Origin of the sequence: Pseudomonas sp. lyk4-R2A-8 (assembly GCF_030209095.1) — a bacterium.
Taxonomy (GTDB): domain Bacteria; phylum Pseudomonadota; class Gammaproteobacteria; order Pseudomonadales; family Pseudomonadaceae; genus Aquipseudomonas; species Aquipseudomonas quebecensis.
Genome location: NZ_JARVSS010000007.1, coordinates 113833 through 167876, shown reverse-complemented (window position 1 = coordinate 167876; position 54044 = coordinate 113833). Strand labels below are relative to the sequence as shown.

Annotated in this window: 60 protein-coding genes and 1 tRNA gene (1 of these 61 running past the window's edge); 31 read left to right on the top strand and 30 right to left on the bottom strand. The window is 60.6% G+C overall.

Annotated features, from left to right (window positions below; translation table 11 throughout):
• The first annotated feature begins 239 nt into the window (after positions 1-239).
• Positions 240-1154 carry a GGDEF domain-containing protein gene (locus QRN10_RS08275; RefSeq protein ID WP_285428157.1) on the top strand — a complete coding sequence of 305 codons (915 nt, stop codon included), beginning with the start codon at positions 240-242 and terminating at the stop codon, positions 1152-1154.
• 1 nt (position 1155) lies between these two features.
• Positions 1156-2193 carry an AraC family transcriptional regulator gene (locus QRN10_RS08270; RefSeq protein ID WP_181076834.1) on the top strand — a complete coding sequence of 346 codons (1038 nt, stop codon included), beginning with the start codon at positions 1156-1158 and terminating at the stop codon, positions 2191-2193.
• Here the strand turns inward: QRN10_RS08270 and QRN10_RS08265 are convergent.
• From QRN10_RS08265 to QRN10_RS08245, 5 genes are all read right to left on the bottom strand, one after another.
• A complete protein-coding gene (locus tag QRN10_RS08265; RefSeq protein WP_181076832.1) occupies positions 2180-3061 on the bottom strand; it encodes a LysR family transcriptional regulator in 882 nt (293 codons plus the stop codon). The two genes, QRN10_RS08270 and QRN10_RS08265, sit on opposite strands and share 14 nt — an antisense overlap.
• A 119-nt stretch (positions 3062-3180) precedes the next feature.
• Positions 3181-3798, bottom strand: a complete 618-nt coding sequence (gene ycaC / locus QRN10_RS08260) for an isochorismate family cysteine hydrolase YcaC (protein ID WP_181076830.1) — start codon at positions 3796-3798, stop codon at positions 3181-3183.
• Between the two features lie 22 nt (positions 3799-3820).
• On the bottom strand, positions 3821-5659 hold the full coding sequence (locus tag QRN10_RS08255; RefSeq protein ID WP_253508094.1) for an amidohydrolase: 1839 nt from the start codon (positions 5657-5659) through the stop codon (positions 3821-3823).
• The gene (locus QRN10_RS08250; RefSeq protein WP_181076827.1) at positions 5656-6246 is read right to left on the bottom strand and encodes an antibiotic biosynthesis monooxygenase; all 591 of its coding nucleotides are present in this window, start codon (positions 6244-6246) and stop codon (positions 5656-5658) included. Before QRN10_RS08250 ends, QRN10_RS08255 begins: the two co-directional genes overlap by 4 nt.
• A gap of 96 nt (positions 6247-6342) precedes the next feature.
• A complete protein-coding gene (locus QRN10_RS08245; protein ID WP_181076825.1) occupies positions 6343-6930 on the bottom strand; it encodes an NUDIX domain-containing protein in 588 nt (195 codons plus the stop codon).
• Positions 6931-7071: 141 nt separating this feature from the next.
• Here QRN10_RS08245 and QRN10_RS08240 point away from each other — a divergent pair, with 141 nt between their 5' ends.
• Complete coding sequence (locus QRN10_RS08240; protein ID WP_181076822.1) at positions 7072-7998, top strand: alpha/beta hydrolase; 927 nt, start codon at positions 7072-7074, stop codon at positions 7996-7998.
• 267 nt (positions 7999-8265) lie between these two features.
• Here the strand turns inward: QRN10_RS08240 and QRN10_RS08235 are convergent, their stop codons facing one another.
• The 3 genes from QRN10_RS08235 to QRN10_RS08225 are packed head-to-tail and all read right to left on the bottom strand — an operon-like array spanning position 8266 to position 9661.
• The gene (locus QRN10_RS08235) at positions 8266-9006 is read right to left on the bottom strand and encodes a DUF72 domain-containing protein (RefSeq protein ID WP_285428153.1); all 741 of its coding nucleotides are present in this window, start codon (positions 9004-9006) and stop codon (positions 8266-8268) included.
• Positions 9003-9434 carry a DNA methylase gene (locus QRN10_RS08230; RefSeq protein WP_253508099.1) on the bottom strand — a complete coding sequence of 144 codons (432 nt, stop codon included), beginning with the start codon at positions 9432-9434 and terminating at the stop codon, positions 9003-9005. Before QRN10_RS08230 ends, QRN10_RS08235 begins: the two co-directional genes overlap by 4 nt.
• 2 nt (positions 9435-9436) lie before the next feature.
• Positions 9437-9661, bottom strand: a complete 225-nt coding sequence (locus tag QRN10_RS08225; protein ID WP_253508101.1) for a hypothetical protein — start codon at positions 9659-9661, stop codon at positions 9437-9439.
• A 195-nt stretch (positions 9662-9856) separates the two neighbouring features.
• On the opposite strand from QRN10_RS08225, the gene QRN10_RS08220 reads away from it, so the two are divergent.
• Both QRN10_RS08220 and QRN10_RS08215 read left to right on the top strand, forming a co-directional pair.
• Positions 9857-10360 (top strand): DUF4142 domain-containing protein, encoded by a 504-nt coding sequence (locus QRN10_RS08220; protein WP_181076815.1) that lies wholly within the window; start codon positions 9857-9859, stop codon positions 10358-10360.
• 86 nt (positions 10361-10446) lie between these two features.
• Complete coding sequence (locus QRN10_RS08215; RefSeq protein ID WP_181076814.1) at positions 10447-11007, top strand: type 1 glutamine amidotransferase domain-containing protein; 561 nt, start codon at positions 10447-10449, stop codon at positions 11005-11007.
• 61 nt (positions 11008-11068) lie between these two features.
• Here QRN10_RS08215 and QRN10_RS08210 read toward each other — a convergent pair whose 3' ends face one another.
• Positions 11069-11275, bottom strand: a complete 207-nt coding sequence (locus tag QRN10_RS08210; protein WP_181076813.1) for a PLD nuclease N-terminal domain-containing protein — start codon at positions 11273-11275, stop codon at positions 11069-11071.
• A 293-nt stretch (positions 11276-11568) separates the two neighbouring features.
• Between QRN10_RS08210 and QRN10_RS08205 the strand changes: the two genes are divergently transcribed.
• From QRN10_RS08205 to QRN10_RS08195, 3 genes are all read left to right on the top strand, one after another.
• The gene (locus tag QRN10_RS08205) at positions 11569-12042 is read left to right on the top strand and encodes a PA2171 family ribosome-binding persister protein (protein ID WP_181076811.1); all 474 of its coding nucleotides are present in this window, start codon (positions 11569-11571) and stop codon (positions 12040-12042) included.
• A gap of 69 nt (positions 12043-12111) precedes the next feature.
• Positions 12112-12387 (top strand): hypothetical protein, encoded by a 276-nt coding sequence (locus tag QRN10_RS08200; protein ID WP_181076809.1) that lies wholly within the window; start codon positions 12112-12114, stop codon positions 12385-12387.
• Between the two features lie 414 nt (positions 12388-12801).
• Positions 12802-17673: a dermonecrotic toxin domain-containing protein gene (locus tag QRN10_RS08195; protein WP_285428152.1), complete on the top strand. Its 4872-nt coding sequence runs from the start codon at positions 12802-12804 to the stop codon at positions 17671-17673.
• A gap of 33 nt (positions 17674-17706) precedes the next feature.
• On the opposite strand, the gene QRN10_RS08190 is transcribed toward QRN10_RS08195, so the two are convergent.
• Entirely contained in the window at positions 17707-18228 is a 522-nt protein-coding gene (locus QRN10_RS08190; RefSeq protein ID WP_285428151.1) for a putative natural product biosynthesis protein, read from the bottom strand.
• Between the two features lie 64 nt (positions 18229-18292).
• Positions 18293-18676, bottom strand: a complete 384-nt coding sequence (locus QRN10_RS08185; protein WP_285428149.1) for a DUF2946 domain-containing protein — start codon at positions 18674-18676, stop codon at positions 18293-18295.
• Between the two features lie 194 nt (positions 18677-18870).
• Between QRN10_RS08185 and QRN10_RS08180 the strand changes: the two genes are divergently transcribed.
• Both QRN10_RS08180 and QRN10_RS08175 read left to right on the top strand, forming a co-directional pair.
• On the top strand, positions 18871-19476 hold the full coding sequence (locus tag QRN10_RS08180; RefSeq protein WP_181076803.1) for an SCO family protein: 606 nt from the start codon (positions 18871-18873) through the stop codon (positions 19474-19476).
• Positions 19476-19943: a copper chaperone PCu(A)C gene (locus QRN10_RS08175; RefSeq protein WP_253508112.1), complete on the top strand. Its 468-nt coding sequence runs from the start codon at positions 19476-19478 to the stop codon at positions 19941-19943. The genes QRN10_RS08180 and QRN10_RS08175 overlap by 1 nt, the downstream gene beginning before the upstream one ends.
• Before the next feature lie 42 nt (positions 19944-19985).
• Here the strand turns inward: QRN10_RS08175 and QRN10_RS08170 are convergent, their stop codons facing one another.
• The gene (locus tag QRN10_RS08170) at positions 19986-20315 is read right to left on the bottom strand and encodes a DHCW motif cupin fold protein (RefSeq protein WP_181076801.1); all 330 of its coding nucleotides are present in this window, start codon (positions 20313-20315) and stop codon (positions 19986-19988) included.
• Between the two features lie 139 nt (positions 20316-20454).
• Here QRN10_RS08170 and QRN10_RS08165 point away from each other — a divergent pair, with 139 nt between their 5' ends.
• The 3 genes from QRN10_RS08165 to QRN10_RS08160 are packed head-to-tail and all read left to right on the top strand — an operon-like array spanning position 20455 to position 21510.
• The gene (locus QRN10_RS08165; RefSeq protein WP_285428148.1) at positions 20455-20691 is read left to right on the top strand and encodes a hypothetical protein; all 237 of its coding nucleotides are present in this window, start codon (positions 20455-20457) and stop codon (positions 20689-20691) included.
• Entirely contained in the window at positions 20613-20834 is a 222-nt protein-coding gene (locus QRN10_RS25255) for a DUF8758 domain-containing protein (RefSeq protein WP_502941384.1), read from the top strand. Before QRN10_RS08165 ends, QRN10_RS25255 begins: the two co-directional genes overlap by 79 nt.
• Entirely contained in the window at positions 20749-21510 is a 762-nt protein-coding gene (locus QRN10_RS08160; protein ID WP_266247837.1) for a DUF8757 domain-containing protein, read from the top strand. Before QRN10_RS25255 ends, QRN10_RS08160 begins: the two co-directional genes overlap by 86 nt.
• Here QRN10_RS08160 and QRN10_RS08155 read toward each other — a convergent pair.
• Complete coding sequence (locus QRN10_RS08155) at positions 21467-21943, bottom strand: DUF488 domain-containing protein (RefSeq protein WP_181076800.1); 477 nt, start codon at positions 21941-21943, stop codon at positions 21467-21469. The genes QRN10_RS08160 and QRN10_RS08155 overlap by 44 nt on opposite strands.
• A 150-nt stretch (positions 21944-22093) precedes the next feature.
• On the bottom strand, positions 22094-22561 hold the full coding sequence (locus QRN10_RS08150) for a GNAT family N-acetyltransferase (RefSeq protein ID WP_285428147.1): 468 nt from the start codon (positions 22559-22561) through the stop codon (positions 22094-22096).
• Between the two features lie 358 nt (positions 22562-22919).
• Here QRN10_RS08150 and QRN10_RS08140 point away from each other — a divergent pair, with 358 nt between their 5' ends.
• Together QRN10_RS08140 and QRN10_RS08135 are read left to right on the top strand one after the other, a co-directional pair.
• Positions 22920-23411, top strand: coding sequence for a GNAT family N-acetyltransferase (locus tag QRN10_RS08140; RefSeq protein ID WP_253508118.1), 492 nt, complete (start codon positions 22920-22922; stop codon positions 23409-23411).
• 18 nt (positions 23412-23429) lie between these two features.
• On the top strand, positions 23430-23855 hold the full coding sequence (locus tag QRN10_RS08135; RefSeq protein WP_253508120.1) for a GNAT family N-acetyltransferase: 426 nt from the start codon (positions 23430-23432) through the stop codon (positions 23853-23855).
• 32 nt (positions 23856-23887) lie between these two features.
• On the opposite strand, the gene QRN10_RS08130 is transcribed toward QRN10_RS08135, so the two are convergent.
• Positions 23888-25108: a TPM domain-containing protein gene (locus QRN10_RS08130; protein ID WP_285428146.1), complete on the bottom strand. Its 1221-nt coding sequence runs from the start codon at positions 25106-25108 to the stop codon at positions 23888-23890.
• 129 nt (positions 25109-25237) lie between these two features.
• Here QRN10_RS08130 and QRN10_RS08125 point away from each other — a divergent pair, with 129 nt between their 5' ends.
• From QRN10_RS08125 to QRN10_RS08115, 3 genes are read left to right on the top strand one after another with little or no spacing between them, the layout of a single operon-like run.
• On the top strand, positions 25238-26053 hold the full coding sequence (locus QRN10_RS08125) for an alpha/beta fold hydrolase (protein WP_285428144.1): 816 nt from the start codon (positions 25238-25240) through the stop codon (positions 26051-26053).
• A complete protein-coding gene (locus QRN10_RS08120) occupies positions 26043-27185 on the top strand; it encodes a PAS domain-containing sensor histidine kinase (protein WP_253508126.1) in 1143 nt (380 codons plus the stop codon). Before QRN10_RS08125 ends, QRN10_RS08120 begins: the two co-directional genes overlap by 11 nt.
• Before the next feature lie 33 nt (positions 27186-27218).
• Positions 27219-27719 (top strand): P-loop nucleotide/nucleoside kinase family protein, encoded by a 501-nt coding sequence (locus QRN10_RS08115; protein WP_253508128.1) that lies wholly within the window; start codon positions 27219-27221, stop codon positions 27717-27719.
• Between the two features lie 167 nt (positions 27720-27886).
• Here the strand turns inward: QRN10_RS08115 and QRN10_RS08110 are convergent, their stop codons facing one another.
• A complete protein-coding gene (locus QRN10_RS08110) occupies positions 27887-29488 on the bottom strand; it encodes a L,D-transpeptidase family protein (protein ID WP_285428143.1) in 1602 nt (533 codons plus the stop codon).
• A 39-nt stretch (positions 29489-29527) separates the two neighbouring features.
• On the opposite strand from QRN10_RS08110, the gene QRN10_RS08105 reads away from it, so the two are divergent.
• Together QRN10_RS08105 and QRN10_RS08100 are read left to right on the top strand one after the other, a co-directional pair.
• Positions 29528-30241 carry a murein L,D-transpeptidase catalytic domain family protein gene (locus tag QRN10_RS08105; RefSeq protein WP_181076789.1) on the top strand — a complete coding sequence of 238 codons (714 nt, stop codon included), beginning with the start codon at positions 29528-29530 and terminating at the stop codon, positions 30239-30241.
• 30 nt (positions 30242-30271) lie between these two features.
• Positions 30272-31018: a creatininase family protein gene (locus tag QRN10_RS08100; RefSeq protein ID WP_181076787.1), complete on the top strand. Its 747-nt coding sequence runs from the start codon at positions 30272-30274 to the stop codon at positions 31016-31018.
• 48 nt (positions 31019-31066) lie between these two features.
• On the opposite strand, the gene QRN10_RS08095 is transcribed toward QRN10_RS08100, so the two are convergent.
• Positions 31067-31408 carry a hypothetical protein gene (locus QRN10_RS08095; protein ID WP_181076785.1) on the bottom strand — a complete coding sequence of 114 codons (342 nt, stop codon included), beginning with the start codon at positions 31406-31408 and terminating at the stop codon, positions 31067-31069.
• A gap of 34 nt (positions 31409-31442) precedes the next feature.
• Complete coding sequence (locus QRN10_RS08090) at positions 31443-32087, bottom strand: ATPase (protein WP_285428142.1); 645 nt, start codon at positions 32085-32087, stop codon at positions 31443-31445.
• Between the two features lie 130 nt (positions 32088-32217).
• On the opposite strand from QRN10_RS08090, the gene QRN10_RS08085 reads away from it, so the two are divergent.
• Positions 32218-32490: a hypothetical protein gene (locus tag QRN10_RS08085; protein ID WP_181076782.1), complete on the top strand. Its 273-nt coding sequence runs from the start codon at positions 32218-32220 to the stop codon at positions 32488-32490.
• Here the strand turns inward: QRN10_RS08085 and yfcF are convergent.
• Entirely contained in the window at positions 32465-33097 is a 633-nt protein-coding gene (yfcF, locus tag QRN10_RS08080; RefSeq protein WP_285428141.1) for a glutathione transferase, read from the bottom strand. The two genes, QRN10_RS08085 and yfcF, sit on opposite strands and share 26 nt — an antisense overlap.
• A gap of 95 nt (positions 33098-33192) precedes the next feature.
• The gene (locus tag QRN10_RS08075) at positions 33193-33753 is read right to left on the bottom strand and encodes a DUF924 family protein (protein WP_266247831.1); all 561 of its coding nucleotides are present in this window, start codon (positions 33751-33753) and stop codon (positions 33193-33195) included.
• 111 nt (positions 33754-33864) lie between these two features.
• Here QRN10_RS08075 and QRN10_RS08070 point away from each other — a divergent pair, with 111 nt between their 5' ends.
• Complete coding sequence (locus QRN10_RS08070; protein WP_266247830.1) at positions 33865-35019, top strand: acetyltransferase domain-containing protein; 1155 nt, start codon at positions 33865-33867, stop codon at positions 35017-35019.
• 73 nt (positions 35020-35092) lie between these two features.
• Here QRN10_RS08070 and metE read toward each other — a convergent pair whose 3' ends face one another.
• Complete coding sequence (gene metE, locus QRN10_RS08065) at positions 35093-37381, bottom strand: 5-methyltetrahydropteroyltriglutamate--homocysteine S-methyltransferase (RefSeq protein WP_285428140.1); 2289 nt, start codon at positions 37379-37381, stop codon at positions 35093-35095.
• A 190-nt stretch (positions 37382-37571) separates the two neighbouring features.
• On the opposite strand from metE, the gene QRN10_RS08060 reads away from it, so the two are divergent.
• The 4 genes from QRN10_RS08060 (at position 37572) to QRN10_RS08045 (ending at position 42304) form a co-directional block, all read left to right on the top strand.
• Positions 37572-39215: a sensor domain-containing diguanylate cyclase gene (locus tag QRN10_RS08060; protein WP_253508142.1), complete on the top strand. Its 1644-nt coding sequence runs from the start codon at positions 37572-37574 to the stop codon at positions 39213-39215.
• Positions 39216-39235: 20 nt separating this feature from the next.
• The gene (locus QRN10_RS08055) at positions 39236-39694 is read left to right on the top strand and encodes a GNAT family N-acetyltransferase (RefSeq protein WP_285428139.1); all 459 of its coding nucleotides are present in this window, start codon (positions 39236-39238) and stop codon (positions 39692-39694) included.
• A gap of 239 nt (positions 39695-39933) precedes the next feature.
• Positions 39934-41031, top strand: coding sequence for a carboxynorspermidine decarboxylase (locus QRN10_RS08050; RefSeq protein WP_285428138.1), 1098 nt, complete (start codon positions 39934-39936; stop codon positions 41029-41031).
• Positions 41032-41059: 28 nt separating this feature from the next.
• Positions 41060-42304, top strand: a complete 1245-nt coding sequence (locus tag QRN10_RS08045) for a saccharopine dehydrogenase family protein (RefSeq protein ID WP_181076769.1) — start codon at positions 41060-41062, stop codon at positions 42302-42304.
• 168 nt (positions 42305-42472) lie between these two features.
• Here the strand turns inward: QRN10_RS08045 and QRN10_RS08040 are convergent, their stop codons facing one another.
• Both QRN10_RS08040 and QRN10_RS08035 read right to left on the bottom strand, forming a co-directional pair.
• On the bottom strand, positions 42473-44746 hold the full coding sequence (locus QRN10_RS08040) for a hypothetical protein (RefSeq protein ID WP_285428137.1): 2274 nt from the start codon (positions 44744-44746) through the stop codon (positions 42473-42475).
• 52 nt (positions 44747-44798) lie between these two features.
• A tRNA-Leu gene (locus QRN10_RS08035) sits at positions 44799-44873 on the bottom strand.
• 293 nt (positions 44874-45166) lie between these two features.
• Here QRN10_RS08035 and mddA point away from each other — a divergent pair.
• Both mddA and QRN10_RS08025 read left to right on the top strand, forming a co-directional pair.
• Positions 45167-45934 (top strand): methanethiol S-methyltransferase, encoded by a 768-nt coding sequence (gene mddA / locus QRN10_RS08030; RefSeq protein ID WP_285428136.1) that lies wholly within the window; start codon positions 45167-45169, stop codon positions 45932-45934.
• A 475-nt stretch (positions 45935-46409) separates the two neighbouring features.
• Positions 46410-46649 (top strand): DUF6124 family protein, encoded by a 240-nt coding sequence (locus tag QRN10_RS08025; protein ID WP_285428135.1) that lies wholly within the window; start codon positions 46410-46412, stop codon positions 46647-46649.
• Positions 46650-46850: 201 nt separating this feature from the next.
• On the opposite strand, the gene QRN10_RS08020 is transcribed toward QRN10_RS08025, so the two are convergent.
• The 4 genes from QRN10_RS08020 to QRN10_RS08005 form a co-directional block, all read right to left on the bottom strand.
• Positions 46851-47510, bottom strand: coding sequence for an ATPase (locus tag QRN10_RS08020; RefSeq protein WP_285428134.1), 660 nt, complete (start codon positions 47508-47510; stop codon positions 46851-46853).
• An 80-nt stretch (positions 47511-47590) separates the two neighbouring features.
• Positions 47591-47881: a hypothetical protein gene (locus QRN10_RS08015; RefSeq protein ID WP_285428133.1), complete on the bottom strand. Its 291-nt coding sequence runs from the start codon at positions 47879-47881 to the stop codon at positions 47591-47593.
• A gap of 143 nt (positions 47882-48024) precedes the next feature.
• The gene (gene glsB / locus QRN10_RS08010) at positions 48025-48933 is read right to left on the bottom strand and encodes a glutaminase B (protein WP_032889526.1); all 909 of its coding nucleotides are present in this window, start codon (positions 48931-48933) and stop codon (positions 48025-48027) included.
• A 55-nt stretch (positions 48934-48988) separates the two neighbouring features.
• A complete protein-coding gene (locus QRN10_RS08005; RefSeq protein WP_253508150.1) occupies positions 48989-49333 on the bottom strand; it encodes a hypothetical protein in 345 nt (114 codons plus the stop codon).
• A gap of 230 nt (positions 49334-49563) precedes the next feature.
• Between QRN10_RS08005 and QRN10_RS08000 the strand changes: the two genes are divergently transcribed.
• Both QRN10_RS08000 and QRN10_RS07995 read left to right on the top strand, forming a co-directional pair.
• Positions 49564-49974, top strand: a complete 411-nt coding sequence (locus tag QRN10_RS08000; protein WP_080758750.1) for a hypothetical protein — start codon at positions 49564-49566, stop codon at positions 49972-49974.
• A 44-nt stretch (positions 49975-50018) separates the two neighbouring features.
• Positions 50019-50633, top strand: coding sequence for a hypothetical protein (locus QRN10_RS07995; protein ID WP_266247826.1), 615 nt, complete (start codon positions 50019-50021; stop codon positions 50631-50633).
• A 27-nt stretch (positions 50634-50660) separates the two neighbouring features.
• On the opposite strand, the gene QRN10_RS07990 is transcribed toward QRN10_RS07995, so the two are convergent.
• The 3 genes from QRN10_RS07990 to QRN10_RS07980 form a co-directional block, all read right to left on the bottom strand.
• The gene (locus tag QRN10_RS07990; protein WP_285428132.1) at positions 50661-51848 is read right to left on the bottom strand and encodes a sugar transporter; all 1188 of its coding nucleotides are present in this window, start codon (positions 51846-51848) and stop codon (positions 50661-50663) included.
• Positions 51849-51959: 111 nt separating this feature from the next.
• Positions 51960-52322 (bottom strand): type 1 fimbrial protein, encoded by a 363-nt coding sequence (locus QRN10_RS07985; protein WP_181076758.1) that lies wholly within the window; start codon positions 52320-52322, stop codon positions 51960-51962.
• An 84-nt stretch (positions 52323-52406) separates the two neighbouring features.
• A complete protein-coding gene (locus QRN10_RS07980; RefSeq protein WP_181076757.1) occupies positions 52407-53405 on the bottom strand; it encodes a bile acid:sodium symporter family protein in 999 nt (332 codons plus the stop codon).
• Positions 53406-53490: 85 nt separating this feature from the next.
• Between QRN10_RS07980 and QRN10_RS07975 the strand changes: the two genes are divergently transcribed.
• On the top strand, positions 53491-54044 hold the 5' portion of the coding sequence (locus tag QRN10_RS07975) for an AraC family transcriptional regulator (RefSeq protein ID WP_285428131.1). 235 nt of this gene lie beyond the right edge of the window; the window shows 554 of its 789 coding nt (coding positions 1-554); it begins with the start codon at positions 53491-53493; its stop codon lies beyond the right edge, outside the window.

Genomic DNA, 54044 nt, shown 5'->3' with positions numbered 1-54044 from the left:
TGGGCTGCGAAGCGGCCCCATTCCACGCGATGTGGTTTTAGCTGATACACCGAGGCGCCTGGATTTGGGGCCGCTTCGCAGCCCAGCGCAGGGCGAGCCTGCTCACCACAACAAGCCCGCTTTTTTGTGGCGCGGCGTGTTTGAGGTGAGCTGATTCGACCTTTCCCCGTTGTCATCCAACCGTCACATCCATCTGCTGTGCTGGCGCCCTTCGCTTCTTTGCCCAAGGACTCGCGGCCATGTTCTCCGTGCTCAAACCCCACCGCTGGAAACTCGCCCTGCTGCTGCTTGCCGCCAACCTGGGGCTGATGCTGCACCTGGCCTGTGGCGAGCTCAAAAGCGTCAGCGAATGGGAATGGCTGGATATCGTCGGTGAAGGCGGCTCGGCGCTGCTGGCGCTGGTGTGGCTGGGCCTGGTGCTGAAAAGCCGCCCCGCCGGACGGGTCACCAATTACCTGGTACTGGGCCTGTCGTGCATCTTCTTTTCCTGGTGGATCGACAGTCTGGACGAATTTATCCGCTTGCCCGACAGCGTCACCTGGGACCATTGGCTGGAGTCCGGGCCGATGCCGGTCGGCATGATCCTGCTGACCCTCGGCATCTACCACTGGCACCGCGAGCAACTGGCGATCAGCGCGCAAATGGAGAAACGCGAGCGGGTGTTCCGCGAACATCGGCTGTTCGACAAGCTCACGCCCCTGGGCGGTGCCGACTACCTCAAGCGTCAGTTGGCCGAGAGCCTGCAGGACAGCCGCGAGCAGGCGCAACCGCTGTCGCTGCTGGCCCTGGACCTGGATAACTTCGCGGCCATCAACCAGGCCTATGGGCATGCCGAAGGCGATGCGGTGTTGCAGGCCCTCAGCCAGTTGCTGTTGCTCAACCTGCGTCGCCAGGACCTGCTGTGCCGACTGGCCGGCGACCGCTTTGTGGTGCTGCTGCCCAATACCGGCGAGCGCCAGGCCAAGGACATTGCCGTGGAATTGCAGCAAGCGGTGCGTGGCCTGGCCCACAAGACCCGCCAACAGGGCGAGCGCCTGCAGCTGGTGGCCTCCACGGCGGTGGTGATGGCCCTGGACGAGCCACCCCACGACCTGCTCAAACGCCTTAACCTGGCCTTGGCCAAGGCCAAGCAACCCCTGCCGAAAAGTGCCTGACATGGCGATCAAAACCCGCTGGTATGAAAGCGACAGCCGCTTCATCCCTGGGCACTATCAACCCGCCACGCTGATCGACCTGGCCTTGTCGCGGGACATCGACAGCCATCGCCTGCTGCGCGGCACCGGCTTGTTTCACGAAGACATCCTGGCCGGCAACGCGCGTTTGAGCCCGCAGCAGTTTCTGGGATTGATCGGCAACAGCCGCAGGTTGCTCGACGCCGACGACAGCAGTTTTCTGTTCGGCCAACGCCTGTTGCCCGGTTACTACGGCGCCGCCAGCCACGCCCTGGGCCATGCGCAGAACCTGCACCAGGCGCTGGAGGTACTGATCCAGTTGCAGGTGCTGCTCAGCCCGCTGGTAGCGCTGCATCTGGAGTTGGACGAACACCATGCCTACCTGTACTGGCAGGACAGTTGCGGGGCGGGCGAGCACTGGCGCTTTCTGCTCGAGGCCAGCATGACTTCGCTGGTTGCCATGAGCCAATGGCTCAGCGGCCAGCGCCTGCCCTGGGCCTGCAGTTTGAGCCACGACGAGCCGCGCTACGTCGAGCAGTATTGGGTGCACCTGGGCGAAGACACCCGCTTCGCACGCCCCCTGGACATGCTGTGCATCCCCCGCGAGTACCTGGCGCAGGCCTGGCCCGGCGCCTCGGCCACCGCCGCTCAGGTTGCGCGTCAACAGGCCCGCGCACAGATCGACCAGCTCGGCTTCGCCGACAGTTTTCTCGACTGCCTCTACGATTATCTACGCGATCAGGTGCGCCAGCCGCCCAACCTGGAACAGGCGGCGCAGGCGTTCGCCATGAGCCCGGCGACCCTCAAGCGCAAACTGCACAAACACGCCACCGGTTTTCAGGAACAGGTCGACCGCGTGCGCAAACAGGTGGCCTTGCACCTGTATCAGGTCAAGGGTTATAGCAACGATGAGGTGGCGGCGTATCTGAACTTCAACGACGCGGCCAATTTCCGCCGCGCCTTCAAGCGCTGGACCGGCAGCACGCCGAGCCTGATCCGTCAGTTGTTCAACAGCCGCTAGCCAGGCGCTCGCGCAAAAACTCCACCAGCGCCTGGACCGGCCGAGAGCTTTGCCGGTGCTGCGGATACACCGCCGAGAGCGTCAAGGCCTCGGGGGCAAACGCATCCAGGACGGTGACCAGCCGCCCGTCCTGCAGGGCCTCGGCGACGATAAAAGTGGGCAGGTAGGTGACGCCTAACCCGGCAATCGCGGTGTCGCGCAGTAAATCGCCGTTGTTCACGCGCATGCGCCCGCTGACACTCAGCGCCTGCACCTTGCCTTTGAAGCGCCATTGCACTTGGCGGCCGTGGCCGTAGGGCAGGCAGTCGTGGTCGACCAGGTCTTCGGGTTTCAGCGGCGTGCCGCGCAGCGCCAGGTAATCCGGGCTGGCGCAATAGACCCGCGCGACACTGGCGATGCGCCGCGCGATCAATGTGGAGTCCTCCAGGGTGCCGATGCGCAGCACCAGGTCGTAGCCCTCGCCGATCAGGTCCACGGGACGGTCGCTGAGGTCCACCTCCACCGTGACCTGCGGATAACGCTGCAGGAACAATGGCAACAGGCAACCCAGGTGGGCAATGGCAAACGACAACGGCGCGCTGAGGCGAATGGTCCCGCGCGGCTCGCTGTTTTGCCCGGCGATGCCCTGCTCGACCTGCTCGACTTCACCGAGCAGGCGCAAGGCGGATTCGTAATAGCTCTGCCCCAGGGGCGTGACATCCAGGCGGCGCGTGGAGCGATTGAGCAAGCGCACGCCCAGTCGGTCTTCCAGCTGGATCAGGCGACGGCTGACAAACTGCTTGGACAGGCCCAATTGCTCGGCGGCGGCGGTAAAGCTGCCGGATTCCATGACCTGGCAGAACAGGCGCATGTCTTCGAAGGGGTTCATTGTCGCTTCTCGGTGGACATTTGAAGGGTTTTATAACCGGACGGTCGCAACACCACAAATAAAATGTGGGAGGGGGTAAGCCCCCTCCCACATTGATGACCTACAGACTTGAAAACCGCTTACTTGGCCGTGAACGCCGAGTAGCTGTTCATCAGGTTGCGGTAATTGGGGATACGCGGCGACAGCAGGTTGGCCAGGCCTTCCATGTCGTTGCGCCAGTCAACCTGCAGCTCGCAGGCCACGGCGAACCAGTTGACCAGTTGCGCGCCGGCGGCGGTCATGCGTGCCCAGGCGGCCTGTTGCACGGTTTCGTTGAAGGTGCCGGACGCGTCGGTGACCACGAACACGTCGAAGCCTTCGTCGAGGGCGCACAGGGTCGGGAACGCTACGCACACATCCGTCACCACACCGGCAATGATGATCTGCTTGCGACCGGTCGCCTTGACGGCCTTGACGAAGTCTTCATTGTCCCAGGCGTTGATCTGGCCAGGCCGGGCGATGTACGGCGCGTCCGGGAACAGTGCCTTGAGCTCCGGCACCAGCGGGCCGTTGGGGCCGCTTTCGAAGCTGGTGGTGAGGATGGTCGGCAGGTTGAAGAACTTGGCGACATCGGCCAGGGCCAGCACGTTGTTCTTGAACTCGTTGGGGGAGAAATCCTGCACCAGGGAAATCAGGCCGGTCTGGTGATCCACCAACAGCACCACTGCGTCATCTTTGTTCAAGCGCTTGTACGTCATGGGTTAACTCCTTGGGTTGGGATTAGAAGGCAAAGCACGAGCAGCCGAACGCGCCCCAGAAACCCTGGAAGTCGCTGACCGGCACACTGGAAAGGCGCGCCTTTTCATGGCTGTGGGCATGCACGCCGCACGGGCCGCTGCATTGGTGAACCTGGGCCTGCAACGGCGAGCTGGGGCGCCAGTGCCCCGGCACCTTGACCACCGGCGACCAGTCCGGCAGCACCGGCACGCGCGGCGGTGCGTAATCTTCGAAGTCGCCGGCGCCATACACCACCTTGCCGCCGACCACGGTCAACACCGACTCGATCCACTTGATGGCTTCTTCATCGACGCTGAAAAAATCCGCCGACAGCGCGGCGACGTCCGCCAATTGGCCGACCTTGATCTGGCCCTTCTTGCCCTGCTCCGAGGAGAACCAGGCGCTGCCATGGGTAAACAGTTCCAGCGCGGTGAGGCGCGGCAGGCCTTCGGCGTGCAGTTCCAGGCCGCCGACGGTGCGACCGCTGACCATCCAGTACAGCGAGGTCCACGGGTTGTAACTCGAGACCCGCGTGGCATCGGTGCCGGCCCCTACCGGTACGCCTTCGGCCAGCATGCGCTTGATCGGCGGCGTGGCTTCGGCCGCTTTGGCGCCGTAGCGCTCCACGAAATATTCGCCTTGGAACGCCATGCGGTCCTGGATCGCGATACCGCCGCCCAGGGCGCGTACGCGTTCGATGTTTTTCGGGGTGATGGTCTCGGCGTGATCGAAGAACCACGGCAGGCCATTGAACGGAATATCGCGGTTGACCTTCTCGAACACGTCGAGCATGCGCGAGATCGATTCGTCGTAGGTGGCGTGCAGGCGAAACGGCCAGCGCTGCTCCACCAGGTGACGCACCACCGGTTCCAGTTCCTGCTCCATGGTCAGCGGCAGGTCGGGGCGCGGTTCGAGGAAGTCTTCGAAGTCGGCTGCGGAGAACACCAGCATTTCACCGGCACCGTTGTGGCGCAGGTAGTCATCGCCCTGATGCAGGGTGACGCTGCCGGTCCAGTTCTTGAAGTCGCTGAGTTCTTCCTTGGGCTTTTGGGTGAACAGGTTGTAGGCGATGCGCACCGTCAACTGCTGGTCCTTGGCCAATTGCTCGATCACTGCGTAATCATCGGGATAGTTCTGGAAACCGCCGCCGGCATCGATGGCGCTGGTCAGGCCCAGGCGATTGAGTTCGCGCATGAACTGGCGAGTCGAATTGACCTGGTATTCCAACGGCAGTTTCGGGCCTTTGGCCAGGGTCGAATACAGGATCATCGCATTGGGCCGCGCCACCAGCATGCCGGTTGGGTTGCCATTGCTGTCGCGCACGATCTCGCCACCCGGCGGGTTCGGCGTGTCCTTGGTGTAGCCAGCCACGCGCAGAGCCGCTCGGTTGAGCAAGGCGCGGTCGTACAGGTGCAGCACGAACACCGGGGTGTCCGGCGCAGCCTGGTTGAGTTCTTCCAGGGTCGGCATGCGTTTTTCGGCGAACTGGAATTCGTTCCAGCCGCCCACCACCCGCACCCACTGCGGCGTCGGGGTGCGGTCGGCCTGGTCCTTGAGCATGCGCAGGGCATCGGCCAGGGACGGCACGCCTTCCCAGCGCAGTTCGAGGTTGTAGTTCAGGCCGCCACGGATCAGGTGCAGGTGCGAGTCGTTGAGGCCGGGGATGACCGTGCGCCCCTTGAGGTCGATAACCTGCGTTGCGCTGCCGCGCAGCGCCAGGGCTTCACCGTCGGTGCCGACGGCGACAAAGCGCCCCTGGTGAATGGCGACGGCGGTCGCACGCGGGTTTTCACGGTCCACGGTGTGGAACTGGCCATTGAACAGGATCAGATCGGCGTTCATAGGGTTTCCTTTACAGAGGCTTCGAGCCAGGGAGCGAACAGGCGTGTGGCGGCCGGCATCAGCAGGTACACCACCAGCACCACGATGGTCACGGTGACCAGGAACGTGGACACCACATAGTTGGAGAGCAAAGGATGCAGGCGTAGCACCGGGCCCCAGACGATCGGCACCAGCAAGGTCAGCGGCAGGATGACGCAAAGCGTCACCACGGCCTGCTTCCAGCGCGGTGGCTTGGCGGCGCTGTCGGCCAGCGGGGTGAACCAGAATTCATTGGCGGCGCCGATTTCGGTCTGGTCGCCATCGGCCAGCATCGGTGCGGCTTCGTCGATCAGCGCCTTGCGTTGGGGGGAGTCGAGCCAACGTTCCAGGTCATCAGTGGAGCGGTAGCGCAGCACGCAGGTAAACAGCGCGAGGCCGTCCTGCTTGCCGCGTACCACGTCGACGCCCAGGTGCCCGGGCCGTTCGCCGGCAATGCGCACGATGCGCCGCAGCCAGGCTTCGTAGTCCGCCTCAAGGCCGGGTTTGATGCGGTGTTTGACCACCAGGGTGACGATTTCGTCGGGCCCTGTCTTGGGTGCTGGTTCCATGGCGTGCCCCTCTGCTTCGAGATTTCAGCGATGAGGGGAGTTTGCCGGGGGCGGACTTGGGAAAATTGGATATACGTGCTGTGTGGATGAGGTGGCCTACCAGCCTTCTTTCAACATCCGCAACTCTAGGTGCTGCAGCAGCATGATGGTCTTGCCATCCACGATCTCGCCGCTTTGCACCATCGCCAATGCGTGTTCGAAACCCAGCTCCAGCACTTCGATGTCTTCGCCCTCTTCTTCCAGGCCACCGCCCTGGCCGACCTGGTCGGCGGGTTGGTATTCGCCGATGAAAAAGTGGATGCGCTCGGTCACCGAGCCGGGGCTCATGAATGCCGCGTACACCTTCTCGACATGCCCGACGCGGTAGCCGGTTTCCTCCTCGGCTTCCAGGCGGATGCGTTCTTCGGGACTGGCATTGTCGAGCAGGCCGGCCGCTGTTTCGATCAGGTAGCCATGGTAGTCATTAACGAATGTGGGCATGCGAAACTGGCGGATCAGCAACACGGTGCGTTGCGCACGGTTGTACAACAGGATGGTCGCGCCATTGCCACGGTCGTACACCTCGCGTGTCTGGGCCTGCCAGCTGCCATCGCGACGGCGCAGGTCGAAGCTGTATTTCTTGAGGTTGTACCAGTTGTCCGAGAGCGTTTCTTCGGCGGTGATGCGTACGGGGCTGCTGTCCATGATCGGGCCTTTGCTCAAAAGAGCAGGAGCATGTCCCGCAGCTGTCGCCAGCGTCAAGCCGGCCTACGATGGTCGAAATAGTTCCTGCCGGTGGGGAGCATCTGGTAAAAACCCTGCTTGATCCGTTGACCTGGAACGTTCATGTCGTCTCGTTTGCTGTCTCGCCTGGGCCTGCGCTGGTTTCCCCTGCTGTGCATGGCGTTATTGATCGTGGGCCTGCCGGTGGGCTGCAGTCTGCTGCAACACAAGGAGCGCGAGCTGGTGTTTCGCATCGAGCCGGGCACCGCCAGTTGGTACAGCGGCCTGCCCAAGGCAGTGCAGGAATTCGAACTCAAGCCGGCCAGCTTCAAAGCGGGGCAGAACATTCACGCCTGGTGGTACCCGGCGGCCAGCAAGGACGCGCCGGCGATCCTCTACCTGCACGGCGTGCGCTGGAACCTGACCGGGCAACTGTTTCGCATCGAGCAATTGCATGCCCTGGGTTTTTCGGTGCTGGCCATCGACTACCGGGGCTTTGGCCAAAGTCACGGCGACCTGCCGTCCGAAACCACGGTATATGAGGACGCACGCATCGCCTGGGAACGCTTCCAGGTGCTGCAACCCGATCCACGCAAACGCCTGATCTACGGGCACTCGCTTGGCGGCGCGGTGGCCATCGACCTGGCGGCGGAACTGGGCCGGCAGTCACCCGTGCCGGTACGCGGGCTGGTGATCGAATCGACCTTCACCTCCCTGGCCGATGTGGCTACGGCCGTCGCCGATACGTCGTTGCCGGTGCGCTGGCTGCTGTCGCAGAAGTTCGACTCCATCGACAAGATCGCCGACATTCGCATGCCGCTGCTGGTGGTGCACGGCCTGGACGACCGCTATGTACCGCCGCGCTTCAGCGAGCAATTGTTCGCCGCCGCCCAGCAACCCAAGCGCCTGTTGCTGGTGCCGGGTGCCAGCCATAACAACAGCATGAGCCTGGCCGGCCGCACATACCGTGAGGCCCTTGATCACCTGATGCAATCGAAGATGCCGACCCAGGCCATTACCCACTCCACAAGCCGTGACGGCGACTCTTGAGCGCTTTTCGGCACTGGGTTCGAACAGGCCTGTCAAGCGCAAACCCTGGCCATGCTGGGCCAAACCACCGGTTGATCAAATAATGACCTTCGGCGAAATCGCCAACCCCGCCGGGGTCCGGCAAAGTTATCCACAGAGATACCCACGGTTTTCGTGGACAACTCTTTTTATTTTTTTACGATTTTTTTGTGCGGTGTGGCACTTTAGGAATGATGTCCAGCGGCTTATCCACCGTGCGCAAAGTAGCTACTGTCAGATCTGACAGGTCTATCGCGCGCTGAACCCTGCCCGCTCTTGCTCAAGCAAGCACAAGGCATCATCCAGCGCGTGGCCACTGGCGGTGTTATCGAAGATGCACCACGTGGGAATACCGTCCTCGATGGACTGAGCCAGACGTTGCGCATACGCGCGCACCCGTTCGGGTCCATATGCGCTGTGGTAGATGCGTGGCGAGCCGTGCAGGCGCCAGTAGCGCACACCCTGCCAGCCGCCGGGCGCCTCGCCACCTTCCAGTACCAGCGGGTCGGCGGCGACCCGAGCGATGTGCAGGTCCTGCAGTAAGCCCTCGGCTTCAAGCCAACTGCAATGGCGAGGTTCCAGCACCACCGCGCCGAGATAGCGTTGACGCAGGGCACGAAAAAACACCGCGGCCGTCACCGGCTCGTACGCCAGCGACGGCGGCAATTGCACCAACAGACAGCCCAACGTGTCGCCCAGTCGCTGGCACTGCGCGAGGAATTCGTCCAGCGCGGTTTCGCAGTGCGCAAGGCGCAGCTCATGGGTGATGAGCTTGGGTACTTTCACCGCAAACCGAAACGTAGCCGGCACGGACTGCGCCCAGCGCGCGTAGGTCGCGGGCAGGTGTGCGCGGTAAAACGAACTGTTGATTTCCACCGCATTGAAGCGCGAGGCATAGCGTTGTAAATGCGTGCCATGGGCGGCAAACGCCGGCCACTGTTCGCGCGGCAGGCTCCAGCCGGCGCAGCCGATGTACAACGGCGCCGTCAAAACAGCACCTTGGCGGCATCGCGCATAAAGATTTCAATGGTCTTAGGCCCTACGCCCTCGAACTCGCCCAAGCGCTTTTCGAACCCATGGCGGTCAGCGCTGGCACGGCGGATATGCGTGATCCTGCCGGCGTACTCGGCGTTGAGCTTGGCGCTCAGGTCCAGCAGGCGCTGGGCCGTGCTCTCGTCATATCGCACGTAGTGGGCACGCCCAAGCATCGACACCAGCTCGCGCGATGTGCAGTGCTGCAACTTGCGCGGCGTGTCACGCCCGTGCTCCTCGACGATCACCTTGTACGCCTGCGCCGCAATGGGCGCCTGGATTCGCTTGCCCATCAGAAAGCTGGCGACAAACCACTTGAACAGGCTGGCGTCATCCTCGGGCTTGAGGTCGATGCCCAGCTCGGCCGCGCTGATCGCTTTGGCCATGCTCAGTGGCCCAATTTGCGCTCAGCCTTGGCGGCCTGCTCATTGATCGCATCGGTCTGGCGCTCGGTGTCCTTGATGGAGGTGGGTGTGAGCACCTTGTCGACCTTTTCGGTGTTGGGATTGGGGCGCTCCAGGGTCTGTCCCTTGACGGGAGTGTCCGTACCTTTCTGCGCCTCTTCGGAGCTGACGGGGGTGGGGGTTTTGTCGGCGTTTTTAAGGTCGGTCATGGGGAATTCTCCTGAGATTGAAGAGCCGGCATCACGCGCCGGACTCATTCAGCAGAGCCTGGGGCATTTCGATAGTTCAAGGAAATTGCCCAGCCAAACCGTTGGTGAAAAAAGCGCAAAAAAATTTAAACCTTTTGCGTGCGTGCCGGCTCAACACCCAGGTAGCGACACTCGTCATTCACAAGGAGAGACACCATGACTACCAAGCTGATGAAACAGATGGGCCTGACTTTTGCGCTGGTTGCCGGTTCGATGTCCGTTGCCTTCGCCGCCACCTCCAACGACTTCGTGGACAACGCTGCGCAAAGCGGTATCACCGAAGTCGAAGCCGGCAAACTGGCCTTGCAGAAAAGCAGCTCGGCTGACATCAAAACCTTCGCCCAGCACATGGTGGATGATCACACCAAAGCCAACCAGCAGCTGATGGCCCTGGCCAAAAAGCATGACCTGGAAGTGCCGGACGACGCCGCACTGATGGACAAGGCCAAGAAAGCCATCCTGGAAATGCGTGACGAGTCCTTCGACAAGGCCTACGCCAATAACCAGGTGAACGCCCATGAAGAAGCCGTGGAGCTGTTCAAGAAAGAGGCGAGCTCGTCTGACAATGCCGAGCTGAAAGCTTTCGCCACCGAGAAGCTGCCGACCCTGGAAAAACACCTGCAAATGGCCAAGGAGCTGCAAAGCAAATACGCCAAATAAAGAGCGCGATCAGCCCTGCGCATGAATACGGCGCGGGGCTTTTTACGTGCGGATATTGATGCCCCTCAGACAGGAGACACGCGATCATGAGTACATCACTCAACGGTAAGAACATCCTTATCATCACCTCCAATACCGGTATTGAACGCGACGAACTGGTCAAGCCGCTGGAAGCGTTGCGCGGTTTCGGCGCCAATGTCACTCACGCCTCCAGCAAGGGTGGCACCACCCAGACATTTGTAGGCGACACCGAAAAGGACAAGACGGTAGAGTCCGATGCGCAACTGTCGGATGTGGTCAGCCAGGATTTCGATGCGCTGGTGATTCCCGGCGGCACGGTCAACGCCGACACCCTGCGCCAGGACGCGGCAGCGCTACGCCTGATCAAAGACTTTGCCGACGCCGGCAAGACTATCGCCGCCATCTGCCACGGCCCGTGGACGCTGATCGACGCGGGCGTGATCAAAGGTAAAACCCTCACCTCCTACAAGAGCGTGCGCATCGACCTGGAAAACGCCGGTGCGGCAGGCTGGGTGGATGAGCAGGTCAAACAATGCACGGCCAATGGCTGGACCCTGATCACCTCGCGCACGCCGGATGATCTGCCGGCCTTCAACGACGCGATTGCCAAGGCATTGGCCGGCTGATCAGTGGATCGTTAAAAAAACAGGCGCCCCATGGGGCGCCTGTTTGCTGTACAGCGGATGCTCAGTGTTTATCCTGCTGCGGCATCTCGCGCTTAGGCCCGAACATTGCCCACGCAATCAACCCCAGCAACGGCACGAAGATCAGGATGATCAGCCACAACCCCTTGGTTTCCCAGCCGCTGGTGCTGCGCAGCACGGCATTGATCGCCCACAATTCCAACAGCAGCACAACCACCGCCAACCCGATCCAGACATATTCTAATTGCATGTTTCACCTCCTGAGGTCTAAGGCTTAGGTCAACCGGTTGCGCCCAGGGTTCCATCGGATTTTTATGCGTGCCTCCAGCACCCCGCACGCGCCTCTCGGTTCGGTGCGGCGTAATGCAAGGTAACCGGTGCCGGACCATGCAAGCTGCACGATCGCGCCTCGCGTTGATGTCGTCTAACTTGCTGATTAAAAACATCTTTATGCAAAAGCCTAAGTTGGTACGGCTGATGCAACAGCCTGACGGACGAGGCGCGCACTTCGACGCGCCCGAATCCTATCCGTGAGGTTTCACCATGAATGCCATCGACCTGCTCAAAGCCGACCACGAACGCGTCAAGGCACTGCTGACCCAGCTGAGCGAATCCACCGAGCGCGGCGTGAAAAAGCGTACTGAGCTGCTGGCCAAGCTCGAAATGGAGATCACCCTGCACACCAAGCTTGAAGAGGAAATTCTCTACCCGGCCTTCCGCAAAGCGGGTGGCAAAGAGCAGGACATCATGTACCACGAAGCCAAGGAAGAGCACCGCACCGTCGACAGCCTGGTGCTGCCTGATCTGAAGCAGACCGAGCCGTCCACCACCGAATTTTCCGGGCGTGTGAAAGTGGTCAAGGAACTGCTGGAGCACCATATCGAAGAAGAGGAAACCGAGATGTTCCCCCAGGCCCGCAAGCTGCTGGGCAAGGCGCAGCTGGAAGAGCTCGGCGCCGCGATGGAGGCCATGAAGGCCGACTATAAAAAAACCATGACCAAGCCGATGGCCGCCTAACCGCCGGCCGGACCACGGGCCACCCTCCAGGGGCCCGGGGTTTGTGCAATGACATAAGGGGATCGCGTCATGAAGACCACCACGTCCCGCAGGATCGCACTTTCCGTCTGCCTGTCGGCGCTGCTCGCCGGCCCCGTCCTTGCGGCATTCGGCGATAACAACAGCGCAGCCGGTTCGGCACTGCCGCCGGGCAACTACCCCAGCAGTCCCAGCAGCGCCTCCAGCACTGGCAACAGCGACAGCAAACACACCGACGACAGCCCCCGCAAACAGCCTCAGAAAAAAGCCCCCAAACCTGCCGAAACTTCCAAAGAGCGCAAGGACAAAGCGCGTTCAGGTAACTGACGGGTTATTTGCGGTTGTAGGGCGATTCAAATGTGAGGGTGCGATTTGCTTGCGTTAACCATAGGTGTCTACACAGCTTCGGTGAAAACCTGATCTGACAAATAACTCCGTGGTTATCGGCGCAAGTCGCACCGCCCCTCTCACAGGTTCGAGCGCAGCACCGCCATTGGAACCCTCGGCATGCATTGTCCACACAGGTGAATCTCCCTTCACAGTGAAGACACCTGCATGCGTACAGCTCAATCTCCTGCGAGTCGCTTTCCAGCCTCGGCCTTCGCGCGGCAAAACCCGCAGAATGTAGACAGCCTTCGGCCCGGCGAAACGTCCAACAGTGGCCGATCGACACGCGCGGCACCGGGCGACTCGGTAAAGGAGGCGGACGACTTACTGAGCCGCTCGTGCTCCGCCGCCCTCATGGACAGAGTGATTGCACTGCAAGCCAACCCGACAAACGCCCCACCCGCCGCAACCATCGACAACATCCCGGTCAACTCTACCTTCGGCCAGGTATTGGCGCGGTTTACCGAAACGCTCAAGCAAGAGCCGTTTGCTTCGTTCGCGCGCAATAAAAAGATCAACCTCACGCACTTCAGCGTGCTCCCGTCAGAGGGTCGGATCGAATGGGTCAGCAATGGCGTACGGATGAAGCTCACCCGTAACAACCCAGCCTGGAACCAGGTATCCGGCGACCTGCTCGCCGCAACGCGCGAGCTGATGCCAACCTTGCCGGGCGCCTTCGAATACACCGGCGCGCGCAGTGCCCCCCTGAACATCATCAGCAACTTTTATGCGGCCCGTGGCGCCACCGACCTGCCCACGACCTCGCTTGCAAGCAACGGCCTGAAGCCATCACGCGACGTCCCTTCCCTGCAGGTACCCCTGGCGACGGATGCGAGCTATCAACCATCGGACTACCAACGCGTCACACAAAACCGCAAACACATGGTCGACTCCTTATCCGGCACCCTCGGCCCCGCAGCGGCGTCCATGTTCGGCGTAGCGTGGTCGGTTGTGCAGCAATCGCTGTCGAGTAAGCCTCGCGACGCGTATGAGCAACGCCTGGTCACCGCCTTCACCGACGAGCTAAGCAAGGCGAACCGGGGCGAGGAGCCTGCCTGGGTGCGCGTGCCCGCCCAAACGGGGTTAGGCCAATGGCTGGAGCTGTATCGCAGCCTGTTCGACCATCCAGCGGTGCGGGAGTGGATGCAGGTCAAGGGGCTCGACCTGGCACAACTGGAACTGAACCCGTCCACCGGTACGCTGTTGGTCAAAAAAGCCGATGATGTCGCGGTGTTTTCACCGACCGACGAATCCGGCTGGGGGGCTATCGCCGGGCCGATCATGACGGTGGCCAGGGTGATCGCGCCTTCACCCGATCAGTCGCTGCAGATCGTTCCAGGCAACGGTTTCATTGCCACGCCACTGGGCGTGGTTGCCGACTTTCAGGGCGAACCGCCCCAGGCCGACAGCGCCGCCCAACGCGCGCGTATCCAGCACCTGAACGCACATCGGGCCTTTGATCCGATTGCACCAAATGACCCACTGCGGTCTGCCGACACCCGATCTTGTGTAGCCCTTGGCAACCTCGGCACCCAGGCTCAGGCGCAGTTCGCGGCATTGGCAGAGTCCAGGGCCGACAAACGTGATTTCGCTACGCGCCTGCTCAATGTCAATCGAGCGCTGCCAAATGTTCGTCAGGAAGCGAAAAAGTGGGCCGAAGCAATCATCCTCAAGTTGACCGGCAAGCCCTTCGATGCCGACACAATCTATCTGAACCGATTCGACGGCTCCCAAAGCGCGGACACCCAGACAGGATGGGAGCACATGGGCAAGGAACCGAAGTCTTCACTGCGCTTGCCCGATGCCTTGCTCAAGAATTTTTCGGAACACGACGCGGTGCCCAACAACCTGGATTTCGAAGCCGGCCTCTACTTCGACGGCCCCGGTAAAAGTCATGCCGGAGGCTACGGCAAACATAACGAATTCCCCCTGCCCCCCTCAAAGATCATGCACGAAGCGTGGTCCACCGACTTCCAGAAACACATGAACGACAAGCTGGACAGTTTCTGGACGGACCACGCCGACGAGTATCGCGACATCCTTAAAGGCCAGTTTATCTACAGTGCCCGCAACCAGTTCAATGCGTACGAACGAGCCTCCCCCGCCGAACGCGCCCGAATCCCGGCCGCAGAACAATTTACCCGCAGCGACTATGAGTGGGTCATGAAGGCCGTCTCTAATGTGCCGGTGGGCCCCGAGCAACCGGTGCCGCTCCAAGCACTGCAGGCACGCGCACCGGTCAAGGGCAAGGTCCGCGTGCATGCATTCGATATCAATGGTTTCAGATCCACGGACATCCTGCGATTCACCGAGCAGGACGACGGCCGGTACCTCTACCTCAAAGGCCGTCGTGACGGTCGGCAGATCCTCTACATCCCAGGCCGCACGCCAGAGTTCCTGAAGTTCGCCTCGCTCGAAAGCATGGACAAATGGATCGCCGATGAATGCAAGGACCCGAACAAGCGCACAGCGTTGGCATCGCACTTCAGCCTGTCCGACCGCCAGGACACTTCCAGCAGCGCTGTCGTGAGCCTCTTCAAGGCGCTGATTCCGTTTGGTGACCAGCTTCTCAAGGATCGCCCGGAGAAAGGCGTCGACACCGCCCTGCGCAACTTGAGCACCGGCGCCTGGGATCGTCTGGAGGGCACCGTGATCGACAGCGGCAACCTACGCATCACCGGCGATGTGTTCGACAGCATCATGCGGGCGACCTGCCAGCGGATGAGCCGTGATGCAGAGGTCACCATCAAGTCCAACGATGAAGTGACGCGCGACACCTGGCTCAACGACCTTTGTGTGGCAGCCGGCCTGCTGGGCAAACTGGCCCCCATCGCCGAACCGGTGGCGGCGCTGGCGTTTCTGGCAGGCCTCGGCGAAAGCGTTCTGGGGGCGCAAAAATCCCTTTCAGGCGACACCGAGGCCGAACGCCGCGACGGCGCAGCAAAGGCCCTCGACGGTTTGCTCAATACGTTGTTCTCCATAGGCGCCGCCGAGCGGCCCGAAGATCCCTTCTCTGTCTCCCGCGAGGAGGCGGCCACAGGTCCAGCAGTCGGCCGGCAACGCTTCGCCGACGGTGCCGCGCCGCTGATGCTCGAACGGCCTGTTTCGTCCGACGCTTACACCATTGCCCGCTCCAGCGGCTTCGATCTGGTAGAGGGCGAAAAGGTCTATCGCTACGATGCCGACCAGCCTGGGCTGTTGAGTGATCTGGAGTCCACCGAACGCACGGACCGCCTCGACCGGTTCGAGGATGTTTGTCCGGCGCCGACTGCCCTGTCGCGCAGGGCCAAACGCGGCGCCAATGATAGGTGCTTCACCAAAGCCCTGGAGCCCGTCACCGACTTGGCGGGCAAAGAGCTGCAATCGCTGGAGCACGTTCGGCTGTTCCCCGCTGCGCGCAAATCCTTGTTCAACGGCGACCGGGAAGTGATTTTCGAAAAGCGCATCAATCGAGTGGTGGATACCGAACTGGGGAGCAAGCTGGTGCCGCTGCCCGGTAAAGCGCACGTCCGATACAAAACCGTGGTCAAAGGCGACATCAGCAAAAACGCTCGATTCGGCATGTACGACAACAGTGACAGCGCGTTCCTGCGCGAGCGCACCTATGCGGTGAAACTTGGCCGAATCAGCGACGTTTGTAATGATTCCCGTGAAGTCCGTGGCGTTGTGGTTTCCAGTTCCAACCCCGCCGACACACGCAAGTACCTGATCGTCGAAGCAGACACCGCAGCGTTCTACAAAGCGCTGATTACGGATGGGCAGACCGGCAAAGTGAACTTCATTCGCTGCGAAGCCACCGCGGCGGATCTGGATCTGGTCAAGCACTACCGCAGTGAACTGACCCAGCGCCAAGGCACTGCCGCGGTGCCTTTCGACGCCGACTTGATTGCGCTGCCACCGCTGGACAAGGCCCTGAAACAGTTGCGAAAAAATGGCTACACAAAGGCCCAGATCCAGGACCTCAAAGCCAGCGTTTCAGGTATGACCGCCGAGCAAAAACGCGAAGTGGTGTACCAACTGCAAAGCCGCCACGCCATCGAAAAGCCGGATATTGCCCTCAAGCCGGCACGTGTGCGCCCATTGACCAAACCCGCTCGATTCAGCACGTTGACGGCCGAGCAAAAAAACGCCTTCTACGCTAAAGGCACGCAGGACTCGGTCAGTCGCGGGCTCAAGGCGACAGGCCTGGGGCCGGGTAACCAGGTGCATTCAGCCAGCGATCTTGCACGCGCCGAAGCGGCCGCCACCACCGTGGAGTGGATGCGCCGTACCACCAACCCCCATGCACCGAATCGAGGGGACATGATCCTGAAGGCCGGAGCCGGCAACTGTGGCGAAATGAGCCAGCTGTCGAAGGACATCGTGACCAAAAGCGGTGGCCGGGCTTATGAATGGTCGGCGGGTAACGCTCATGCGTTCACCGTGATCGGAGGCCCTGTGGAGCGCCCGCCGGCAACCCGTGATTTTTCCGAGGCTATATGGCGGGATGCATGGATCGTCGATCCCTGGGCCGGTATTGCCTGCCCGGCCCGTGAGTACACGAGCCGGCTCAAAGCGGTAATGACCGAATGGCAGGCCGGTGGGCGGAAAATACTGAATGGCCCCACCGGCGTTATGAGCCCCACCGATCCAAAGTGGCTGGACGAGCTGATCGAACAGCCCAAGGCTCCTTACGACCACAGCTATGAGACGCCCAGCGCGCCAGGCACCCTCGCCGAGGTCATCCCTCCCCGGACGGCCCCCCGCGAAGAGGTGGAAATGGGGTTCAGCCGCACGCTCGATGACAGCGATACGGTGTTGTCCACCCGAGGTCTGTCGGACTGCTCAGCGCTGGTGGTACTGACGGATCTTAAGAACGGCGTCTATGGCAAACGCACCTTGATGCACCTGACCGGCAGTAACGTGGCGATGGGCTTGAGCCATGGACACGCGGCCACTGAACTGGCGGCCCTGGAACAATCATTGGACGGCGGCGGCAAGGTCATTTTCGTCGGCGGCAGCAACTCAAAATCCGTTGTGGGCATGGCCAGTGTATTGGGTCAGGAAGTAGACGGTCGCAAACCTCTGCTCTCGATTGTGCAAAAACCCGGTGTGACAATGACCCTGGCCAGCGCGACCGCCATCGATGTGAAGCCGGACGGGACCTTTACCCTGGTCACAGACGGCGGCACGGAAGGTGTCTTCAGACCGGACAAAATCAAGGAGGTCTTGGATTTCATCGACTGAAGACAGGTCAGCGCCGCGAACAACTGAGTCAGATCAAGTCAGCGCCTGCCAGCCGCGGAACTCACCGCGCCGGGTCAGCGCGCTCCAGGCGAAATCCCAACCGGGCGGCGGCAAAGGCGGTTGTTCAACGGTGACGGGCGGCGTGGCTTTCCAATCGAATACCCGCAGCGTGCGCCACGCCAGCACGATACCTTCGGCCCGGCTGTGATCGGTATTGATCCAGCCTGCCGCAGCGGCGGCCATGAGCGCTTCAACGGGTTCCTCATTGATGCGCGTGCGGTAGGCCGAGCCGAGCAACCAACGGCACACGTTCAGGTGGTAGGTCCAATCCCCGGCCGGCTGGTTGCGGTAGGCCCAGGTCATAAAGCTGCGAAACAGGTTCAGGCCTTCGGGCGGGTCGAGTTTGAGCAGCGCCGGGCAGATGTCGAACAGGCTGTGCCAATAGGGCAACAAACGGGCGTCCAGGTGGACGAAACAACGGGCATTGCTGGGGTATTGCGCAGGCGCCGGTGCTGCGCGCAGGCGAACGGCGCCGGTTGGCGATGGATAGCTCATGAAAAACGCACTCACAGTCGTGACGATAGAATGCCCCCTGGTCACAGGAGGCCCAAGGCACACGTCAGAAGGCGGGAGAAGCGCGAGGGTTGGCCGAGGGCCAGGCGTAGCGCGGCGGCGCTTTGTTGCGCTGGGCATGGGCCGGGCGCGGGGTTTGACCCAGGCCCAGGAGCCAGGCCAGGCCGATCAGGAACACCAGGGCCACGTTCAGGGCTGCGCACACCGGGCAGGCAATGTAGTTCGAAATGTTGCTGGAAGCCGCGTCACCCGACCCTTTATCGGAAAGTGGCGCGGGTTTGCCGTCCACTGAACAGAACGCCCCGCCGATCCCGTTGAGCTGCTGGCCGAGCATCTGACCATGGCTCAAACCGCACACGAACAGGTTCATCAGCACGCAGCAGTACAGGGTCCAGGCGATCAGGGAACGGTCGGGCAGGCTCAATTTCATGGCGGCGACTCTACCATCACCGCCGCCAACGGATGAAGCGCGACGCGCCCCTGTGGCAGAACGTCGCAGATTACGCAGGCGGGTAGGGGTTGGTAGACTTGGCGCCCTTCGCGTTTCTTACTTCAAATGCCTGCTTTTCCCAGCCTGACGGCTAGACCCGGCGCAATGCAGGCGTTTTACAGGATGCACAGTTGATGAGTACGTTATTCACCCGCCGCAAGGTCCTGGCCGGTATGGGCCTGATGGGCCTGGGCCTGCTGGCCGGTTGTGACAACAGCCCCAAACTGAACTTCAAGTACGGCAAGGACTTGAGCGACAAGATCATGGGCCGCACGTTCAAGCTCAAGAACACCGAGGGCGACACCGTCACCCTCAGTTCCTACCGTGGCCTGATGCCGGTGGTGTTCTTCGGCTTCACCCAGTGCCCGGCGGTGTGCCCCACTACCCTCGCCCGCGCCGCCCAGGCCAAGAAGCTGATGGGCCGCGACGGTGAAATCATGCAAGTGATCTTCATCACCCTGGACCCGGAGCGCGACACGCCGGAGATTCTCGACAAGTACGTCAAGGCCTTCGACCCCAGCTTTGAAGCGCTGTACGGCACGCCGGAAGAAATCGCCGTGGCCGCCAAGGAATTCGGGATCTTTTATGAAAAGATCCCCGCCGGCGACACCTACACCCTGTCCCACACCGCCACCAGTTTTGTCTTCGACACCCGTGGCAACCTGCGCCTGGGGCTCCAGGCATCCCTCACCGCTCAAGAGTGCGCAGAAGACCTGCTCACCGTCATGGAGGTCTGCTAATGACTGCCGTTCAACACCTCAAGCGCCTCACCCTTGGCCTGGCCCTGCTGGGCCTCGTCGCTCACGCCAGCGCCCAGGTGCAGGTCAGCGACGCCTGGGTTCGCGCGACCGTTGCGGGCCAGCCCTCCAGCGGCGCGTTCATGACCGTCACCGCCGACGTCGACAGCAAGCTGCTGCGTGTAGCCTCGCCGGTGGCCAAGGACGTGCAGATCCATGAGATGAGCATGAAGGACGACGTCATGCGCATGGGCCCCGTGGATTCGGTGGCCCTGCCTGCCGGCAAAGCCGTGACCCTCGACCCCAATGGTTACCACGTGATGCTGATGGGCCTGACCGGGCAGATCAAGGAAGGTGACCCGGTGCCGCTGACCCTGACCGTGGAAAATGCCAAGGGCGAACAGCAGGCGATTGAAGTCAAGGCCATCGCCCGAGGCGTAGACGGCATGGACCCTAGCCATAAGCACTGATTGCAGCTGCTTGGTTCGGGTTGGCTCACCTCAACCCGTCCATCAATCCACGATAAACAGCTTCGCACCGTCCAGCGTCGATGAACGGTGCGCTTCCATATCATTGCCCACCTGATAACTCATCCCGGCCGTCAACGTAAACCGACGCCCATCCGCCAGCTCGGTGTGCAACTCGCCTTCCAGACACAACAGCACATGACCGCGCGTGCACCAATGATCCGCCAGGTAACCGGCGCTGTACTCCACCATGCGCACGCGAGTCGTGCCAAAGTGCCCGGTGCGCCAGGTGGCACTGCCCGTTACGCCGGGATAGATGACGGGTTCAACGCTGGACCAATCGGTGGTGCAAAACGGGACGGCGGTAAGATCCATGGGGGGCTCGGGTGTGAGTTAAGGGGGCTTGAGGCTAATGGGCTGACAAGGGGGGCGGTAGACACAGATGGAGTAGTTTTGCGGCATACAGGCAACCGTGCTTGTTATTCTGCTCCCCCATCTCCGAGGAGGCATGCTGATGCTGATCGACCCCGCTTACGTCTTGTTTGAGACCGACCCCGCCGGCGATTCAAGGACCGTCCGTCGCGCAGGTCATCGACTGCCTGCGCGCCTGTATGCACCACTGATACCAATCTTCGCGTTAACTGGCATAGCGGTGATGCAGGCGATCTGCATATGCGGTTACACGTCTATCTGGCAGTTTTCCCATCTCTGGATACAGTTCAAAAAAGACATCTGGATATGGCCTGCATGAAACGCAAAGTTCGGATATTGATCCTATGCAAAACCTACCCTTCCCCAAGCGCAAAATATGCCGAAACGTCCTGCGTCGCAGGGATGGATGAGGAAGGCAAATCTTATAAGGCTGTATCCAGTACCGTTCCGCTTGATCACTAGCGATCAGCAGTTTGCCAAGTGGCAATGGATCGAAGCCTCCATCGAACGAAGCCCTGCGGACCGCAGGCCAGAAAGCCATAAGATCGGTGTGGACAGCATTTGTGCGGGAAAAGTTTTGCCCGCAGGTGATTGGTGCGAGCGGCGGGTGTTGCTGGACAGGCTGAAAATTTATGAGAATTTTGACGCATTGGATAAAGCCAGGACTGAGCATAACGTCACGCTAGGCCTGATCAAACCTGCACGCGTCACCGCACTTCGCATTCAGAAATCAGCCTCGCAAGGATGGACTTCGGAGGAAATTGACAAGCTGCAATCAATGCAGCGCCAACCCAGCCTGTTTGAAGAGCAAGAACACGCCAGCATCAAGCGCCTTGAAAAAGTGCCCTTTGACTTTCATTACGTTTATGAGTGTGTGACCGACGGAGAATTGAGAACCCATATTCATAAAATTGTCGACTGGGAAGTCAGCCAGCTCTATAGGAACGTCTATCGCAAACACGGGGCAAAGGGCTGGGAACTCCCCTTTCGGCAAAAGCTGGAAACCCATCTACCGAGCAAAGAGCTCATGCTCTTGATGGGCACGATTCATCGTTTCCCCAGCCAGTGGTTGATCGTGAGCCTGATTTATCCGCCTAAGCGACAGAAAGAAGACGATCATCAAATAGCGTTGTTTTGAAGGGTAGGTGTTGAATGTCGAGCGAGGGCGTCAACTCCTGCGCGGCTTCAGCGATCAAACTGCGGTGGCAAAAACGGGCGTCCGCCTCATAACAGACCATACAAATCCGCTGCTGGGCTGCATTGCAAACCAGCTCGTTCAACACCGTGCCTTGGGTGCGGATATAAGTCCTGAACTCGCGCGCATAGGTTGTCCAATCACCGTCTTCCTTGTACTGCTTGCGTATGGGCTTTGGGCAGCCGAGCGACCGGTTATGCTCATAAGCGATCCCCTGTGCGGCCAGATCCCGGGCAAATGCATTTTTGGAAAAACCTTTTTTTCGCGATAACGGGTATTCACGCACATCCAGCACTCTGTCGATCCCGGCCTGCTTGAGTTGTGCAATGAATGCGTCGATGGTCAGTCCCTCGTAGCCTGCGGTGTAGAGGTTCATGCAGATTCTCCCAAGGCCTGCCGGCGCGATCAAATGGTAAAAAAACGCCGGGACTATAACATCGGCTGAAATTGACGAGCCGATGCGAGTGACGAGCGGAGCCAATTATTGCGTAACAAACCTATGGCCCTCGCTCATCAGGCCATCGGTTCAGCCAACCCGCTTCTTCATCGGGATACACGCCAACTGCAACCCCGACGGTGAGTGGTAAATGGCCTGCTCATCCCCGACATAACCACACGATCGATAAAAACTCGCGGCGTTCAACGTCGCATCCAGCACCACCTCTTCAATCGCCAGTTCCCGCGCGAGACTTTCAAGGTGATCCAGCATGGCCTTGCCATACCCGCGTCCGGTGAATGCGGGCAACACGAACAGCGCACCGATTTCGTTGTTGTCCAGGTCAAGCATGCCGGTGGCTACAGGCTCATCGTTAAGCCAACCCAGATAAAACGATTTGTCCATCAGTGCGCTGTAGCCGTCCTCGGCTTTGCCACGCGTCCAGAGTGCCATTTGTTCAGCGGTGTAGGCGCCGACGCATTGGCTGCGGATGGCTTCGCGGCGGATGTCAAAAGCAGCGACTGCGTCGTTGAGGGTCGCGCGTTTTATTTCCAGCATTGATCCTTCCCTTTATGCGTTTTCATTACCCGCTCGGGTGAATGAATAACGGTCCCTGTCCGTGCGTAATTGCCAATCCTGGTTTCGTCAATGATATGCGGCGCGGGTTCAGTTATAGATGCGCTGACCGACACGCCGCCATCGGGGGCAAGCCCCCTCCCACATTGGTATCCCGGTTACCGTCAGATTTTCACACTGCCTTTTTGACGTCGATGACCATGGCCAAAATTGTCGAAAAAGTATCCGCTACGATGCCTGACGCGAACAAGCCCATTCCCATTTTTTGAGCCGTGTTCAACGCAGAGTCCCAGCGAGGCCGCTATGATGTGGCCTTCCGCTCAACGCCCCAGGAACACCGATGCCCGCCCTCACTCTGCGCAACGCCATGCCCACTGACGCCGCTCGCTGCTATGCAATTGAAATCACCGCCTACGAAGGTGACGAAGCCGCGACCCTGGAAAAGATCGCCACGCGCATTGCGCTATACCCGCAAGGCTTTTTGATCCTGGAAGCCGACGGCGAAATAGTGGGTTTTATCAACGGCGGCTGCGCCCATGAAGTGGTGATGTCGGACGAGGCGTTCAAGGAACTGGTGGGGCATTCGGCCGAGGCGCCGAATGTGGTGATCATGTCGGTGGTGGTCGACCCGGCGCATCAGGGCAAGGGGTATTCCACGGTGCTGATGACCGAGTTTGTGCAGCGCATGCGCGCGATGGGCAAGCGCACGATTCACCTGATGTGCAAGGAACAGCATGTGCCGTTGTACACGCGCATGGGCTACACCTATGTGTGCCCTTCACCCTCGGATCATGGTGGCATGGCCTGGCATGAGATGGTGATGACGCTTTAACCAACGGAGGGTTTCGCGATGACCGCAGCGCTTATTGAAATCAGCGACCAACCCAACCCCGACGCCGAGCGTATTCTCGGCAACGGCCTGGCCGCGTTCAACGAAGGTATCACCGGCTACAACGACCGCCTGCCGCTCACGGTATTGATCAAGGACCCCGATACCGATCGGGTCATCGGTGGCATCACCGGCAAAACCACCTTGGGCATGGCCTTTCTCGACCTGTTCCACTTGCCCGAGACCCTGCGCGGCACAGGCCTGGGCAGCCGGTTGCTGCACGCCTTTGAGGATGAAGCCCGACGCCGGGGTTGCCTGAATGCCGTGCTGTACACCCTCAGCTTCCAGGCCCCGGGGTTTTACGAGAAGCACGGCTGGGTGCGGTTCGGGGAAATACCCTGTGCGCCACAGGGCAGCAGCCGCCTGTTTCTGTCTAAGCAACTGTAACCGGGACAAGCGCCTCGCCGAAAAGCCTGCCGTCACCAGCTCCCCGAAGCCCCGCCGCCACCGCTGGAACCACCATCGCCGGAAGAGCTGCTGGAGTCTGAGCTTGAATCTGAACTCGAACTCGAGCTTGAATCCGAGTCCGAACCCGAGTCCGAACTCGATCCCGAACCGCCACTGCTCTTGATGAAAATGAACAACGCCGCAAACGACGCGATTGGGAATGCAAACAGCCAGCTGTTGCGCCCAAGGTCCATCAACATTCCCGCCGCCCCATACACCGCCACCGCTGCCAGCAACCGCGCGATAAAACCCGCGCGGCTTTGCTGCCACGCCATCCTCATGACCACGAACAGGGCCAGGTACAACCCCAGCACCACCAACGCGCCCAGCGGATACGCCAGCCAATGGATAAAGTCGACGTCGGCGTACCAATGATTCACCACGACCAATCCCAGGATGTAAACCAGCAGGCCAATGACGCCATAAAACACCGCGCGCGCCAGCCACAATGCACCGAATGTCGCGCCACCGATCAGCATGACCAACGGCATCACCAGCAGGAACAGCAACCCGTCGCGGCCGCCACCAAAAACCGCCAGCAGCACGGTAACCGCCACCGCGGCGATCAAGGCACGCCGCCAGTGCAGTTTGCCGGCGGCAAGCAGTACGCCGCCGATGGCACCCGTGATAAAGGCCAGCAACAGCGCGATGATCTGGGGGTTAAGGTCCGGCTTGGCGACTTGGGGCAAGTCACCACCGTCCACCAGCACAACCAGGTCATTGACGCCCTGGGTAATGCCACCCGCATAGTCGCCCTGACGAAACGCCGGGGTGATGTGCTCCTCGATGATGCGGTGCGCCAGCAGATCGGTGACGGTGCCCTCAAGGCCATATCCCACTTCGATGCGCACCTTGCGGTCATCTTTGGCCACCAGCAGCAGGATGCCGTCGTTGACGTCCTTGCGCCCCAGCTTCCAGGCGCGGAACAGTTGGTTGGTGTAATCCTCAAGGTCCGCGCCGCCGAGCGTGGGTATCAACAGCACGGCGACTTGCGCGCCTTTGCGTTGTTCCAGATCGGCCAGTTGCTGTTTGAGACGCACGGTGGTGGAGGCGTCAAGCGTATGGGTAAGGTCGATCACCCGCTGGTCCAGGGCGACACCAATGGCCGACGTCTGGGCGTGAGCCGTCGCCAACAGGCTGGCGCACACAAGCAACAGCAGACTCAAGGCGGATTGCCGCAACCGACGCATCATAATTTGTTACCCGAGGTTTCTTCCTGAAGGCGCCGACTTTACTCTATCGGCGCTATAACGCGTGACCCAAAGCGTTTGACTATCTAAACTGGCCGCCAATAGCAATACGCCATAATTTTCGAGATGCCCATGGATTTACGTCACCGCAATAACGTCAACGTCATGGGCAACGGGACCTCGACCCTGGTGTTCTCCCATGGTTTTGGCTGCAACCAGGCCATGTGGAACGATCTGGTGCCGGCGTTTCTAGAGCACTTTCGCGTGGTGCTGTACGACCTGGTGGGCGCGGGCCTGTCGGACCTCAGCGCGTTCGACAAAACCCGGTACGCCACGCTGGACGGCTACGCCCGCGACTTGAACGAGATTATCGACGCCTATGCCGAAGGCCCGGTGATTCTGGTCGGGCATTCGGTCAGTGCGATGATCGGCACCCTCGCCGACCGCCTGGCGCCAGGACGTATCGCAGCCCATGTGATGATCGGGCCGTCGCCGCGCTATATCGATGACGAGGGTTACATCGGTGGATTCAAGCGCAGCGACATCGATGAACTGCTCGACACCCTCGACAGCAACTACCTGGGCTGGTCCAGCGCCATGGCCCCCGTGATCATGGGCGCACCTGAGCAACCGGCGCTCAGCGACGCCCTGACCGACAGTTTCTGCCGCACCGAGCCGGAGATCGCCAAACACTTTGCGCGGGTGACGTTTACCTCGGACAACCGCCAGGACGTAATCGGCCTGGCTACCCCGGTGTTGATCCTGCAATCGAGCGACGACCTCATCGCCCCGGTGGCCGTGGGCGAATACCTGCACCGTGTGTTGCCCAACAGCACGTACTGCCTGGTGAACAACGTCGGCCACTGCCCGCACATGAGCGCACCCCAGGCATGCGCGGCGGCCATGCACGGTTTCCTGGAGCGGTGGACGGCCACCCGTGCCGGCTGACGTGTTCGACAGCGCCGCCTGCGCCCTGGCCGTTACCGGCGAAGATGGCACGATCCTCAAGGCCAATGCGCGCTTCGGCGATTGGCTGGGGTTCAGCACCGCCGAGCTGTGTGCGCGCAGGTTTCAGGACCTGCTGACCATGGGCGGACGAATCTTCCATCAGACCCACCTGGCACCGATGCTGCGCATGCACGGCAGCATCACCGAAGTGAAACTGGACATCCTGCACCGCGACGGCCACAAGGTAACCGTGCTGCTCAACGGCAATAAACGCGTGCAGGCCGATACGGTGGTGTACGACCTGGCCCTGTTCGGCACCACCGACCGTGACAAGTACGAGCGCGAACTGCTGAACGCCCGCAACCTGGCCGAAGCGCTGCTGCAGGAAAAAACCGCCACAGAGCTGGCGCTGCAGAACGCCCAGGCCGAGTTGAACGCGGCCTATGCCATCTCCCAGCGCCGCGCGGTGTTCGCCGAGCAGATGATGGCGATCGTCAGCCACGACCTGAAAAACCCGCTGACCGCGATCCGCATGGCCTCGGACTTTCTCAGCCGCAGCGAACGCACCGCCAAGGAGCGTCAGCTGCTGGGGCATATCGGCCAATCCTCCGAACGTGCCCAGCGCATGATCGCCGACCTGCTGGACTTCACCCAGGCGCGGGTCGGCCACGGCATCGTGATCAAAGCCGCGCCACTGGACCTGCACCACGTGATTCAGCGCGCGGTGGAGGAACTGCGCGTGGCCTTCCCCAAGGCCACCCTGTTGCATTGCGCCGAAGGCAGCGGCCAAGCGTGCCTGGACGCCGACCGCGTGCAGCAGATTATCGGCAACCTGGTGGCCAACAGCGTGGCGTATGGCGATCTGCAGGAGCCCATCACCATTACCTCGCATCTTGGCGACAACGCAGGTGCGGTGTCGGTGCATAACCACGGCGCCCCCATCCCGCAGGCCTTGCTCGAAGAGCTGTTCGAACCCATGACCCGCGGCACCGACCAGGGCAGCGATGTACGCAGCGTGGGCCTGGGGTTGTACATCGTGCGCGAATTGGCCAAGGTGCACGGCGGGGATGTGGCGGTGAATTCCTGCGCGGCCGCCGGCACTACGTTTACGGTGACGTTTCAGAACACGTAGGCGCTGGCCACTGAACTATCCAAGGACCACACCATGCTCATCGTCTTCAGCGGATTGCCCGGCACCGGCAAAACCACCATCGCCCATGAACTGGCGCGGCGGCTCAACGCGGTTTACCTGCGGATCGATGTGATCGAGCAGGCCATTCGCGATGCCGAGGTGCTGGCGGGTGATGTGGGGGCCAGCGGTTACGGCGTGGCCAATGCCGTCGCGCTGAGCAATCTTCTGTTAGGGCATCGGGTGATCGCCGACGGCGTCAATCCAGTGCGGGAAAGTCGTGCGGCGTGGCAGGCGGTGGCCCTGGCGGCGGGCGTTAAGTTAGTGGATGTACAGGTGATTTGCTCCGATCGGCAGGCACATCAAGGCCGGGTTGAAAGGCGCACCGGGGATATCCCCGGCCTGACGCCACCCACTTGGCACTCGGTGATGACCCATGAGTATGAAGCCTGGGCGCAAGCGCCGTTGACCGTCGACACGGCGACGCTGTCCGCGACCGAGGCGGTTGAAACGCTGCTCGCTCATCTAGGGCGATAAGTGGAATCGCGGTGGTGTTTTTGGGGCCGCTTCGCGCCCCGGCGCGGGGCAAGCCCGCTCACCACTTATAGCCACCCTGAGCACGCTTTTGCAGTGAGCTTTTAGGTGATGAGCGGGCTTGTCGCATCGTCGCACCTCCCGCGCTGGGGCGCGAAGCGGCCCTATATTCAGAGCACGCTGCCCATCGCCTTCATCAGCACCAGGTCCCGCCCGTAGATATCCGGCGCGTACACCAGGCCGCCCTGGCGGTCCACTTCCACTGTCCAATAGCCCAGCAGTACCGGCACCGGGGTAGCCAGGCGGAATTCATGAGTCACGCCGGTGGCCAGCAGTTCGTCGGTGCGAGCGCGCTCGGCAGGACTGACCAGCAGGTCGCGCAGCAGCAACGGTTGTTCAACCCGCACGCAGCCGGAGCTGAACGCGCGCGGGCCCTTGGTGAACAGCGGCTGGCTGGGGGTGTCGTGCAGGTACACCGAGTAGGGGTTGGGAAAGCGCATCACGATTTTGCCCAGCGGATTGCGCGGGCCGGCTTCCTGGCGCAGCAGGATGTTGCCGGGGTGTGCCCAGTCGATCTGTTCCGGGGCCAGCGGCTGGCCTTGGGCGTCGAGCACCTGCAGGTTCTGCTGGCGCAGGTATTCGGGATTGAGGCGAATGGCCGGAAGTTTGTCCTCGCGCATAATCGTGGGCGGGATGGTCCAGGTGGGGTTGAGCGTCAGCCGGGTGATGCGCGATTTGAGCAACGGTGTCTGGCGCTCGGCGCGGCCCACTTGCAGACGGGTTTGCCACACGGGGATGCCGCTCTGATAGACGCTCAGTTGTGCCGCGGCGACGTTGACCAGCACGCCTTCGGGCTCCAGGTCCTGGGCCAGCCAGCGGAAGCGTTCGAGGTTGATGCGCAACTGCTCGCGACGCACCGCCGGGCTGATATTAAGCTCGGCTACCGTGCCGGCACCGATCACGCCATCGGCCTGCAATGAATGGCTGAGCTGAAAGGCTTTGACCGCATCTACCAGCTCAGCGCGGTATTGCTTGCCGACGCCCTGGGGCTCAGCGGCCAGGTAGCCGCCGTCGTAGAGACGCCGTGCCAGCTGCGGCACCCGCGTGTCTTCCATGCCGGGGCGCAACAACGGGCCACTGCCCACGGCGTCCCAATGCGGCAACGGTTGCAGGCGCACGCTCGCATAGGCATTGCGCAGGCTGCGATACAAATCGGCGCCGGGGCGCGCTTGATCGAACGCCTGGGCCATGTCCTGCAGGCCCACCGCAGCAAGGGCGAGCACTTCAACATCGGGGTCGCGGGCAGGCGGCTGGGAATGCCACAGCGGTTCGAAGCGTGATTGCTGCAATCGTCCGTAGTGCAGGTCCTGCAGGGCCTGCAGGTAGTGGCGGCTGCTGTCGATATCGCTGCACAGCACGTTAGCCGTGGCATCCACGGCAGGCAGGCTATAGTGGGAAGGGTCCAGGCCGTCGTCGGCGAGCAGTTGCAGTTGGGCGTGCAAGGCTTGGCGACGGGCTTCGTCGGACCACAACGCGACATCACCTTGCTGCTGATAAAAGGCTTGCAGGCGCCCCTGTGCGGCGGCGGCGATCTGCGGCGCAAGGCCGGGGCAGACACTGGGCAACTGCGCCAGCGCCTGCTGCACGGGCGCCAGGTCGACCGGTGCCGGCGTCGTCACCGGCAAGGGCTCGACCGGCAGCGCGTCGGCCGTGGCGACCAATGGTGCAACGAGCAAGCAAATGCTCAAGTAACATGCGTGTTTTTTGAACAATGCTTTAGCTCCAATCCACAGTGGGGGGTTGTACTGTAGATGCTGACTTTCCTGTGCCGCCTCGGCCTGATGGCCGCAAGCCTGGCTGCGTTGAGTAACTCTGTGCTCGCCGCCAATGGCAACGTGCCTTCCTTGTATAACAGCCTGGCGCGATCGGCTCCAGAACTCAATCCCACTGTGCTCAAAAGCGCCCTTAACGCGGTGCAATGTGCAGTCAGCAACGGCGAAGAACGCTCCGAACGCCTGGCCGTGATCGATTATTCCCAACCTTCGACCGCCCGTCGCCTGTGGATCTTCGACCTGCGCAAGAAAACCCTGGTGCTGCGCGACCTGGTGGCCCACGGCGCCAAGTCCGGGGAAAACTTCGCCACCCAGTTCTCCAACCTTGAAGGCAGCCACCAGTCCAGCCTTGGCCTGTTCCGCACCCAGGAAAGTTACCTGGGCACCCATGGTTATTCACTGCGCATGGACGGGCTGGAGCCGGGGTTCAATGACTCGGCCCGCGACCGCGCTATTGTGATTCATGCCGCCGATTACGTCAGCCCACTGTGGAGCAAGCGCGAAGGCCGTATTGGCCGCAGCCAGGGTTGCCCGGCCGTGCGCCCGCAAGTGGCGCGTCAAGTGGTGGACAAGCTCAAGGACGGCCAGTTCATGTTTTCGTGGTATCCCGACCAGCGCTGGTTGAAGTCTTCCACTTACCTCAATTGCAAGCCCCAACAGGTGGCCAGTAGTCGTACAATCCGTGGCGGTTAGCCTGTCCCCACCGATTAAAGAGAGCACCCCATGCTTCTACATAAGTCCACCTGGATCGAGATCGAGCAGTTTCTGCAGCGCAGCCGCACGGTGGTGGTGCCCATCGGTTCCAACGAGCAGCACGGCCCGACCGGTCTGCTGGGCACCGACTGGATGTGCCCGGAAATCATCGCCCATGAGGCACAACGGCACGCCGACCTGCTGATCGGCCCCACGTTCAATATCGGCATGGCCCAGCACCATCTGGGGTTTCCCGGCACCATCTCCCTGCGCCCCTCCACTTTTATCGCCGCGATTGGCGATTGGGTGCGCTCGCTGGCCGGGCATGGCTTCGAGAAGATCCTGTTCCTGAACGGCCATGGCGGCAATATCGCCACGATTGAAGCGGCGTTTTCCGAGTTGTACGCCGAAGCCAGCTTCGCCCGGCGTCCGGCCGGGTTCGCGCTGAAACTGGTGAACTGGTGGGATCTGGAGGGTGTCAATGAGCTGGCCCATCGTCAGTTCCCCGTGGGTCATGGCAGCCACGCCACGCCGTCGGAAATCGCAGTGACGCAATGGGCTTACCCGGATGCAATCAAGACAGCCGACTATTCGCCGCAGATCGCCAACACCGGGCCGATCCGCGAAGCGCTGGACTTCCGCGCACGCTTCCCCGATGGGCGCATGGGTTCCGACCCGGCGCTGGCGACGGTGGAAAAAGGCGGGGAACTGGTGGCGTTGGCCGCTCAGGGGCTGATCAAAACAGTGCGTCACTTCGCTGACGAAGTTAAACCGTAAATCCGCTTGGCGGGAGGGGCCAGGCCCCTCTCCTATCAGCGCATCGCGTTATTGGCATTCCTTGGCCGCTATCTCCAGGCGCGACGGCGTAATAGTCGACGCCAGCGGCTTGCGCTCATACAAAAACACCTTGGCGCCCTCCCCGGCCTTGTAGGCTTCGAGCACATCGTCGGCGGCAATCCGGCTGGTCAACAGCACTTTGGCGTGACGCGAGTTTTGCGTCACCGTGGAGGAGATAGCGTGTTTTTCCAGCTTGGGCAGCACGCACTGCACATAGCCTTCAGGGGTTTTGGTGGTCTGCAGGGTCAAGCTCGGAGTGTTAGGGGCAGAGACGCAACCGGCCAGCAACAAAGAAGCGAAGGCCGTGGCCGGTACGAAAAAAGAGCGCATGAAAACATCCTGACGATAAAAGTAAAAGTTCATATCAACCCGCACGCATCAGCGCCTTGAGCGATGCATCGAACTGCTTCAAGGCGTCGAGCTGTACATCGCGCTGCTGTTCGATCTGCGCCGCAATCTCCGGCGCAGCCTTGTCGCGCACCCACACAGACGGCACATGACGGTGTACCGAGCCCTCGGCCTTGGCGATGTATTGCAGATCGGCATCATAGAACCGCGCCACAAACCGCGCTTGGACCTGGTCATTACGCGGGGTCAGCAACTGGTTGTGAGTGTCGAGCATCACCACCACATCCGGATGCGCTCGCACCAGGGCATCCAGGTTGTCGTAGACGGTGACCGAGACGAAGCTGCCCTGCAGCGAATGCATCAACCAGTCCATGGCAAGTTCCGGGTCGGAGCTGTTGACGAACGCTGCGCGGATGCGTGAATCGAGGGCATCCTTGGCGCCGTTCAAGGCCATGTCGTGGTAGCGTTCAAGGTAGCTGAGATTGTCGCGGGTGTTGTCGCTCAGCAACACACCCACCGATTGCGTAGGTTGCAGAGAGTTTACGCTACCGACGATAGGTAGCAAATGGCCTGCACGCAGATCGCCGGCAATTGCCGCGTTATTGAGCGCAGCCGCCCCCAGCATCAGAATGATTGAACACAATTGAATAAACGTTCTCATCGCGCATTTCCCTGAACGGCGTGTCGATGAGGCAGTTTTGCGCTTATGCGGCAAAAACAGAACTTGCGTTACGTGATGGTGACTATTATCTGAAGCGATAGTGCACCGCTAAAACTATAAGGACCACGCCATGAAGCCCCACCAGAAAACCTTCGACCGCATCCGCGAAGCCGTCCTGCCGGAGTTTCGCGATCGGGTCGCCGATTACCTGGCCGAGTATGAGCAGGTGCTGCAGGATAAGACGGTGGACGCCGACCGGTTCCAGGCCAGCGCGCAGCAGTTGCGAGGCTACCTGCGCGGTTTGAACACCACGCGGGTGTTGGGCATGGCCGATTGGGAAGACCTCGACCGGCGTGCCGCGCAACTGGCCGAGCCGGCTACAGCGCCGGACGTGGCTGATTGACCCACGCCTGCACCGACGGCCGCTGCCACTGGCGCTGCGCATACGCCACCAGCTCGGCAGGCACTGCGTCGCCATTGAGGATCAGGCGGTTAAGCATCACCGCCAGGTCTACATCGGCAATTGACCACTCGCCGCACACGTGAACCGGGTTATCCGACAGCAGTGCCTGGGCCGCCGCAATCAATTTAGCCGCGGCCGCTTCGGCCACTGGCGACAACGGCGGCATTTTCTGCCCGCAGAACACCACCAGCGTCGAGCGCTCCTGGCGGATCGGCAGCAAATCACTGCGTAACCAGGCCTGTACTTGGCGCGCTTTGGCACGCTGCTTCGGGTCGGTGGGATACACCGGGATAGACGGGTAAACCTGCTCCAGGTACTCGGTGATCGCGGAGGACTCCGACAAGGCAAAATCCCCCTCGATCAGCGTCGGCACCCGTTGTGTCAGCGACAGCCGCGCATAGTCGGCCGCCTGGTTTTGCCCTGCCTCCAGGTCCAGGGGGATCGTATCGAACGCCAGGCCTTTTTCTTGCAGGGCGACGAAAACCGACATTGCGTAAGGGCTGGTGTAGAGCGAATCGACGTAAAGACGCAACGGTTCGTGGCGCATGGCGATCTCCTTGAAATGAAGCCCTACGCTACGAGATCGACGACGATAAAGACAATGCAGGCTTTTTATGGGGGCATTCCCGGCAGGAATAGCCGTTACCCGGCAAAGCCTCCGGTGTCCAGGAACGCCTGCTCCTCTGCCGTGGTGATCCGCGCCAGCACTTTATTGCGATGGGGGAAGCGCCCAAATCGTTCGATGATGCGCGCATGTTCCTTGGCCCAACGAAAGGTGTTCGCGTCCAGCGTCTGATTGAGTTGCAGGGAGCGTTGCTGGTCGGCGCGTTCTTCGGAGTGCTCGAATGGCAGGTAGCAGAAGGCGCGCAACGCCGGTTCAACCTGCTGGTCCAGCCCGGCGTCGAGCATGCGCTGCGCATACAGCCGCGCCAGCGGGTCGGTGGCGAACATATGCGCGGTGCCGCGAAAGGCGTTGCGCGGGAATTGGTCCAGCAGGATCAGCAGGGCCAGCGCGCCTTGCGCCGAGTCCAGCCAACCCTCCAGCTCGCGGCGGGCGGCTTGCAGATGGGTGGCGTAGAACGTGTCCCGGAAAGTGGCGTCGAAGGCTTCGCTCTTGGCGAACCAGCGCTTGGGGCCGGCGGTTTTCCAGAAATCGAGAACGTCCTGGGCGGTGTGACTGGCTGTGGCGTCATGGGGGATCACGGTGGCGGACTCCAGTGAGGCTTAAACAATAACGGTATCAGAAGCACGGCACGACACACTCGAATGTTATAGGATAACACTCCTTCTCAACCTGCCCTGTGACCCTCGCCCATGACCGACGCTGCCCCTGCGCGCCAACGACTGCTCTCCATCGACGCCCTGCGTGGCCTGGTGATTCTGTTCATGCTGCTCGACCATGTGCGCGAGACCTTCCTGCTGCACCGCCAGGTCAGCGACCCGATGAACATTGACAGCACGGAGCCGGCGCTGTTTATCAGCCGCACGCTCGCCCATCTCTGCGCACCGGTGTTCGTATTACTCACCGGGCTCTCGGCCTGGCTGTATGGTCAAAAACACCAAGGGCGGCGCGATGTGTCGGCATTTCTGTTCAAGCGCGGGCTGTTTCTGGTGGTGCTGGAATTTACCCTGGTCAACTTCGCCTGGACCTTCCAGTTACCGCCCAGTGTGATCTACCTGCAGGTAATCTGGGCCATCGGCGTGAGCATGCTCGCCCTGGCCGCGCTGGTGTGGCTGCCGCGCGCGTTGCTGATCGGGCTGGCGCTGCTGCTCATTGCCGGCCACAACCTGCTTGACGGCGTGCACGTCGCAAACGGGTCGGCGCTGCAACACCTATGGGCGATTGCGCATGAACGCAGCTGGATAGACCTCAGCGAGAACCTGCGCCTGCGCGTCACCTACCCAGTGTTGCCGTGGATCGGTGTGATTGCCCTGGGCTACAGCCTCGGCCCGTGGTTTGCGCAGATGACCTCCCCAAGCGTACGCCAGCGTTATCTGTTGTGGGCCGGCGTAAGTGCGCTGGTGGGGTTTGTGGGGCTGCGCGCAGCCAATGGCTATGGCGAAAAACCCTGGCAGGCGTATGACAGCGGCGTGCAAACGTTGATGAGCTTTTTTAATGTGACCAAGTACCCGCCTTCGCTGTTGTTCCTGATGCTGACACTGGGGATTGGGCTGTTGCTGTTGCTGGCGTTTGAACGCGCGGGGCATCGACGCTGGATTGGCGTGTTGGCGGTGCTGGGTAGCGCGCCGATGTTCTTTTATCTGCTGCATCTTTATGTATTGAAAGTGCTGTATGTCGCCTGTGTCGCGCTGTTCGGCCTGAACCATGGCAACTACTTCGGCTTCGACACTATCGGTGCGGTATGGCTGCTGGCGCTGGTGTTGCCCTTGGCGCTGTACCCGCCCGTGCGCTGGTTCGCCACGCTCAAAAACCGTCGCCGCGACCTGGCCTGGCTCAAATACCTTTGAGCTGACACCGATCCAGTTGCGGGAGGGGCAAGTACGCCCATCACAACAAGCCCCCTCCGCACTTTTTACCGTGTCAAGCCAGCTCGGCGCGCAGTTGGCGGGCCGCGGTGACCATATGAATCAACGCCGCTTCCGTCTCCGGCCAGGCGCGTGTCTTCAACCCGCAATCCGGGTTCACCCATAAGCGCTCGGCGGGGATGCGCCGGGCGGCCTTGCGCAGCAGGTTGGCCATCTCCGAGGCATCCGGCACACGAGGCGAGTGAATGTCATAGACGCCCGGGCCGATGTCGTTGGGGTAATCGAACGCTTCGAAGGCCTCCAGCAACTGCATGTCCGAGCGCGAGGTTTCGATGGTAATCACATCGGCATCCATGGCCGCGATGGACTCGATCACGTCGTTGAACTCGCTGTAGCACATGTGCGTATGGATCTGGGTTTCATCGCGCACGCCAGCGGCGCACAGTCGGAACGCTTCGGTGGCCCAGTCCAGGTACGACTGCCACTGCGCCTGACGCAACGGCAAGCCTTCACGGAATGCCGCTTCGTCAATCTGCACGATGCGGATGCCCGCGGCCTCCAGGTCCAGCACTTCATCCCGAACCGCCAGGGCCAATTGCCGGGCCTGCGCTTCGCGGCTCACGTCTTCGCGCGGGAATGACCACATCAACAGGGTCACCGGGCCGGTCAGCATGCCTTTCATGACCTTGCGGGTCAGGCCCTGGGCGTAGCGGATCCACTCGACGGTCATGGGGTGCGGACGGCTCAGATCGCCGACAATCACCGCCGGTTTCACGCAACGCGAACCGTAGCTCTGTACCCAGCCGAACCGGGTAAACGCATAGCCGTCCAGTTGCTCGGCAAAATACTCGACCATGTCGTTACGTTCGGCTTCGCCGTGTACCAGTACGTCCAGCCCGAGGTGCTCCTGCACCTCGACTGCGTGGCGGATCTCGCTGTGCATGGCTTCAACGTATTCGGCCTCACTCAACTTGCCTTGCTTGTAGGATTGACGCGCCAGGCGGATCGACGCGGTCTGCGGGAATGAGCCGATGGTGGTCGTGGGAAACAGCGGCAGATCAAGGCCGGCGCGCTGCCGCTCGATGCGCTGGGCAAATGGCGACTGGCGCTGGCTGTCCTCGGCCGTGATGGCGGCTACGCGCGCCTGCACCGCCGGTTTGTGGATACGTGGCGAACCCGCGCGAGCTGCCTGCACGGTGCGGCTTTCAGTGAGTGCGGCGCGCACATTGGCGGCGTCTGGCTGATCGACCGCCTGGGCCAACAGCACCACTTCGGCGCATTTCTGTACGGCAAACGCCAACCAACTTTTCAGCTCGGCGTCGAGCTGGTCTTCACGACCGAGGTCCACTGGGCTGTGCAGCAACGAACACGACGGCGCCACCCACAGCCGATCGCCAAGGCGCTCATGCGCGTGCTGCAGGGTCGCCAACGCCTTTTCCAGGTCGCAGCGCCAGACGTTGCGGCCGTTGACCACGCCCAGCGACAACACTTTGTAGGCGGGCAAACGGTCGAGGATGGTCGGGTACTGGTCCGGCGCGCGCACCAGGTCGATATGCAGGCCGTCCACCGGCAGGTTGGCGGCCAGGCCGAGGTTTTCCTCCAGGCCACCGAAGTAGGTGGCGAGCAGTTTTTTCAGCGGATCGCGCTGGATTTGGTTGTAGGCGCGTTCAAACGCGTTCTTCCACGCCTGCGGCAGGTCGAGCACCAGGATCGGTTCGTCGATCTGCACCCATTCCACCCCCAGTTCCGCCAGGCGCTGGAAGATCTGACCGTACAGTGGCAACAGGCGATCGAGTAAATCGAGCTTGTCGAACTCGCCACCCTTGACTTTGCCCAGCCACAAGTAAGTCAGCGGGCCAATGATCACCGGCTTGACGGTGTGCCCCAGGTCGCGGGCTTCCCTGACCTCATCGAACAGTTGGTCCCAACCGAGATGGAAGTGCTGGTCGGCGCTGAACTCAGGTACGAGGTAGTGATAATTGGTGTCGAACCACTTGGTCATTTCCTGGGCATGGGCACCGCCGCAGCAGGGGTCGCTGACCCCTCGGGCCATGGCGAACAGAGTATGCAGCGTGGCCTGGCCATCGGCTGGGCGAAAACGCTCGGGGACCACGCCGAACATCAGCGAGTGGGTCAGCACTTGGTCGTACCAGGCAAAATCACCGGCCGGCAACAACTCGATACCCGCCTGTTTCTGCAGCGCCCAATGTGCCTGGCGCAGCTCACGGCCCACGGCACGCAGGCCGGCTTCATCGAGTTCGCCCTTCCAGAAGGCTTCCTGGGCTTTTTTCAATTCTCGGTCGCGTCCAATGCGTGGAAACCCGAGGGAATGAGCGACTGCCATGACGTGCAACTCCAATACAAGTGGTAATGGCGGCTATTGTCGGCAGGTGATCAGAGTGAGACAAACTCATTTTATTTTAGATGAACACAAGATTCGCTCATGTTAACCCCAAAGTCGGGCAAGTCCTGGCTGGCGGCCACCCCTGCATCGGGCATACCATGCGTCAAAATAATTACTCATTTGAGCATTCATGATCAAAACCAGTCTGCGTAGTCACTTGACCCTGTGGTTTGCCGGTTTGTCATTGCTCACGCTGTTGAGTGTCGGATTCTATGTGGGCCATATCGCCACCGGCCAGGTGCGTCAGGCCAGCGGTAATGCCTTGCTCGGCGCTGCTCGTTCCACCGCTGCGCTGCTGGCCATGCAACTGCGCGAACGCCAACTGGAAGTGTCGCTGCTGAGCAAGGCGCCGTTGATGCGCCTGGGCAACCTGGACGCGCCGGATATCCTTACACTGATGGAATTGCGCAGCCAATCGCGCGCCGAGTATGCATGGATGGGCGTGGCCGACACCCAGGGGCGTGTGCATCAGGCGGTCAACGGGCTGTTGGTCAATCAATCGGTGCAGCAACGCCCCTGGTTCCAGGCCGGCATGCGCGGCGAGTACACCGGCGATCCCCACGAAGCGGTGTTGCTGGCCAAGCTGATGCCGGGGTCGCCCAGTGGTGAGCCGTTGCGCTTCATCGACTTTGCCGCGCCGATCCGCAACGCCCAGGGCGAGACGATCGGCGTGCTTGGAGCCCACGCGCATTGGAGCTGGGTCACCCATATCGTCGAGTCGGCCACCCAGCAAAAAGACGCCGTGCCGGACCTGCAAGCGCTGATCATCGACGGCGATGGCAAGGTGCTCTACCCCGAGGCACTCGCCGGCCAACAGATACCCCCAACCCACCTGAACAGCCCCTCCGGCTGGACCTCCGGCAACGGCTACGTGACGGCATCGGTGGCGGTGCCGAGCCCGTCCAATGCCCAGCTGTCGTGGTACATCGTACTGCGCCAACCGCTGGATATCGCCCTGCAACCGGCGCGCGAGTTGCTGTACAAACTGCTGATACTGGGCGTACTCGCCGCAGTGGTGTTCGGGCTGGTTGCCTATTATCTGGCGTCGACCCTCAGCCGTCCGATCGAACGGCTGGCCAAGTCAGCCAAGCAGGTGCAGGACCAGCAACCCGGCGCGGTGTTTCCCCAGGAACACGCGGTGCTGGAGATCGCCCAACTGGGCCGCTCGCTGGCCGGCATGACCCAATCGCTGTTGAGCAAGGAGCGCGAACTGCAGGAAGCCAACGCGTCCCTGGAGGCCACCGTCGCCCAGCGCACCGCCGACCTCACCCAGGCCAATGCCGAACTGCTTAAACTGGCCACGCACGATGCCCTTACCGGCGTTTATAACCGCCGCCGCTTCGACGAAAAACTCGCGGAAAACAGCCTGCTGTTTCAGCGCACCGGCCGCACCTTCGCCCTGCTGCTGATCGACGCCGACTACTTCAAGCGCATCAACGACACCTACGGCCACGCTATCGGGGATGAGGTGCTTGCGCACCTGGCCTCGGTGATCGAAAAAACGACCCGCGCCACCGATTTCGTCGCCCGTTACGGCGGTGAAGAATTCGCGGTGCTGCTGCCGGAGGTGGACGAACCCGACAGCCCCGAAGTGGTCGCCGAAAAGATCCGCGCCGCCGTGGCAGCGGCAGTGTTTCCTACGGTAGGCCAGATGACGGTGAGCATCGGCATCGGCGTGGCCGAACCCGCCGACCGCGATTCCCTGGCGCTGCTCAAACGCGCGGATCTGCGGTTGTATGAGGCCAAGGCGGCGGGTAGGAATAAAGTGGCGTGAGCTTAGGGGCAGGTGTACGGATGGACCAGATTCTTCAGGCCGACCCAGGCTTTTCAATACGCAGACTCCAGGCACTTGCGGAACCGATTCGTGCGCTGGAAGCCGAAGCAGTGGCCGAGGGCTTTCGTTTTGTGACGCGACTGATCAATGAGTGGGAGCATCGCACCGCGCGATTCGAACGACCCGGAGAGTGCCTGCTGGGCGTGTTCTACCAAGGCCAATTGATTGCCGTCGGCGGTCTGTCCATCGACCCCTATACAGGCCCAGCAGCGGGTCGGCTACGCCGGGTATATGTGACGCGCGCAATGCGTGACCGCAAAGTGGGCAAGGCACTGGTGCAGGCGCTGCTGGAGTTCGCAACGCCCAGCTTTCGCACCGTGCGCCTGTCTACCGATACACCTGACGCTGCAGCGTTTTATCTGCGCTGCGGCTTTCATCGAATCAACGATGCCAAGGCCACCCACGCGATCAAACTCTAGCGAGCCGGCTGATTGTGGGAGCGCGTGCGTGACAGTCTGGACGCCCCTCAGTCATGCTGGGGAAGGCAAGCTAAGCGAAATCCCGGCGTCAGAGTGGCCCATCATACTGACGGCCTGTCACATTGGCAGGCCAGATTAAAAGTGGCGCAGCAAAATCCGCCCACGAACCTTTCGATCTGTTCCAAGTGCGGGCACAATGCGTGTCCTTTTTTGGCAGGCACCGCCGCAGGCTCTCAAAAATGATCAAAACGCCGTACTACCTCATCGATAAACAGAAGCTTCTGGTCAATATGCAGAAGATTGCCTATGTGCGCGAGCAGTCCGGCGCCAAAGCGCTGCTGGCGCTCAAGTGCTTTGCCACTTGGTCGGTGTTCGACTTGATGCAGCAATACATGGACGGCACCACCTCGTCGTCGCTGTATGAGTTGAGGCTCGGTCGCCAGAAGTTCGAAGGTGAAGCGCACGCCTACAGCGTGGCCTGGGCCGACGATGAAATCGAAGAGATGCTGGAGAACTGCGACAAGATCATCTTCAACTCCATCAGCCAACTGCAGCGCTTTGCCGAACGCAGCGAAGGCAAGACCCGTGGCCTGCGTGTGAACCCGCAGGTGAGCAGCTCCGACTACCTGCTGGCCGACCCGGCGCGTCCGTTCAGCCGCCTGGGCGAATGGGACCCGGTGAAAATCGAAGGCGTGATCGAGCAGATCAGCGGCTTCATGTTCCATAACAACTGTGAGAACGGCGATTTCAGCCTGTTCGACAAGATGCTCGGCACCATCGAAGAGCGTTTCGGCGAACTGCTGCACAAGGTCAAGTGGGTCAGCCTCGGCGGTGGCATCCACTTCACCGGCGAAGGCTATGCGCTGGACGCCTTTTGCGCGCGCTTGAAGGCGTTCTCCGAGAAGTACGGCGTGCAGGTCTACCTGGAACCGGGTGAAGCGGCGATCACCAACAGTGCCTCCCTGGAAGTCACCGTGCTCGACACCCTCTACAACGGCAAAAACCTCGCCGTCGTCGACAGCTCCATCGAGGCCCACCTGCTGGACCTGCTGATCTACCGCCTCAACGCCAAGCTGGCACCGAGCGAAGGCGAACACACCTATATGGTGTGCGGCAAATCCTGCCTGGCCGGGGATATCTTCGGCGAATATCAATTCGATCGTCCGCTGGCCATCGGCGATCGGTTGTCGTTCATCGACACCGCGGGCTACACCATGGTCAAGAAAAACTGGTTCAACGGCCTGAAAATGCCGTCCATCGTAGTGAAACAACTCGACGGTACAGTCGAGGTGGTTCGTGAATTTGGTTACGAAGACTACCTGTCCAGCCTTTCGTAAGCTGGCGGATAAAGGAGAGATAAAGCAATTGAAAAAGAACGTTCTTATCATTGGTGCAGGAGGTGTCGCCAAGGTGGTGGCCCACAAGTGCGCGCAGCACAACGACGAGCTCGGTCGTATTGCTATCGCGTCGCGCAACATCTCCAAATGCCAGGCCATCATCGACAGCGTCAAGGCCAAGGGTAGCCTCAAGGTACCCGCCGATATCCAAGCCTTCGCGCTGAACGCCCTGGACGTGGAAGCGACCAAGGCCCTGATCCGCGAGACCGGCTCGCAGATCGTCATCAACGTGGGGTCCGCGTTCCTCAACATGTCGGTCCTGCGGGCCTGCATCGACACGGGCGTAGCGTACCTCGACACCGCCATCCACGAAGAGCCGGGCAAGGTCTGCGAGACCCCGCCGTGGTACGGCAACTACGAATGGAACCACCTGGAAGAGTGCAAACAGAAGAACATCACCGCCATCCTCGGCGTGGGCTTCGACCCGGGTGTCGTCAACGCGTATGCCGCGCTGGCACAGCAACAGCATTTCGACCGCATTGATTCGATCGATATCCTCGACGTCAATGCCGGCTCCCATGGCAAATACTTCGCCACCAATTTCGACCCGGAAATCAACTTCCGCGAATTCACCGGACAGGTGTGGAGCTGGCAGAACAGCCAGTGGACCAGCAACACCATGTTCGAAGTCAAACGCACCGACGACCTGCCGGTAGTCGGTTCGCAGAATCTGTACCTGACCGGCCACGATGAAGTGCACTCGCTGTCGAAAAACCTCGACGTGCCCAACGTGCGTTTCTGGATGAGCTTTGGCGAGCACTACATCAACGTGTTCACCGTGCTCAACAACCTCGGACTGCTGTCCGAAAAGCCGGTCAAAACCGCCGAAGGCCTGGAAGTGGTGCCGTTGAAAGTGGTCAAGGCCGTACTGCCCGACCCGTCTTCGCTCGCCCCTGGCTACACCGGCAAAACCTGCATCGGTGACCTGGTCAAAGGCACCAAGAACGGCCAGCCGCGTGAGGTGTTCATCTACAACGTCGCCGACCACGAAGAAGCCTTCGCCGAAACCGACAGCCAGGGCATCTCCTACACCGCCGGCGTACCACCGGTAGCCGCCGCGCTGCTGGTAGCCCGTGGTGAATGGGACGTGCAGCGCATGGCCAACGTCGAGGAACTGCCGGCAGAACCGTTCCTGAAGGCGCTGGACGTGATGGGCCTGCCGACTCGGATCAAGGACGAGCACGGTGATCGGGCCTGGGATGCAATGGCCTGATAGGCGATAGCGGACCGAACAAAAAAATGCGCTCGAAGGGGCGCATTTTTTATTTGGGCGGATACCTCTCTCCAACTGTGGGAGGGGCGGCCTTTGTTATTTCAGGTTCCGGGCCAAATGAGACGCTTGCGAGCAGTTCAAACACGTCGGCATCAACCAAATGATTACCTACCGCTCAACGGCCCAGTTTGAGCCAACGTGCTGCGAAGGAAGTAGCCAGTGGCGTGTAGTGGTCCATCCCAGAAACACCCTCGCACCATCGGCTGTTGGTCCCTGCTGAGGCAATACTTCGCCTGCGACGGCCTTACGCAACCCACTCATCAACGGTAGAAATTTTTCTCGGAAAGCCACAGGCTGCGTGGCGAAATAAGCCTCGACAGACCGCAACGCATCTTGGCATTCATATTCGTCAAGCATCGCAAGGTAAAACACCATCTGACGCCAGGCGTAGGCCGTATTCTTGAGCATTATCAACCGAGCATGATAGAGCTCAGTCTGCATTTGGTACCGTTTGCAGATCCACTCAAAACACGTCTGGACCATGCTTGCTAGTCGAGGCTTCAGTAAAACTTTCAATCCAAGCTCATCAAAAAGCAGTGCGAGGTTTTGAGTGGTTAAAATCTGCTGCTGCTCAAGGATGGTGCCATTGGTTGCAGGGTGCCAAGTGCCCAATTTAGCCCCCGCGCGCTTCGCGCATAAGGCGGCGAAGGCATCGCTGGAAACTCGCGCATGTCGTCGCCCTGTGGTGACTAGACGGGCCAGTTCATCGGTATCAATCGCGTAGTAACGTGCGTATAGCGTACCTGCTATCTCCCCTCCCGCTCGCCGGGCATTGTCAGCGAACTTACGTGAAAACTGCCCCATGAAGATATCTGCAGCGACTTCCTCCACAAAGGGAAGATCGAGTCCCGCAGTGTCCGCCAGTGTTCCAAACTCCTGGAGAAGCTTGTTAGGAAGGATGGCATAAGGAAAGGAATGAATCGTCAATGCCGATGATTCAACGAGAGCTTGCCTGGCGGCACTCGCGGCACCAACGCCTGACTGTCGATCACCCTCAATTGCAGCAATCCATGGCAACTCACTGAAGCCGATCTGACGCTGAAGGTTCAATAGCAATAACGAACGCCGTCGACGGAAAGCCTGATAGGTCGAGGCATAGAGCATCCTAAGTGCTTCGTCGCGTAAGCCCGAGCTGCTGAGCTGAGCTGTCATCGCGGGCAGCACCCGTGCGACTGTGTCACCCGAGGTGATTAGCCCATGCTCGATCAATTCGCTGATTGTCCCACTGCGACAGCGTTCAACTCGCCGCAGGATCGCCGCGGGTATCGCTACACATCCGCCCGGCGCGCACTCGAAGGCCTCCTCAGCAGTGAGCGGAACGACCAAATCGACAAAATCCGAGATACCACTTTGCGCCGGATACTTGGAGAGACGCTTTGCCACGGCACGCGCAATCAGGTGATGCTCTGGCCCCGCAACCTGGCGAAGCTGATTCGCACGGAACGCAAGGTGAGAGGCCGAATCCGGCGCGCCATGCTTGAGCACGAAGTCATCGACTATTCGCCTAATGCGACCTACCTGACGTCCTGTGAGCGATTCAGCATCACGGGCGCATTGCTCGAGCAGAAGAAACAATTCCTCCACACGATCTGGGGAGCATTTGTTGAGTCCAAGGCTTTTATAACGCGTATCTAATTCGGCTGCCTGCTCGTGCCACTGAGCCGGATAACTGCGGCACGGCCAGCCAGCCTGATAAGTCAGGAGGAAATGCGCAACGGCTGAATCATATAGGGGCAGACGGGCTTCAATACTGAGTTTCTGAGCAACGATCTGAGCGTGAGGCGGCAGGGTTGAAAGCAATTCCTTGACCTCACCGGCATCAACTATGTGAACCTGTGTGGCTGAAACCGGGAGCTGCACGGAGATTGACGGAAAGAAACGCAATCGATCGAAGAATGGAACAATCAGGTCTATCAGTGCCCTGGCTTCATCGTTGCGCTGCTGGCCTGACAGCCAGGCCACTGTCAGTAACGCGGCTTCTTCCGGTACATCAACTCTATAGTCACAAGTACTCAAACGCTGGTGTAGAGCATCAAGGCCATCATCCGTCAGGTGCCAGGCATTGATGTCCAACCGCTCGAACCCCGGGCGAACACCCGGAATAGAGGCGGCCAATTCCCGCTCATAGTCGGTCAGTTCGCCACCGGCCAAAAGGTTGCCGGTAGCAAAGCCCCCCGTAATGACTTCCAGCGTAACCCAGGCGGGAAGCCCGGCAATCGGAGCGCGCGAACCGTACTCAGCGGTGCCTTGCAGCATGTGCGTAATTACCTGCTGCCACTGTGAAATACGTCTGCCGGCTTTAAAGCGAGCGAGGGGACCGCAATTTTTATCGTGCGCAATCAGCGCTTTGGACAGTTGGAAAACCGCATAACCCGCGCCCATGCCAGTCACTCCGTGTGTTCTGGGGATGTGTCCAGATTGCCTTGTGATGTGATGGGTCCGGAGGCTGGATTCGAACCAGCGCCCACCCGGTCCTGAGCCGAGTGTTCTACCGCTGAACTACTCCGGAACAGCGGGCGCATTGTCTGGCAATTGCTGAAGGATGTGAAGGTGCGAGGTCATCATTAAATAAAGGCTGACGACAACGTACTTCTTTTTTGTAGGAACCGCCGGGGATCTCTGCCCGTTATTCGGCCGCGTGACTTGTCGAATCAGTCCACTATCAGCTGAATCCTGCTGCCCGTAACGCTGAGAGCTGTCAATTCTCCCAGCTTACCGCGCACGCAAAACCCGCTAGGCTTAACCATGGAGTGGCTGACCTGCAGGTTTGCTGCCCATTCATCCTGTGGGTAGGGCACGCTCATGAACCTCAACAACAACCGCGCCGTCCGTGCCATCGCACTGGTGTACAGCGCCTGCTGTTACGTGGTGTTCCTAATCACGTTCTTATATTTGATCGGCTTCGTCGGCAGTGTGGCGGTGCCCAAAAACATCAACGATGGGCCCCTCCTCGCTTGGCCACTCGCCGTGCTGATCAACTGCGCACTGATCCTGTTGTTCGGCGTCCAGCACACGGTCATGGCACGCAAAGGCTTCAAGCGGTGGCTGGCGGCAGTCATTCCGACGTCCGTTGAACGCTCCACGTATGTACTGCTCAGCAGCTTGGTGCTTGTACTGATGTTCTGGCTGTGGCAACCGATGACGCTCACCGTTTGGGAAGTTGAAACGACGTGGGCCAAGGGCCTATTGATTGGCCTGTTCTGGTTGGGCTGGGGCATCGCTTTACTGGCAACCTTTTTAATCGGCCACTTCGAACTGTTCGGGCTCAAGCAGCCCATCGACCGATGGCGCAGGGCCACGCCACAGGCGCCAGAATTCAGAACGCCATTGTTTTACAAGATCGTGCGTCACCCGCTGTACCTGGGTTTCCTGATCGCCTTTTGGGCAACACCGCACATGACCGCTGGGCACCTGTTGTTTTCGATGGGGATGACGGTTTACATCTTCATTGGCGCCAGCTTTGAAGAAAAGGATCTGGTGGCGTTGTTTGGTGAGCGGTATCGGCGTTACCAGCAGGAGGTGGGCATGATTTTGCCGTGGGCGAAGTCACGCAAAAAAGACGCTGAATAAACCTTTGTGACGAGCGGGCTGATCGTTCCCACGCTCTGCGTGGGAATGCCGCCTGGGACGCTCCGCGTCCCGCCAAACGGTGCACGATTTGAGTACCTCGCACTTCGTTCTGCAGCACAAAGAGAAAAATCCTGGCCTGCGACGGCAGCGTGGCATTCACTTTCCGCGTTTGCTCTTCTCGGATTTTTCCGACAAGGCTTTCAGGTTGTCGCTCGGAACTTCGCTGACTAACCTCTCCTCCGTCGCTGCCAATTCAGCGACCGGATTTGACCGTCCGACTTCAAAGAGCAACTGCGCCAACACCGAGCTTAGGCGTTTTTTTACGTCTGATGTATCGTGTCGCGGCAGCTGTACGCGGGATACCTTCGGGTATGCCGGTTTTGTTCTTTGGGCCGGTCGGTCAACCCGCGTACAGCTGCCACCCTCTTCGATTGACCGCGAATCGTGGCAGCCCTATTTACAAAGGAGCTTCACCATGATCAAAGACACCCCAAATCCCCCAGATAAACTCTTCACCGTAAGCCCCAACCTGGGCACAGAAACCCTGCTGGTCAACGCATCCCAGGATCTATCCTCCATCACCGACATCGCCACGCACCTGGCTTTTGAAATCGACGGTGCGCAACGCAATATGGCGCTGGGCATCTGTCGGATGCTGGAAGGTGTGCAATTGTTGGTGGACAAAGCGCTGGACGAAACTCACCCGGCAGCCTGACATAGACGGCATCAGGCGCCTGCGCTATTTTCGGGCGCCCTCCCGACAGACCCGGAACAGAACGTTACCGTTGGGATCATCGTCGCGACTACAAAGCCGCACCTGCGCCCTCCTCGCCACCATCGTCTTTGTTGTCGTGGACTTGTTTGTGAAGTTGCTACGACAGCCTAATACTAGCCTTCAGCGTTTGCTCTTCGACGGTTAAGTCAACTTATCGATGACATATTGCTGAAACCACGCAGGCTGGGTGTCCGCAACAATATCGATATCCTCGCCTTCTGTAATCTCCGCAAGTTGTGCAAAGCTGGGCTCGCCGTCTTGGGAGTTATCAAAGATATAGGCTCGATTGGATAAAAGTATCGCTTCTGACAAGTTCTCTAAAGAGCGCCTATAACGAGATCGAATTTTGTCCGGCGGTACATCATGCCCACCTATGGAGGCCCGATAAGCAACCCTAGCAACGTTAATATCAGCATCTGCGGTGGCAACGTAATAAACGTATACCCTGTAACCGGCAGCTTTCGCCTGCCTTAGCAGTTCAATTTTGCTGCTATCCGACATGACTGTCTCGAATGTAAAACTTACATGTTCTTCAATCAAAGACACCCGAATAAAATCAGAAAGAGCAGAAGCGATATAAGAGTCTATGTTGCGCGAAGCAAAAATGATCCGCTCACCCTTGACGGCCAGGTCGTCCAGTTTGGCAAGGGAATCGGGAAATTTTGATAGCAGTGAATGACGGCGCAAGAACGCAGTCGCGTACTCGGCATAGCGGGATAGCCCGAAGACCGCAAAGTCAAAAACACCCGTTTCACGAATGCCCAGCTCAATTGCATCAGGATTGATGTAGTTGACCAGCAAGTGGGCTGGAACTTTCGAATTGAATGTGCTCTTTCCACTCCCGTTAGGTCCGGCGAACATACGGACCCGAGGGGTAGTACTCAAGCCTGGATCTGCGCCTGGGCAGATCGACGGTCCAACAAGGATTTTCTGGTTTTCAAACGCGTGCCGGCCTTGAGGGTGCCGTAGGTTTCCACAGGGCGGATAACCAACGTTTCCGTATTGGAAACTTTAACCAATTGGCCAGCACGCACCACGAGCACGGACTCGCCCTTGGAAAGGGCAACCTCGTAGGCGTCCCTGAAGGCTTTGGCCGCAATGGAGGGAATGCTCGATTCCTGGGCAAGAATCTGTGCCTCGGTGATTTGGGGCTTAACTTTTTTACGTGACATGTTGGTCTCCGGTTCAGGACAAGGGCTGATCAATGGCAGTGAGCATAGATCACCTCAGGCGTCGAACGCTGGCTCGACTTTACCTCAATGTATGTCCCATGTCCTGCCGTGGGCTGCCCAAACCACCCTAAGCGGTTTCGCACTCAAAACACCGACCACCCAATCCGCTCACTCAACAACTCCAACGCCTTGATCCCAGCCAGCGAATTCCCCGCTGCGTTCAACTCCGGCGACCATACGCATACGGTAAATTGCCCCGGCACCACCGCGACGATGCCGCCGCCCACACCGCTCTTGCCCGGCAAGCCCACGCGATAGGCAAAGTTGCCCGCCTCGTCATACAGCCCGCTGGTGGCCATGATCGAGTTGACTTGCTTGGTCTGGCGAGCCGTGAGGATCTGCTCGCCGCTGTGGGCGCTCGTGCCCTCGTTGGCCAGGAAGCTGAACGCCTTGGCCAGGTCCAGGCAGCTCATCTGCAGGGCGCAGTAGTTGAAGTAGCTGTGCAGCACCGCGTCCACGTCATTGTGGAAGTTGCCGAAGGATTTCATCAGGTAGGCCATGGCTGCGTTGCGTGCGCCGTGCTGGGCCTCGGAGTCGGCGACGACGCTGTTGACCAGGATCTGCGGGTTGCCCGACAGGCGCCGCACGAAATCGCGCATCGACAGGATCGGCACGGCGAAGCGCGACTGGTTGATGTCGCAGATCACCAGGGCGCCGGCGTTGATGAACGGGTTGCGCGGACGGCCGCGTTCGAACTCCAGCTGCACCAGGGAGTTGAACGGCTGCCCCGAAGGCTCGTGGCCCAGGCGTTCCCAGATGCTTTCGCCGCCATGATCGATCGCCTGCACCAGGCTGAACACCTTGGAAATACTCTGCACCGAGAACAGCGTGTCGGCGTCGCCGGCGCGGTAAGCCGAGCCGTCGTTGCCGTACACCGCAATGCCAAGTTGGTTGGCCGGCACATCGGCCAGCGCGGGGATGTAATCGGCGACTTTGCCGAGGCCGATCAGAGGGCGCACTTCGTCGAGGATCGACTCCAGCAACGCCTGCATGTCTTGTCCTGTCATCGTGGTTTGAATCAGTGGTAAACGGGGCGCGCAGGATACTTCAGTGGGCGCGAAAGCCCCACACAATCTCTACCACTCGCTCGGCCACCACCAGATACACCAGGATCAACAGCACTTGCAGCGCCAGGTGATAGCGCAACCTGGCGAGGCGGCGGATGCCATCACTGACGTTCAACAGCATCAGCATGCTCGACAACACAATCAGCCCCCACCCCGCCACAGTCGAGGCAAACACGCCAATAAACAGCGGCTGCTGGCCCAGCAACGTGTTGGTACCGGCGGCGAATAACAGCGCACACACCAGCAGGTTTTTCACATTGTCGAAAATCTGCGCACTCAAGTCGTTTTCCAGCAGGGCCACATATCGCTTCCAGAACGTACGCATCAGTCATCACCGGGCAGGAATCGGTCGTCAATCAAAGTAGTTCAAATGCCAAGGTGCTGCACCGTCCCATGAACTTAGATAGGCGCCAGGTTGACCCTAGCGCAAGCTCCCAGATAGGTGCATTCCAAGACTATCGCCAGCAAAACGACCGCCAGCCAAGAATGATGGCTCATAGCCATTTCTTGAGATAGGATCAGCGCCCTTGACCTCAACAAGGACGATGAACACATATGTCAGGCGAAGTAGGTTTTTCAGAGTGGCACCCGTGGTCCGACCGTGGCGAACTGCCCGGTAAACACTTACCCGGGGTGTATTTCATCGCGCGCAGCAAACACAAACCAGATACTCATCGAAATTGCGATGCGACTATCTATATCGGTGAGACCACCGGTCAGAGCCTGGCTGATCGGCTGCGTCAATTCAATGTATCGGCTTTCAGCGAACGGGCCGGACACTCGGGAGGGAACACCTTCAGGCTGACGCTGCTTGAAACAACGCCCGCCGAACATATCTGGGTGTCTACTTGCCCGGTGAGTATGGGCATGCCTTACACCACCGCCTACATCAAGCATTTGGAGCGCAAGCTACTCTGGGAATATGTATGCACATGGGGAAGGTACCCGGCGTGCAATCACAGCTGATTGCACATTCCGCACACATCATTGACTAGGCAAGCACTTAAGACATGACTCCATTGTTTTCGAAAACCACACCTTCAGAAGCCACACTGATCGCTGCTCGGATTGCTCCCGTGTTTGACGCAGTGCTGAACGAGTACGACTTCCTCAAGTATCCGGCAGCCCATTACCAAGCATTCAAGACCTCTTACTCAGCGCGAACGGCCCAGAACCCACGGATTGCAGATTCGCTGCTGTGGAAGTGGGGCCATTGGGGCAAACCGAACTACCCACAACGCCATCGCAACCTGATTGCAGAGGTAGAGGGGCTCTGGCCACGGTTCATCGGTTCCGGTTGCGCTCAAGCGCCAGACCAAACCTTCCAGTGGTGGCAGGCGCAGTTCAAACGGCAAACGACCTACATCACGTCGGCGTACATCACGCACCTTGTACATCACAGCGCGCCCCTGCCCATTATCGACCAGCACAACTTTCGCGCGATGAACGCCCTGTTCGAGCCAGTGCGCCCGCCCCAGAAACGCAAGAAACGGCCATCCAGCTGGAATGACATTCAAGTGCTCAAAGACTTTATGTCGCAGGTCCTGGTAGCCATGCCTCAGCGCAGCTTTTCTGAACTGGATCGATTCCTGATGATGTATGGACGCAACCACGTCCCTCGCTGACAAAACCCGGGGTAGCCAATTGGTTGGCTACTCCCGCGGCCCCACCCCCGTCCCAAACTGCCGAATCGCCAGGCAATACCCCACCAACGCCAGCGCCGCCAGCAGCCCACCCGCCGCGCCAATCCAGGCGAAGCCGAAGTGGCTGCCGACCCAACTGCCCATCAGGGCGCCGCCGCCGATGCCGATGTTGTAGATACCGGAGAACATCGCCATGGCCACATCCGTGGCGTCGGGAGCCAGCACCAGCACCTTGGATTGCATGGCCAGCCCGAAGCCCATGATCGCCATGCCCCAGAACACGCTCAAGCCCACCAGGTAGGATTCGGCGCCACTCAATGGCAGCAACAGCGCCAGACAGGCCGCCAGCAGGAACACAGTACCGACCACGAACAGATGCGGATTGAAGCGGTGCACCAGGCTGAACAGCAGCGAGCCGATAATGCCCGCGCCGCCGAACACCAGCAGGATCAGGGTCACGGCGCCGCCGCCCATGCCCGCCACGCCTTCGACGAAGGGTTCGATGTAGCTGTAGGCGGTGAATTGCGCGGTGACGGTCATCGCCGTGAGCACGTACAACGCCACCAGCGCCGGGCGTTTGAACAGCAGTGGCAGGCTGCGCAGGGAGCCGGAGTTCTGGCTCGGCAGCGGCGGCAAGGTACGCGCCAGCCAGAACACCAGCCCGCCCGCAAACGCGGCGATCACCAGGAAGGTGGTGCGCCAGCCCATGGCTTCACCGAGCAGGCGCCCCAGAGGGATGCCCAGCACCATCGCCAGGGACGTGCCGGTGGCCAGCAAGCCCAGGGCCTGCACCTGCTTGCCCTGCGGCGCCAGGCGCACGGCGAGAGATGCGGTGATCGACCAGAACAGCGCATGGGACAAGGCGATGCCGATACGGCTGACCATCAACAGGCCGAAGCTGGTGGCCACGCTGGACAGAATATGGCTGGCGATAAACAGCCCGAACAGCACGATCAGCAACTTTCGTCGCTCGACGTTGCGGGTCAGCAACATCACCGGCAACGAGGTCAGCGAGACGACCCACGCATAAATGGTGAGCATCAGGCCAACGCTGGCGATGGGCATGTCGAAGCTTTCGCCAATCGCGCTGAGCAGCCCGACGGGTACGAATTCGGTGGTGTTGAACACAAAAGCGGCCAGCGCCAGGGCGATGACCGGTTGCCAGTTTGGCTGGGGAGTTGCGGTTGAAAGGCTCATTGACGGGCGAGGTACTCTGACGGTGATCGAGCGGCCACCCAGGACAAGCGCCGCCGCCGAGCATTCTATAGGTTTCTCGGGCGGCTGTTGACGCTCATCCGCGGCGCAGAATCAGGGCGCGGTCAGCGTCACCACGTACCTACCCGATTTGACCGGCTGACCGCGTCCGTCCACCAACAGGTAGCGCTGATCGTAAAAACGCCCGCTGCCGCTGTCCGCCACCAGCCGCAGACTGGCCCCGTTGACGCTGGCCACAGGTGCCACGCTGCGGACCGTGAACTGGTTACCTCGGCTGGCGCTGGGGCACCCCGTCACGTCCAACTGCGTGCCACTGTGCGCATTTGTCGCACACATCGGCTCAACGATACTCCCGGTAAACCTGATGGTGCCCTGACTTGCCGGCTGCGCCGCGCCGCATGCGCTTGCCCAGAGGCAAAGGAGACCTGTCGCTGCCGAAAAACCGTTGATACGCATGCTGATACTCCTTCCTGGTGATTAAGAAGTAAGTCGTCAGCACAGGTACTAACTTGAGGTTAATCGTCGCAGAGCAACAAAATGTTACGGATCCACCTGCGCCATCAACTCCGCAACACTCTCCGCGCGTTTGGCATAACGCTGCGCCAGCGCCGCACACACCATCAGCTGGATCTGGTGAAACAGCATCAACGGCAGAATCAATACGCCCATGCTCGCCCCGGCAAACAGCACCTGAGCCATCGGCACACCGGTCGCAAGGCTTTTCTTCGAGCCGCAGAACAGGATGGTGATGCGGTCCTCCTGGTTAAACCCAAAGGCCTTGCCCAACACGGTGGACGCCATCAGCACCAGCGCCAGCAGCACGCAGCAGGCCACCACCAGCCCGCCCAGTTCCCACAGCGGGATCTGGTGCCAGATGCCTTCATTCACCGCTTCGCTGAACGCGCCGTACACCACCAGCAGGATCGAACCCTGGTCGACGAACTTCAGCCACGCCTTGTTGCGCCCTACCCACTCGCCGATCCAGCGCCGCGCGATCTGCCCGGCGATAAACGGCAGCAGCAATTGCACGCTGATTTTCACGATGGCATCGACGGTGGAGCCGCCCTCGCCATGCACGTTGAGTAAGAGGGTCACCAGCAACGGCGTGAGGAAGATCCCAAACAGGCTCGACGCCGCCGCGCTGCAAATCGCCGCCGGGATATTGCCCCGCGCCAGGGAAGTGAAAGCGATGGCCGACTGCACCGTGGCCGGCAACGCGCAGAGATAAAGCATGCCCATGTACAGGTCTTTGCCGATCAACGGCGACAGCACCGGCTTGAGCGCCAGCCCCAGCAACGGGAACAGCACAAAGGTCAGGCTGAACACCAACAGGTGCAGGCGCCAATGGCCGGCGCCGGCCACGATGGCCTGGCGCGAAAGCTTGGCGCCGTGCAGGAAAAACAGCAGCGCGATGGCCAGGTTGGTGACCCAGCCGAATGCCACGGCGGTCTGGCCGCTGGCGGGCAATAGGGAGGCGAGGATCACCGTAGCGATCAGCGTGAGGGTGAAGTTGTCGGGCAGAAAGCGGGGCCGGGTCATAGTGAAGTCTTCCAGGGGTTGCCAAGAGCGTCACCGCGACTCTAACGTAACGCCTTGTTACCGACTAACGCCAACGAGCCAGTAAATGCCGCCTAAAGGACATGCCAACACCGTGCGCCGTAGCATTCCGGGGCTTTCCAGCCTGCCACGGCCGGTGTACGGGCGCACCGAATCGCTGCCCAATCGCGCGTTGACCCGTCGCCACAGTCACCCGTGGGTGCAATTGTCCTACGCGATTTCCGGGGTGCTGGAGATCCAGACCAGCGCCGGCCGCTTCGTCGCGCCGCCACAGCGGGCCGTGTGGATTCCGGCGGGCATGCCGCACCGGGTGTACAGCACGCCCCACACCGAGATGCGCAGCCTGTACCTCGATTGCAGCGTCACCCCATGGGCGGCCGGGCATTGTCACGTACTGGAGGTGAGCAACCTGCTGCGCGAGCTGATCCGCCGCTTCAGCGAACTGCCGGTGGAATACGCCGAGGGCGGCCCCGACGGGCGCCTGGCCCAGGTGATCCTCGACCAACTCGCCGCCGCGCCGCAAGTCGACCTGATGCTGCCGCTGCCGATGGACCCGCGCCTGCGCCAGATCTACCGCAGCCTCAACCAGCGCCCGGAACAGCAGACCACCCTGGGGCAATG

Bases quoted from the DNA above. Each gene is read 5' to 3' on its own strand.
- QRN10_RS08070 (WP_266247830.1), top strand. From the start codon at position 33,865: ATGACCGACGCTGCCCCTGCGCGCCAACGACTGCTCTCCATCGACGCC.
- QRN10_RS07980 (WP_181076757.1), bottom strand. From the start codon at position 53,405: ATGACCCGGCCCCGCTTTCTGCCCGACAACTTCACCCTCACGCTGATC.
- QRN10_RS08000 (WP_080758750.1), top strand. From the start codon at position 49,564: ATGTCAGGCGAAGTAGGTTTTTCAGAGTGGCACCCGTGGTCCGACCGT.
- QRN10_RS08275 (WP_285428157.1), top strand. From the start codon at position 240: ATGTTCTCCGTGCTCAAACCCCACCGCTGGAAACTCGCCCTGCTGCTG.
- QRN10_RS08100 (WP_181076787.1), top strand. From the start codon at position 30,272: ATGCTTCTACATAAGTCCACCTGGATCGAGATCGAGCAGTTTCTGCAG.
- QRN10_RS08230 (WP_253508099.1), bottom strand. From the start codon at position 9,434: ATGGCCAAAGCGATCAGCGCGGCCGAGCTGGGCATCGACCTCAAGCCC.
- QRN10_RS08150 (WP_285428147.1), bottom strand. From the start codon at position 22,561: ATGCTGGAAATAAAACGCGCGACCCTCAACGACGCAGTCGCTGCTTTT.
- QRN10_RS08005 (WP_253508150.1), bottom strand. From the start codon at position 49,333: ATGCGTACGTTCTGGAAGCGATATGTGGCCCTGCTGGAAAACGACTTG.
- QRN10_RS08265 (WP_181076832.1), bottom strand. From the start codon at position 3,061: ATGAACCCCTTCGAAGACATGCGCCTGTTCTGCCAGGTCATGGAATCC.
- QRN10_RS08195 (WP_285428152.1), top strand. From the start codon at position 12,802: ATGGACAGAGTGATTGCACTGCAAGCCAACCCGACAAACGCCCCACCC.
- QRN10_RS08015 (WP_285428133.1), bottom strand. From the start codon at position 47,881: ATGTCACGTAAAAAAGTTAAGCCCCAAATCACCGAGGCACAGATTCTT.
- QRN10_RS08155 (WP_181076800.1), bottom strand. From the start codon at position 21,943: ATGAACCTCTACACCGCAGGCTACGAGGGACTGACCATCGACGCATTC.
- QRN10_RS08190 (WP_285428151.1), bottom strand. From the start codon at position 18,228: ATGAGCTATCCATCGCCAACCGGCGCCGTTCGCCTGCGCGCAGCACCG.
- QRN10_RS08085 (WP_181076782.1), top strand. From the start codon at position 32,218: ATGAAGCCCCACCAGAAAACCTTCGACCGCATCCGCGAAGCCGTCCTG.
- QRN10_RS25255 (WP_502941384.1), top strand. From the start codon at position 20,613: ATGCGGTTACACGTCTATCTGGCAGTTTTCCCATCTCTGGATACAGTT.
- QRN10_RS08130 (WP_285428146.1), bottom strand. From the start codon at position 25,108: ATGATGCGTCGGTTGCGGCAATCCGCCTTGAGTCTGCTGTTGCTTGTG.
- QRN10_RS08060 (WP_253508142.1), top strand. From the start codon at position 37,572: ATGATCAAAACCAGTCTGCGTAGTCACTTGACCCTGTGGTTTGCCGGT.
- QRN10_RS08185 (WP_285428149.1), bottom strand. From the start codon at position 18,676: ATGAAATTGAGCCTGCCCGACCGTTCCCTGATCGCCTGGACCCTGTAC.
- QRN10_RS08170 (WP_181076801.1), bottom strand. From the start codon at position 20,315: ATGGATCTTACCGCCGTCCCGTTTTGCACCACCGATTGGTCCAGCGTT.
- QRN10_RS08205 (WP_181076811.1), top strand. From the start codon at position 11,569: ATGAATGCCATCGACCTGCTCAAAGCCGACCACGAACGCGTCAAGGCA.
- QRN10_RS08175 (WP_253508112.1), top strand. From the start codon at position 19,476: ATGACTGCCGTTCAACACCTCAAGCGCCTCACCCTTGGCCTGGCCCTG.
- glsB (WP_032889526.1), bottom strand. From the start codon at position 48,933: ATGCAGGCGTTGCTGGAGTCGATCCTCGACGAAGTGCGCCCTCTGATC.
- QRN10_RS08240 (WP_181076822.1), top strand. From the start codon at position 7,072: ATGTCGTCTCGTTTGCTGTCTCGCCTGGGCCTGCGCTGGTTTCCCCTG.
- QRN10_RS08165 (WP_285428148.1), top strand. From the start codon at position 20,455: ATGCTGATCGACCCCGCTTACGTCTTGTTTGAGACCGACCCCGCCGGC.
- QRN10_RS08125 (WP_285428144.1), top strand. From the start codon at position 25,238: ATGGATTTACGTCACCGCAATAACGTCAACGTCATGGGCAACGGGACC.
- QRN10_RS08270 (WP_181076834.1), top strand. From the start codon at position 1,156: ATGGCGATCAAAACCCGCTGGTATGAAAGCGACAGCCGCTTCATCCCT.
- yfcF (WP_285428141.1), bottom strand. From the start codon at position 33,097: ATGCGCCACGAACCGTTGCGTCTTTACGTCGATTCGCTCTACACCAGC.
- ycaC (WP_181076830.1), bottom strand. From the start codon at position 3,798: ATGACGTACAAGCGCTTGAACAAAGATGACGCAGTGGTGCTGTTGGTG.
- QRN10_RS08250 (WP_181076827.1), bottom strand. From the start codon at position 6,246: ATGGAACCAGCACCCAAGACAGGGCCCGACGAAATCGTCACCCTGGTG.
- QRN10_RS08050 (WP_285428138.1), top strand. From the start codon at position 39,934: ATGATCAAAACGCCGTACTACCTCATCGATAAACAGAAGCTTCTGGTC.
- QRN10_RS07995 (WP_266247826.1), top strand. From the start codon at position 50,019: ATGACTCCATTGTTTTCGAAAACCACACCTTCAGAAGCCACACTGATC.
- QRN10_RS08245 (WP_181076825.1), bottom strand. From the start codon at position 6,930: ATGGACAGCAGCCCCGTACGCATCACCGCCGAAGAAACGCTCTCGGAC.
- QRN10_RS08160 (WP_266247837.1), top strand. From the start codon at position 20,749: ATGCCGAAACGTCCTGCGTCGCAGGGATGGATGAGGAAGGCAAATCTT.
- QRN10_RS08180 (WP_181076803.1), top strand. From the start codon at position 18,871: ATGAGTACGTTATTCACCCGCCGCAAGGTCCTGGCCGGTATGGGCCTG.
- QRN10_RS08210 (WP_181076813.1), bottom strand. From the start codon at position 11,275: ATGCAATTAGAATATGTCTGGATCGGGTTGGCGGTGGTTGTGCTGCTG.
- metE (WP_285428140.1), bottom strand. From the start codon at position 37,381: ATGGCAGTCGCTCATTCCCTCGGGTTTCCACGCATTGGACGCGACCGA.
- mddA (WP_285428136.1), top strand. From the start codon at position 45,167: ATGAACCTCAACAACAACCGCGCCGTCCGTGCCATCGCACTGGTGTAC.
- QRN10_RS08200 (WP_181076809.1), top strand. From the start codon at position 12,112: ATGAAGACCACCACGTCCCGCAGGATCGCACTTTCCGTCTGCCTGTCG.
- QRN10_RS08215 (WP_181076814.1), top strand. From the start codon at position 10,447: ATGAGTACATCACTCAACGGTAAGAACATCCTTATCATCACCTCCAAT.
- QRN10_RS08105 (WP_181076789.1), top strand. From the start codon at position 29,528: ATGCTGACTTTCCTGTGCCGCCTCGGCCTGATGGCCGCAAGCCTGGCT.
- QRN10_RS08220 (WP_181076815.1), top strand. From the start codon at position 9,857: ATGACTACCAAGCTGATGAAACAGATGGGCCTGACTTTTGCGCTGGTT.
- QRN10_RS08025 (WP_285428135.1), top strand. From the start codon at position 46,410: ATGATCAAAGACACCCCAAATCCCCCAGATAAACTCTTCACCGTAAGC.
- QRN10_RS08255 (WP_253508094.1), bottom strand. From the start codon at position 5,659: ATGAACGCCGATCTGATCCTGTTCAATGGCCAGTTCCACACCGTGGAC.
- QRN10_RS08090 (WP_285428142.1), bottom strand. From the start codon at position 32,087: ATGAGAACGTTTATTCAATTGTGTTCAATCATTCTGATGCTGGGGGCG.
- QRN10_RS07985 (WP_181076758.1), bottom strand. From the start codon at position 52,322: ATGCGTATCAACGGTTTTTCGGCAGCGACAGGTCTCCTTTGCCTCTGG.
- QRN10_RS08225 (WP_253508101.1), bottom strand. From the start codon at position 9,661: ATGACCGACCTTAAAAACGCCGACAAAACCCCCACCCCCGTCAGCTCC.
- QRN10_RS08135 (WP_253508120.1), top strand. From the start codon at position 23,430: ATGACCGCAGCGCTTATTGAAATCAGCGACCAACCCAACCCCGACGCC.
- QRN10_RS08055 (WP_285428139.1), top strand. From the start codon at position 39,236: ATGGACCAGATTCTTCAGGCCGACCCAGGCTTTTCAATACGCAGACTC.
- QRN10_RS08140 (WP_253508118.1), top strand. From the start codon at position 22,920: ATGCCCGCCCTCACTCTGCGCAACGCCATGCCCACTGACGCCGCTCGC.
- QRN10_RS07990 (WP_285428132.1), bottom strand. From the start codon at position 51,848: ATGAGCCTTTCAACCGCAACTCCCCAGCCAAACTGGCAACCGGTCATC.
- QRN10_RS08115 (WP_253508128.1), top strand. From the start codon at position 27,219: ATGCTCATCGTCTTCAGCGGATTGCCCGGCACCGGCAAAACCACCATC.
- QRN10_RS08095 (WP_181076785.1), bottom strand. From the start codon at position 31,408: ATGCGCTCTTTTTTCGTACCGGCCACGGCCTTCGCTTCTTTGTTGCTG.
- QRN10_RS08040 (WP_285428137.1), bottom strand. From the start codon at position 44,746: ATGGGCGCGGGTTATGCGGTTTTCCAACTGTCCAAAGCGCTGATTGCG.